Source organism: Pelatocladus sp. BLCC-F211 (assembly GCF_041928655.1).
Lineage (GTDB): Bacteria > Cyanobacteriota > Cyanobacteriia > Cyanobacteriales > Nostocaceae > Pelatocladus.
In genome coordinates, this window is the sequence record NZ_JBHFLM010000078.1 from 56781 (window position 1) to 114451 (window position 57671).

General features: G+C 40.2%; 41 protein-coding genes (2 of these 41 cut by a window edge). 29 read left to right on the forward strand and 12 right to left on the reverse strand.

Going from position 1 to position 57671, the window contains the following annotated elements; genetic code table 11:
• From ACE1AT_RS09470 to ACE1AT_RS09480, 3 genes are all read left to right on the forward strand, one after another.
• A protein-coding gene (locus tag ACE1AT_RS09470; RefSeq protein ID WP_374867594.1) for a heme-copper oxidase subunit III crosses the window boundary here: on the forward strand, nt 1-387 show its 3' portion. It extends 216 nt beyond the left edge of the window; the window shows 387 of its 603 coding nt (coding positions 217-603); the start codon falls outside the window, past its left edge; it ends in the stop codon at nt 385-387.
• A 298-nt stretch (nt 388-685) separates the two neighbouring features.
• Nucleotides 686-4225, forward strand: a complete 3540-nt coding sequence (locus ACE1AT_RS09475; protein ID WP_374867596.1) for an AAA-like domain-containing protein — start codon at nt 686-688, stop codon at nt 4223-4225.
• A gap of 414 nt (nt 4226-4639) precedes the next feature.
• Nucleotides 4640-7216, forward strand: coding sequence for a C1 family peptidase (locus tag ACE1AT_RS09480; protein WP_374867598.1), 2577 nt, complete (start codon nt 4640-4642; stop codon nt 7214-7216).
• A 96-nt stretch (nt 7217-7312) separates the two neighbouring features.
• Here the strand turns inward: ACE1AT_RS09480 and ACE1AT_RS09485 are convergent, their stop codons facing one another.
• The 3 genes from ACE1AT_RS09485 to ACE1AT_RS09495 all read right to left on the reverse strand — a co-directional run bounded on the left by ACE1AT_RS09485 (nt 7313) and on the right by ACE1AT_RS09495 (nt 10629).
• Nucleotides 7313-7552: an SDR family NAD(P)-dependent oxidoreductase gene (locus tag ACE1AT_RS09485; RefSeq protein WP_374867600.1), complete on the reverse strand. Its 240-nt coding sequence runs from the start codon at nt 7550-7552 to the stop codon at nt 7313-7315.
• 233 nt (nt 7553-7785) lie between these two features.
• Nucleotides 7786-8526, reverse strand: coding sequence for a glutathione peroxidase (locus tag ACE1AT_RS09490; RefSeq protein WP_374867602.1), 741 nt, complete (start codon nt 8524-8526; stop codon nt 7786-7788).
• Between the two features lie 156 nt (nt 8527-8682).
• A complete protein-coding gene (locus ACE1AT_RS09495; RefSeq protein ID WP_374867604.1) occupies nt 8683-10629 on the reverse strand; it encodes an alpha-amylase family glycosyl hydrolase in 1947 nt (648 codons plus the stop codon).
• Between the two features lie 599 nt (nt 10630-11228).
• Here ACE1AT_RS09495 and ACE1AT_RS09500 point away from each other — a divergent pair.
• Nucleotides 11229-13304: a cation:proton antiporter gene (locus ACE1AT_RS09500; protein WP_374867606.1), complete on the forward strand. Its 2076-nt coding sequence runs from the start codon at nt 11229-11231 to the stop codon at nt 13302-13304.
• A gap of 103 nt (nt 13305-13407) precedes the next feature.
• On the opposite strand, the gene ACE1AT_RS09505 is transcribed toward ACE1AT_RS09500, so the two are convergent.
• Genes ACE1AT_RS09505 through ACE1AT_RS09520 form a run of 4 tightly spaced genes read right to left on the reverse strand, consistent with a single transcriptional unit; the run spans nt 13408 to nt 17977 of the window.
• Complete coding sequence (locus tag ACE1AT_RS09505) at nt 13408-14013, reverse strand: FHA domain-containing protein (protein WP_374867608.1); 606 nt, start codon at nt 14011-14013, stop codon at nt 13408-13410.
• Nucleotides 13991-16123 (reverse strand): substrate-binding domain-containing protein, encoded by a 2133-nt coding sequence (locus tag ACE1AT_RS09510; protein ID WP_374867610.1) that lies wholly within the window; start codon nt 16121-16123, stop codon nt 13991-13993. Before ACE1AT_RS09510 ends, ACE1AT_RS09505 begins: the two co-directional genes overlap by 23 nt.
• Nucleotides 16124-16177: 54 nt before the next feature.
• Nucleotides 16178-16846, reverse strand: a complete 669-nt coding sequence (locus ACE1AT_RS09515) for a response regulator (RefSeq protein WP_374867612.1) — start codon at nt 16844-16846, stop codon at nt 16178-16180.
• Between the two features lie 15 nt (nt 16847-16861).
• Nucleotides 16862-17977 carry a sensor histidine kinase gene (locus ACE1AT_RS09520; protein WP_374867614.1) on the reverse strand — a complete coding sequence of 372 codons (1116 nt, stop codon included), beginning with the start codon at nt 17975-17977 and terminating at the stop codon, nt 16862-16864.
• 540 nt (nt 17978-18517) lie between these two features.
• On the opposite strand from ACE1AT_RS09520, the gene ACE1AT_RS09525 reads away from it, so the two are divergent.
• Genes ACE1AT_RS09525 through ACE1AT_RS09560 form a run of 8 tightly spaced genes read left to right on the forward strand, consistent with a single transcriptional unit; the run spans nt 18518 to nt 23969 of the window.
• Nucleotides 18518-19360 (forward strand): Pvc16 family protein, encoded by an 843-nt coding sequence (locus ACE1AT_RS09525; RefSeq protein WP_374867616.1) that lies wholly within the window; start codon nt 18518-18520, stop codon nt 19358-19360.
• Between the two features lie 29 nt (nt 19361-19389).
• Nucleotides 19390-21051, forward strand: coding sequence for a phage tail sheath family protein (locus tag ACE1AT_RS09530; RefSeq protein WP_374867618.1), 1662 nt, complete (start codon nt 19390-19392; stop codon nt 21049-21051).
• 51 nt (nt 21052-21102) lie between these two features.
• Nucleotides 21103-21558, forward strand: coding sequence for a phage tail protein (locus ACE1AT_RS09535; protein WP_374867620.1), 456 nt, complete (start codon nt 21103-21105; stop codon nt 21556-21558).
• 22 nt (nt 21559-21580) lie between these two features.
• Nucleotides 21581-22063: a phage tail protein gene (locus ACE1AT_RS09540; RefSeq protein WP_374867622.1), complete on the forward strand. Its 483-nt coding sequence runs from the start codon at nt 21581-21583 to the stop codon at nt 22061-22063.
• An 11-nt stretch (nt 22064-22074) separates the two neighbouring features.
• The gene (locus ACE1AT_RS09545) at nt 22075-22437 is read left to right on the forward strand and encodes a hypothetical protein (RefSeq protein WP_374867624.1); all 363 of its coding nucleotides are present in this window, start codon (nt 22075-22077) and stop codon (nt 22435-22437) included.
• Between the two features lie 22 nt (nt 22438-22459).
• Nucleotides 22460-22840, forward strand: a complete 381-nt coding sequence (locus ACE1AT_RS09550; RefSeq protein ID WP_374867626.1) for a phage tail assembly protein — start codon at nt 22460-22462, stop codon at nt 22838-22840.
• A gap of 17 nt (nt 22841-22857) precedes the next feature.
• Entirely contained in the window at nt 22858-22986 is a 129-nt protein-coding gene (locus ACE1AT_RS09555; RefSeq protein ID WP_374867628.1) for a DUF6760 family protein, read from the forward strand.
• Nucleotides 22983-23969, forward strand: a complete 987-nt coding sequence (locus tag ACE1AT_RS09560) for an FHA domain-containing protein (RefSeq protein WP_374867630.1) — start codon at nt 22983-22985, stop codon at nt 23967-23969. The genes ACE1AT_RS09555 and ACE1AT_RS09560 overlap by 4 nt, the downstream gene beginning before the upstream one ends.
• A 109-nt stretch (nt 23970-24078) precedes the next feature.
• Here ACE1AT_RS09560 and ACE1AT_RS09565 read toward each other — a convergent pair whose 3' ends face one another.
• The 4 genes from ACE1AT_RS09565 to ACE1AT_RS09580 all read right to left on the reverse strand — a co-directional run bounded on the left by ACE1AT_RS09565 (nt 24079) and on the right by ACE1AT_RS09580 (nt 30130).
• Nucleotides 24079-26262 carry a hypothetical protein gene (locus ACE1AT_RS09565; RefSeq protein WP_374867632.1) on the reverse strand — a complete coding sequence of 728 codons (2184 nt, stop codon included), beginning with the start codon at nt 26260-26262 and terminating at the stop codon, nt 24079-24081.
• 15 nt (nt 26263-26277) lie between these two features.
• A complete protein-coding gene (locus ACE1AT_RS09570) occupies nt 26278-28506 on the reverse strand; it encodes a hypothetical protein (protein ID WP_374867634.1) in 2229 nt (742 codons plus the stop codon).
• 96 nt (nt 28507-28602) lie between these two features.
• On the reverse strand, nt 28603-29439 hold the full coding sequence (locus ACE1AT_RS09575) for a serine protease (RefSeq protein WP_374867636.1): 837 nt from the start codon (nt 29437-29439) through the stop codon (nt 28603-28605).
• Between the two features lie 40 nt (nt 29440-29479).
• The gene (locus ACE1AT_RS09580) at nt 29480-30130 is read right to left on the reverse strand and encodes a COP23 domain-containing protein (RefSeq protein WP_374867638.1); all 651 of its coding nucleotides are present in this window, start codon (nt 30128-30130) and stop codon (nt 29480-29482) included.
• Nucleotides 30131-30812: 682 nt separating this feature from the next.
• Between ACE1AT_RS09580 and ACE1AT_RS09585 the strand changes: the two genes are divergently transcribed.
• The 17 genes from ACE1AT_RS09585 (at nt 30813) to ACE1AT_RS09665 (ending at nt 57661) form a co-directional block, all read left to right on the forward strand.
• A complete protein-coding gene (locus ACE1AT_RS09585; RefSeq protein ID WP_374867640.1) occupies nt 30813-35468 on the forward strand; it encodes a CHAT domain-containing protein in 4656 nt (1551 codons plus the stop codon).
• Nucleotides 35469-35646: 178 nt separating this feature from the next.
• A complete protein-coding gene (locus tag ACE1AT_RS09590; RefSeq protein WP_374867642.1) occupies nt 35647-35886 on the forward strand; it encodes a hypothetical protein in 240 nt (79 codons plus the stop codon).
• A complete protein-coding gene (locus tag ACE1AT_RS09595) occupies nt 35886-36395 on the forward strand; it encodes a phage tail protein (protein ID WP_374867644.1) in 510 nt (169 codons plus the stop codon). Before ACE1AT_RS09590 ends, ACE1AT_RS09595 begins: the two co-directional genes overlap by 1 nt.
• A 141-nt stretch (nt 36396-36536) precedes the next feature.
• Nucleotides 36537-39290 (forward strand): hypothetical protein, encoded by a 2754-nt coding sequence (locus ACE1AT_RS09600; protein WP_374867646.1) that lies wholly within the window; start codon nt 36537-36539, stop codon nt 39288-39290.
• Nucleotides 39291-39318: 28 nt separating this feature from the next.
• Entirely contained in the window at nt 39319-39876 is a 558-nt protein-coding gene (locus tag ACE1AT_RS09605; RefSeq protein WP_374867648.1) for a hypothetical protein, read from the forward strand.
• Nucleotides 39877-40057: 181 nt separating this feature from the next.
• The gene (locus tag ACE1AT_RS09610) at nt 40058-41812 is read left to right on the forward strand and encodes a VgrG-related protein (RefSeq protein ID WP_374867650.1); all 1755 of its coding nucleotides are present in this window, start codon (nt 40058-40060) and stop codon (nt 41810-41812) included.
• 10 nt (nt 41813-41822) lie between these two features.
• Entirely contained in the window at nt 41823-42308 is a 486-nt protein-coding gene (locus ACE1AT_RS09615; RefSeq protein ID WP_374867652.1) for a PAAR domain-containing protein, read from the forward strand.
• Nucleotides 42309-42395: 87 nt separating this feature from the next.
• The gene (locus tag ACE1AT_RS09620) at nt 42396-42812 is read left to right on the forward strand and encodes a GPW/gp25 family protein (RefSeq protein WP_374867654.1); all 417 of its coding nucleotides are present in this window, start codon (nt 42396-42398) and stop codon (nt 42810-42812) included.
• 2 nt (nt 42813-42814) lie between these two features.
• A complete protein-coding gene (locus ACE1AT_RS09625; RefSeq protein WP_374867656.1) occupies nt 42815-45016 on the forward strand; it encodes a putative baseplate assembly protein in 2202 nt (733 codons plus the stop codon).
• 11 nt (nt 45017-45027) lie between these two features.
• On the forward strand, nt 45028-46056 hold the full coding sequence (locus tag ACE1AT_RS09630) for a phage tail protein (protein WP_374867658.1): 1029 nt from the start codon (nt 45028-45030) through the stop codon (nt 46054-46056).
• A 259-nt stretch (nt 46057-46315) separates the two neighbouring features.
• Nucleotides 46316-47518, forward strand: coding sequence for a DUF4159 domain-containing protein (locus ACE1AT_RS09635; RefSeq protein WP_374867660.1), 1203 nt, complete (start codon nt 46316-46318; stop codon nt 47516-47518).
• The gene (locus tag ACE1AT_RS09640) at nt 47512-47715 is read left to right on the forward strand and encodes a hypothetical protein (RefSeq protein WP_374867662.1); all 204 of its coding nucleotides are present in this window, start codon (nt 47512-47514) and stop codon (nt 47713-47715) included. Before ACE1AT_RS09635 ends, ACE1AT_RS09640 begins: the two co-directional genes overlap by 7 nt.
• Nucleotides 47716-47974: 259 nt before the next feature.
• The gene (locus tag ACE1AT_RS09645; protein WP_374867664.1) at nt 47975-50776 is read left to right on the forward strand and encodes a DUF4157 domain-containing protein; all 2802 of its coding nucleotides are present in this window, start codon (nt 47975-47977) and stop codon (nt 50774-50776) included.
• Nucleotides 50777-50917: 141 nt separating this feature from the next.
• Nucleotides 50918-53410 carry a DUF4157 domain-containing protein gene (locus tag ACE1AT_RS09650; RefSeq protein ID WP_374867666.1) on the forward strand — a complete coding sequence of 831 codons (2493 nt, stop codon included), beginning with the start codon at nt 50918-50920 and terminating at the stop codon, nt 53408-53410.
• 184 nt (nt 53411-53594) lie between these two features.
• On the forward strand, nt 53595-56408 hold the full coding sequence (locus tag ACE1AT_RS09655) for a hypothetical protein (RefSeq protein WP_374867668.1): 2814 nt from the start codon (nt 53595-53597) through the stop codon (nt 56406-56408).
• Between the two features lie 164 nt (nt 56409-56572).
• Nucleotides 56573-56938: a hypothetical protein gene (locus tag ACE1AT_RS09660; RefSeq protein WP_374867670.1), complete on the forward strand. Its 366-nt coding sequence runs from the start codon at nt 56573-56575 to the stop codon at nt 56936-56938.
• Nucleotides 56939-57028: 90 nt separating this feature from the next.
• A complete protein-coding gene (locus ACE1AT_RS09665; protein ID WP_374867672.1) occupies nt 57029-57661 on the forward strand; it encodes a restriction endonuclease subunit R in 633 nt (210 codons plus the stop codon).
• A gap of 7 nt (nt 57662-57668) precedes the next feature.
• Here ACE1AT_RS09665 and ACE1AT_RS09670 read toward each other — a convergent pair whose 3' ends face one another.
• A protein-coding gene (locus ACE1AT_RS09670) for an ATP-binding protein (RefSeq protein WP_374867674.1) crosses the window boundary here: on the reverse strand, nt 57669-57671 show its 3' end. 1974 nt of this gene lie beyond the right edge of the window; the window shows 3 of its 1977 coding nt (coding positions 1975-1977); its start codon lies beyond the right edge, outside the window; the stop codon is at nt 57669-57671.

Sequence of the window (57671 nt, forward strand, 5' to 3'; positions counted from 1 at the left end):
AATACGGTGGTATTAGTTGCTAGTAGTTTTGTGATTTATTTGGCAGAACGTGCGCTGCAACGTCACAATTTGTGGAAATATCGCCTGTTTTTATTGGCAACTATGGCGATGGGAACTTACTTTTTGATTGGACAGGCGATTGAGTGGAGAGGTTTGGAGTTTGGTTTTACTTCTGGCGCGTTTGGTGGAATGTTTTATCTGCTAACAGGATTTCACGGTTTGCATGTTTTGACTGGAATTTTGTTACAGTTAATTATTTTGGTGCGTTCTTTTATTCCGGGTAATTTTGAATCTGGTCATTTTGGTGTGAATGCAACTTCACTTTTCTGGCATTTTGTGGATGTGATTTGGATTGTGTTGTTTGTGCTTCTCTACGTTTGGCAGTAAATGTAGATTGCCAGGTATTGTTAATATTCGCCTCAAAACTAAAAAACCAAAATCAAATATAAACCGTCTTGGGTTGCTTATACTTTCAAGCGGTTTATTTTAGTTTTGCTCTGAGTGCGATCGCTCATACACTATACACAAAAAATTTATACCTCCTTCCATGTTGCGATCGCGTTATAGCCCTGTGAAATTAGAATCGCATGATGGCCGTCAATACCAACTTGCAGTACGCAACTGAGAAATTTCACTATTATAGAGGTATAATTGGCGAACTCAATCTATTTTTGATAGGTGGCTGATGGACAAGAGCTTCCCACCTAGTTCTTATGATTATCAAGTCGGAGGCAGTCTTCCTCAAAACGCTCCTACCTACGTCAAACGTCAAGCAGACTATGACTTGTATGAGGGTTTGAAGGCTGGAGAATTCTGCTACGTCCTCAACTCTCGTCAAATGGGTAAATCCAGCTTGCGAGTGCAGGTGATGCAGCGCCTACAACAAGAAGGATTTACTTGTGCTGTTATAGATATTACTGCGATCGGAACCGCAGATATTACTCCAGAACAATGGTATGCGGGGGTAATTGATACTTTAATTAACAGTTTCAATCTTTACACTACTTTTGATTTAGAAACTTGGTGGACAGAAAATAATTTAATCTCACCAGTCCAGAAATTAGGCAAATTTATCGACACTATATTACTGAAAGTAATTACTACAAAGATAGTTATTTTTATCGATGAAATTGACAGTGTTTTGAGTCTGGCATTTAATGTGGACGATTTTTTTGCAGTCATCCGCGACTGCTATAACCATCGGGCAGACAAAGAGGTTTATAATCGTCTGACATTTGCAATTTTAGGAGTCTCTACACCTTCAAACTTGATCCAAGATCGGCGACGGACACCCTTTAATATTGGTAGAGCAATTGGTTTAACAGGTTTCCAACTTGCAGAAACTGAACCACTTGCAACGGGACTAACAGTGTTAGGTGAACCGCAAACGGTGATGTCAGCAGTGTTGTACTGGACAGGAGGACAGCCGTTTCTTACCCAGAAGGTTTGTAAGTTACTGCTAGAGGAGATCAAAAGACAGGGAGACGCAAAGACACGGGGACACACAGGAGAAGAATCCCAAATAGAAGAGTGGATTGAGCATTTGGTAAGAAAGCGCATCATTGAAAATTGGGAAGCGCAAGATGAACCTGAGCATTTGAAGACTATTAGAGACAGGATTCTGCGAAGTAGCGAAAAGCGCACTGGTAGAATGTTGGGCTTATGTCAGCAAATTTTACACCAAGGAGAGATTGTAGTTGATGACAGTCCGGAGCATACCGAACTGCGGTTAACGGGGTTGGTAGTGGAGCGCGATCGCAAACTGCAAATTTATAACTATATATATGCACAAGTTTTTAACCAACAATGGTGTGAAAAAGAGTTAGCAAAACTACGTCCTTACGCAGATTTACTCAATGGCTGGGTAGCTTCTGCACGTCAAGATGAATCATGCTTGTTGCGAGGACAAAACTTGCAAAATGCTCTGAAATGGGCAACAGGTAAAAGTTTAAGTGATTTAGATTATCAGTTTTTAGCTGCTAGTCAGGAAGTAGAAAAGCGCGAAGTTGAGAAACTTTTGGAAGCACAAGCAGCAGCCTCACGCGCAGAAGCCGCAGCCACACGCGCAGAAGCCGCAGCAGCACAGGCTAAACAACAAGCTCAATTTCAAAAGCAAATTACTTTAGTGGCGATCGCATCTTTAATTACAATTACGACTATGGCTGTCATCGCTGTGCAGAAGTGGAAAGCAGCAGACAAAGGTCAAATTCAAGCACTCTTAACATCTTCAAAAGCAAACTTTAACCTAAATCGAAGTTCATTTGATGCGTTAGTGGATGCGATGAGAGCAGGAAAACTTTTACAAGAATCTGTTTGGTTGAGAAACGACCCTAAACTTCAACCTCAAGTTATGGAAGCTTTCAGTGCAGCTTACTGGGTTCGAGAAAGCAACCGCTTAGAGAAACATAAAGGTTTCGTTCTGAAAGTCAGGTTTAGTCCTGATGGTAAAGTTATTGCTACTGCCAGCTTTGATAATACTGCTAAACTCTGGAGTTCGGATGGAAAGGAACTCGCAACCCTACAAGGGCATACTGAGCCTGTTGTGGATGTAAGTTTTAGCCCTGATGGTAAAATCATTGCCACTGCTAGTCGGGATGGAACTGTAAAACTTTGGGATCAAAAAGGCCAGCTGCTTTTAAATTTAGAAAATCAGCATAATGGTGTGGTCTGGAGCGTTAATTTTAGTCCTGATGGTCAGAAAATAGCTACAGCTGATCAAGACAACACAGCCAAGGTTTGGACTTTGGATGGTCTTCTGCTCAACATTTTCAAGGGACACACTGGAGAAGTCTACAGTGTTAGTTTTAGTCCTGATGGTCAGAAAATAGCTACGGCTAGCCATGACAAAACTGTAAAGCTCTGGGACACTAAAGGTAATTTAATTAATACGTTTAATAAACACAAAGCTCCAGCTTTTCATGTTAGTTTTAGTCGTGATGGTCAAACTCTTGCCTCTGCCAGCAGTGACAAAACAACCATACTTTGGGATGTAAATAGTAAAGCTAAACCAATCACTCTTGTTGGACATAAGGATAGAGTTAGAGATGTGGTTTTCAGTCCTGACGCTCAAATAATTGCTACTCCTAGTTGGGATGGGACTGTTAAGCTATGGCGTAGTCGAGATGGTTCACTTCTAGAAACATTGGAAGGACATCAAGGTCGAGTCAATAGTGTTAGTTTCAGTCCAGATGGAAAGCTTGTTGCATCTGCCAGCAATGATAAAACGGTTAAACTTTGGCGATTGAAAAACTGGATAACTATTTTTGCTGGACATAGTGACAAAATCTATGGTGTTGACTTCAGCCCCACAGGCAAAATAATAGCAACTGCCAGTGGCGATCAAAAGGTAAAGTTATGGAACTTGCAGGGACAAGAACTCAAAACTTTCACTGGACATACTCGGCTTCTCAGTGCCATCAGCTTTAGCCCAGATGGCAAGACAATCGCGACTGGCAGTTATGACAACACAGTAAAGCTATGGAACTTGCAAGGACAGGCATTAAAAACGCTTAAAGGGCATAATGAGGATGTTACTAACGTTAGTTTCAGTCCAGATGGCAAAATCATTGCCTCTGCAAGTTTTGATGGAATTGTGAAACTTTGGAGCCGAGAAGGAAAGCTCTTAAAAAATCTACAAAGAGATATTACATCTAATATCTACAGCGTTAGTTTTAGTCCTGATAGCAACATCATTGCCTCTACTAGCCGCGATGGCAAAGTGCAAATTTGGAAGACTAATGGAACTCCCTTGCTTAACTGGAAAGCACATGATGCATCCATATATAACATTCGTTTTAGCCCTGATAACCAAGTTATTGCCACTGCAAGTGAAGATAACACCGTGAAATTGTGGAATCGAGATTATCGTCTCTTAAATACCTTGAGAGGTCATAATGCTAGTATTTGGGGCTTAGATTTTAGTCCTAACGGTCAGATGATTGCTACTGCTAGTGATGATGAGACAATCAAGATTTGGAAGCGTGACAGTACGTTAATTACTACTCTCATCGGACATCACGATCCCGTTAACTCACTCAAGTTTAGTCCTGACAGCAAAAGCCTTGCTACTGGAAGTACAGATAAAACAGTACTGTTATGGGATGTGGAGAATTTAAGCTTGGATAAGTTTATCAAACGCGGATGCAATTGGTTGAGTGACTACCTCAAGACTAATCAGCATTCTCCAAAAGAGGTTAAAGAATTTTGTGATCAAAGTCAAAGGTAAATTATTTGTTAAATTTATTACTTATTATAAGTGCGATCGCCAAGAAACATTAACGCAAAGATACGGAGATCCACTGGATGTGGAGACAATTTAATGCTAAGTGATTAATCGTAATTGTTATGAGAAATTTGTAAGTATTTTTTCCACTTATATCCCAGAAGTGCATAAATAGATTTTGCCTGCACCCATTAAGAATATAGAAGACAAATTTGAGAAGGCAGAGAAGTATCCAATCGCTGACCCCATCACCCAATACTGCTCGAATAAGACAAATCGATTGACATTTAATCCCTGTAGAGACGCGATATATCGCGTCTCTACAACCCCAAAATTATGACGAAAAATCCTTAACCGAGCAGTATTGCCCCATCACCACTACTTTTTCAAAAATCATTATCACAACGGAAGATCATCATGGAAGATAAAGCAAAAACTGACATGAGAAAAAAAGGATTAGGTTGGGTACCAGACTATCCTGATCTACGTGATTACAATTTAGATAATGAGGATGCTATCAAGCATAAACTACGGTTCAAAATTGAAGAGAATACAGGTAATATTGAAAACATTGTCGAAGTCTTAATTAATTTAATTGATTTTCTCAAGACAAATAATCAAACTAATTTACCAGAAGGCAATATAGAGGAAATTAAAAATAAGATATTTGGCAGTGTTTTATTTGTAAAAATCAAAGTTCACAGAATTTTGAGAGATTCCTATGACGAGATAGATGAGAACGAGAATCAATATCCTCTTTATCCACTCGAATACGAGAGTATCCTCTCAAAGCAGACATTGGAGTTAAATAAATATCTTGGGGTTCTATTAATGGGAGGATATTTATTACCTCCAGAGAGTGTGAAAGATCGTCATCCAGAAGTTTTTCAAAAAGAACAATGTAAAAAGTTAGAAAGTAAAAAGTTAGAAAAAGTTAACGTTCAAGAAGCTTTAAAGTCACCAGAGGGTGTCGATTGGGTATTGAAATTGATGAGACAAAAGAATTATATTGACGACACTAAAGATTTAGTGAAGCGATTTCAGATCTGCTCTCAAATCAGAAAAGATGGCATAGTTGGTCTCGAAACTAATATTACTTTAAATGAATACTTTTCTGATTATGAAAAATTAGAAGACCTGAAAGAATGCAATATAAATATTGAAGAAAATCCGCAATATCCATCAAGAATTAAATTTTTATCTACAACTTCACTGATACCAAGCACCGCATTTTCTATCATATTGGAAGTTTTAATTTTTAAGGCTACTAAACAAATATATGAAGAATACAAAAACAATCAAGAAATCAATGATTATAAGCGAATCATTTATGAACACGATTTTTTAATAAAGATTAAATGCAAGGAAAAATCATATTTTTATCAAAAAGAGATTGAAAATATTTTGAAGAATAATAGAAAGTTTTCAGATGATATAAAAAAAATAATCAATACTCAACTGGATGAAACCTCAACAATGAATGAAATCAATACAACTTTAATCAAAAATGAAGGAATTTCATCTATACTTAATCATGCACCAGAAGTTTTACAAAATTCTTATGTAATTGAACCACTAATTTCAGTTGTGATCAAAAGTATTTATCCTTTATCTTTATCTAAGTGGAAAAAATATACATTTAAAGAACTAATTAAAAAAGGATTTGAAGAATTTGAAAAATTTTTCAAAAAAGCCAATAAAGCCAATAATTATAGTGCCAATACAGAACCGGGATATACTCAAGAACAATTAGTCAAATGTGCAATTTCTAAAGTATTAGAACTTCTTTCTCTAGAAATACATTCTCTTTTAGAAGAAAAGGAACAACTAAAAGAGCAGAATAAAGATAAATATACATGTGCTGTATTGTTATACTTTTTAATCAAAAAATATCTCAACCATTTGGAGCAATTAGTCAAGAAAGATATCAATCATGGGGAGCAAGATAATAATAGCCAATATCATGTAAACAGTGAAGAGCCAAAGCCTAATATTTTTGATAAACAGGAAGTATTTGAGTTTGAACGAGTAGTTAGTTATCATCTTACAGCTTCTACAGATAGTCAGGGGCAAAAAAAATCCAATTTATTTCCCAGTTTAGATTTATATATTCCGATAATTGGCAAAAATCTTCTGAAATCCTTACAAGAGGATGAACGTAATGATACAAATAAACAACCTAGTAAAAAACCATTTTTTCTTCTTCCTGGCGTCATAGACTTGAGCTATTGGTTTTCTCCAGTTAGAGACCAAGGTTCTCTTAATTCATGTACCGCATTTGCTGCGATCGCATTATTGGAATATTTTGAAAATAGGAATTTTGGTAAATCAGTAGATGCTTCTCCTCTGTTTCTATATAAAGCTGCACGCAACAAAATGAGTGTTCAAGGAGACGTGGGAGCATCCATACGAGAAACTATGAAAGTATTGGCACTAATTGGTGTTCCGCCGGAAGAGTCCTGGCGCTATGATGAAGATTTAGTCAATGAAGAGCCGCCTCCATACTGCTATGCTTATGCTCAAAATTACCAATCACTTAAATATTTTCTTTTAGATTATGCTGGGATTACAAAGGAAAGCCTGCTGTTTCAAATTAAGGCTGTTTTAGCTGCTGGTTTTCCTTGCATTTTTGGATTTACGATCTATTCTTCTGCCTACGAGAAGTCTAATTACAGGAAGGGTTTGATTGTATATCCCGACCCCCAGAAAGACAAAGTTATTGGTGGACACACTGTGGTTGCGGTTGGCTATGATGATTACAAGTTTATTCAGTGTAGCGATCGCCGATACTACTCCAAAGGCGCATTCTTAATTAGAAACTCCTGGGGATCTGAATGGGGAGTAGAGGGCTATGGGTGGCTTCCCTATCACTACGTATTAGCTGGACTAACAGCTGCTTGGTGGTCTCTGCTTAAAGCAGAGTGGTTTGATGAAAGTAATTTTGGATCTTCGGGAGGTGGCGGAGAAGATGGAGGTGCGGGAACAGGAGGATAATCAGGATGACAACTTATAAATGTAATGTAAAGCAAATAATAAGTTATTAAATATCTTAGGTGAGGTACTCCCGATATATCAACTTTGCCAAAGCTTTCAATGAGTTTGGTCAAAAAGTTTTTGAATCTCAGTGACTTTACTAATATCTGCTTGTACAGCGATCGCTTTGCTTCCTAATTTTTCGATTTCGGCAACAACTTCTTGCGCCTTTTCGGCATTTCCTGCATAGTTAACAGTAATCGACGCTTCTTGTTCTGCTAATTTTAATGCGATCGCACGTCCAATTCCCCGTGATGCACCTGTCACAATTGCAACTTTCCCTGCTAAAGATGGCATAATCATCTCCTGTGCAAATTGGTACTTAATTTAACTAAGTTGATCTCATTTTTAAACAAGCTGTCGTTAGGACACGAACTTCTGTCGCTAGGACACGATAGTTTGATTAGTTCATTGCAAAATACCCTTGGTGATCAGATAATTGATCCAGAATAAAAAATTGTAGAGATGTTGCAATGCTACGTCTCTACAGAGTTTAAATGTCAATCGATTTATCTTAATCTCAACAAATATTATCTTCTAGTAGCGCTCAAATAACTTGCTAAAGCTTCAGAACCACCGATGTGTTGACCATCAATGAATACTTGGGGAACAGTTGTTGCACCTGCGATCGCTTTTAAGGAATGAGTAGTTGCATCTTTACCCAAGACAATTTCTTCGTAGTCTAAACCATTTTGCTTGAGCATTTCTTTGGCACGCGCACAGTAGGGACAACCGGGTTTTGTAAACAGAGAAACCAATTTCGGTTTGACTGCGCTTGGGTTAATATATCTCAGCATCGTCTCAGCATCAGATACCTTAAAGGGATCACCTGGTTCTTCGGGTTCAATAAACATTTTTTCAACAACGCCATTTTTGACTAACATCGAATAGCGCCAAGATCGCTTGCCAAATCCCAGGTCTGATTTATCGACTAGCATACCCATGCCTTCAGTAAAATCACCATTGCCATCGGGTATAAATGTTAAATTTTCTGCTTCCTGATCCTTTGCCCATTCATTCATCACAAAGGTATCATTGACAGACACACAGACAATGTCATCTACACCACAATCTTTGAAGGTTTTCGCCAACTGATTGTAGCCCGGAACATGAGCTGATGAACAAGTGGGTGTAAAAGCCCCTGGTAGAGAAAAAACTACAACAGTCTTACCTTTAAATAATTCATCAGTTGTCACATTCACCCACTGATCATTCTGGCGCAGACGAAATGTGGTGTTGGGAACTCTTTTTCCTTCGTGATTTGGCAACATAATTAAGTTTACTCCTGGGAAACTTGCTAATTAAAGCGTACTCATTATGAGTACATATGTCAAGTTATTCCTCTATCCTTTGGTAGGGATGAATCAGTTAACAGTTAACTGTTACCAGTTTAATTTGATAACTGATAACTGATAACTGATAACTGATTAAGACTCCCGTCCCGAAGCCCAGGTGTCACGCCATTTCACAGTACCTTCACTAGCAATGACCCAGCGTCGAGAAACTAGATTTTCCCGTAGGGGAGAACCTCCTTCGCGCCACATGGCATATTTGTAGCTGATTAGCTTACCAGCACTTTCATCAAAGGGAATTTCAGCAAACCAGGTGTTGGAGTTGATGTATTCTAGGGGGTAGGCTTTACCGATGTCCCAGTTACCAAGTTCGGGACAATCTCCTGTCACCACGATGGTTTCTCCGGGTTGAGTGCATACGCCATTGAGTTGTACTCGGACAATAGTTTGGCCTTTGACACGTTCACCAACATGACTGATGGCGATCGCTTCTTTGGGTGCAAGTTCCAAATTATAAATCTTGCCGTCTTTAACCTCAAACTTGCGTCCGGTTAATAAACAAGTATGTTCCCGATCTGGTAATTCAGTGTCAACTGCCTCTACAGTAACAGCATCACCTCTATTTAATGCGACAAAACAACGAGAGTCACGATAGCGACGCACATAGCAATAAACATCCGGTGTGATATATTTTTGCCATTGACTACCCATTGATATTGCTGGGTTGAGACGGCGTAGTCCCGAAAGTTTGCGGACATCTCGATAAATGGGGGTATCAGTATCCCAAGATTCCATCATCGGACGATTGTAGGGATCGTTGTTACCGTAGATATTATCATCACCGTTAGTATCATTATGCAGGTATTGTTCTGTGCCATAAAATAGGCAAGGGATACCGCGAGTAGTCATCAACAAAATCACCGCCAATCGCAAGATTTCGGGATCAGGGTTGATAGTTTGAAAACGGTGCATATCATGGTTATCGATGAAGGTGATGAGTTCGGTTGCACCGTTATAGCGATAGTCTAGGTCTAGTACGTTCTGAACCAAGTAAAAACCTTTTTCATCAAACTTAGCTAAACTTTGGCGAATTGCCATACACAAGCCAAAATCGAGGATACTCATCCCAGAGTTGTTAACGAATTCTACAGCGCGATCGTCGTTAGGATTGCTGTAAATCCATTCGCCAAAAATAAACACATCTGGTTTGTGATTGTACATCTCACCATTAAACTCTTGCCAAAACCAAATTGGCATATGCTTAACAGTGTCTACTCGCAACGCATCCACACCCCGATCTAACCACTGTTTGATTGCAGACTTAATATAGTTGCGGTACTGAATATTGTTTTCGTTAAAAGTGGCTAGTCCTGATAATTCACAATTTTGGACTTGCCAATCGTCTTCCCAATTGGTAACTTCACCGTAATGGTGATACCAATGGTCTTTGTCATCATTAAAATCGGCAATTTTTACTCCATCATCATATAATTCGCCCTTACTACCACCAGTGTCTGGGCTACTATGATTACAAACAATATCTAACACTAGCTTCATCTTGCGTTTATGCAATTCTGCAATCAAGCGATCGAAAACAGTGTTTTTCTGATCTTGAGTTTTGTTGAGAGAAGGATCATCATCAACAGCAATGTAGCGGGGATTTATGCGTTTAAAATCTTTTGTCCAATAGCCATGAATAGCAGCACTTTCAATAAATAATTCTTCCACTTGTTCAAATAAGGGAGTTAACCAAATCGCAGTGACTCCTAAATTCTTGAGATAATCAAGTTTGTCAATCACTCCTTGCAAATCTCCACCCCAGTACTTACCCCATTCTTCACGATTGGGATCATAAAGTTCAGCATTTATCCCTTGACTATTGTCAGGATCACCATCATAAAAGCGGTCAACGACAATAAAGTAAAGTGTTTCTTGGCGAAATTCTATATCTCTGGTGTAGAGAAATTCTAAATCAATTTCTGTATCTGATGGTGGGGTTTGGACAATTGCTTCGACTTCTGCTGTTGGGTTCTCGACTTTGTATTGAGCATCTGAAGTTTGAGAAGGAAGATTTGCTACCATAGTAAGTTGATAAATTAATTAAACTGATAATTAGATTGTCAAGAAACGCGGATTGTGAGAAATTGATTATTTGATTGCACGCTTCTTTCCATCGCAAGTATCTATTTATTTATTCAAAAAATACATCTATCCCTAGTTAGGCTTTTTTAGGACTTGAGATAGATTTACGAACCAAGCTTGATTGTATATATTAACTAGTTATTAACTACTATTTAATTTCTGCATGTTTATCTAAATTAAGTGTTAGTTTATTTCGTCTAATGCTGAGACTAAAATTTGAATTTTCATGCTACCAGAGGATTTTTTTTTGTTCAGCAGATAGATATAATCCAATACGGTTCAGTTAAGGCTAAAAACTAAAACTAGCGTAGGTTGGGTTGAGGAACGTAGACGCGCCCTGCGCGGCTTCTCGCAGAGTAACCCAACATTATCAAGGCTTTGTTGGGTTTCACTTGCACTCAACCCAACCTACATTTCTTCTTAACTGAACCGTATTGAGATATAATCAAAACTCTCAAATAGATCAATAGAAAGAATAAAATATTCACATTTAGTGACATAGAAATATTAAAATATTAAAATATTCAGAGGGTAACAATTTGCTACTACAAAGTCCAATTATTGCATTCACAATCCTGCTATTAGTCATCTTTACCGTACCACCTATTTTTGAAAAGTTACGGCTACCCGGATTAGTAGGTTTGTTAATAGCAGGTGTCTTACTTGGTGAGAACGGACTCAAGTTACTAAACTCAGAATCTGAAACAATCAAGTTGCTATCGGAAATTGGTAAAGTTTACTTAATGTTCGTAGCAGGTTTAGAGATTGATCTTGAGCAGTTTCGCAAAACTAGAAATCGATCAATTGGATTTGGAACTTTAACGTTCTTAGTACCCTTAATTGCTGGAATTGTTGTTGGTAAATTATTTAATTTTAGTTGGAATACTTCTGTTTTAATAGGTTCTTTACTTGCTTCTCATACTTTGTTGGCATATCCAATTGTCAGCCGCTTGGGCGTGGTGACAAATGAAGCTGTGACAGTGACAATTGGCGCCACAATTTTTACTGATACTGGTGCTTTGTTAGTGCTAGCGATTTGTGTTGGCATTCATGGTGGAGAATTTACAGCCCTGAGTTTAATTACCCTTTTAGGGGGATTAGCTATTTACTCTGCTGTTGTTTTATTTGGTTTTGACTGGGCAGGAAAAGAATTTTTTAGACGTTCTGGTGATGAACAAGGTAATCAATTTTTATTTATCTTATTGGCATTATTTATCGCATCTGTTGGAGCGCAGGTAATTGGCGTTGAAAAAATTGTTGGTGCATTTTTAGCAGGTTTGGCTGTCAATGATGTTTTAGGACGTAGCCCAGTTAAAGAAAAAGTTGAGTTTGTGGGCAGTGTTTTGTTTATCCCTTGTTTTTTTGTAGACATGGGATTATTAATTGATATTCCTGCCTTTATCAAAACCCTAAGTTCAGTTTGGTTAGCTGCGGCAATTGTGGTGGCGTTAATTGGTAGTAAATTCACAGCTGCATTTCTAGCCAAATTATTGTATCGCTATAACACACCAGAAATGCTAACGATGTGGTCATTGTCACTACCACAAGTAGCAGCTACACTAGCAGCGGCTTTAGTTGCCTATGAAACAGTTAATCCTGCGGGTGAACGGTTAATAAATGAGGGTGTATTAAATAGCATAATTGTCTTAATGTTGGTGACTGCGATACTTGGCCCAGTAATTACAGCACGATTTGCAACTAGACTAACAGTTTCCCAAACTGACTGGGCAAAAGATAAACTATCTACGTGGTGGCAAGCAGATAGTTGTGATGTGGATCTGGATGAACAAACGCAATATCCATTCACTGTTGTTGTTCCTCTATATAATCCCCAAACTCAGCGCTATTTGATCGAAATGGCTGCACTATTAGCGCGTCACGAATCAGGGAAGATTATTCCACTAGCCATAGCCAAAGCTCATGTGCAAATGGATGATCCGTGCTTAACAACCGCACTTGATCAAAGTCAGCAACGTTTGAAGGGTGTTTTAGAAATTAGTCAAGAATTTGGCGTAGAAGTCTCACCAGCAGTCCGGATTGATGACGATGTTGCTTTGGGAATTTGTCGTACTAGTCGCGAACAAAACGCCAGTTTAGTTGTCATGGGTTGGTCGCGTAACACAGGCATTCGCGCCCGCTTATTTGGTAATGTGATCGATAGCGTGTTTTGGTCTTCTCACTGTCCGGTAGCTGTGACAAGATTGTTAAGTAGTCCGACTACTATCCAGCGCATTCTTGTACCAGTGGGAGATTTAACACGTCAAACTATAGGCGCTGTCAGGTTTGCCCAAATTTTAGCAGATGCGAATCACGCAGAAGTAGTACTCTTACATGTGGGCGATCGCAGAACACCAGAAATTCAGATTGACAAGTTTAAGTCCCAACTGTCTGTTATAGCTTCTGAAAGTAAATTACAAGTAAATACCGACATCCAAACAATAACTGGTGATGATGTGGCTAGAGTAATTATTCGTGAAGCCAAAACATTTGATTTAGTAGTTTTGCGATCGACTCGTTATCGTACCGCTGGTGGATTAGCCGTCAGCGAAGTGACAAGCCAGGTAATTAAAGAGTTGACTTGCTCAATTGTATTGCTGGGAGAGCCTCATTCTTGATTAGTTCAGTGGTTAGGCAAAATTAAAGTTATGGGTGGAGGTGACTCCAGCTATTGCTTCGGATCTAAATCAATGTTTGGATAGTTAAAGATGGGTGGTTAGTTTAACTCACCGCCACCGTAAAACACACGAGATTATTTTGCCCTAGTTGCAATGAATCACCGTTAATTAGGCGATACGGGACACCAGGATTCAAAATATTACCATTTAAATAAATACCATTGGTACTCATATCCACAATCATATAAGCATTTTGCGACCAATCCCAGTGAATTCGCCCATGATGACGAGAAATTATGCCATCATTGGGAATACCTGTGAGGTCAATTTCTGGTGGAACTGGTATACTCTGACTGCGACGACCAATATAACCGCCTTCCCCTGGTAAATGAAATTCTCGCCCGGAACTGTGAATCAGTTTTAGGAGTGGTATTTTGGGAGATGGAGGTGATACCGGAACTGGTGGTGCTGGCTGGGGGTAAGGATTTCGAGGCTGATATTGAGTTGAATCAACAGCAGGTCGATTCGTTGGTAGTTCTATGGGTTTTGGGTGAGGTTGAGGAGTCGGTGGCACTGGAGTGGGTTGAGATGGTGTATTGGGAACTACATTTCCCAAGGTCGTGCCACACATAGGACAGATGTTTGCATTACTAGGAAGAGTGCGATTAAAATATTCACAATTAGGATTAGGACACCGATTTACAGGCATTGGAATTTAGATATTTATCTGGCATTGATTGTAATGGCACAAGTCCTACCTTATACAGTAGACACTGTCCTTCACGGGTAGTTAAAATCTCAGCAAATTTAGAACCCGCAGGTGGAAGAGTGTTGTCTTTAGGGTACACGACAAACATCGGGTAGCCCAAGGGGTAGTTACCTGTTTTAAAATTGTCAACTTCCAGGTAGTTTTCTTTGTCGCACAAATTTACTAAAGGGTTGATAGGTTGGCGACTCTGTCGTCTATACAAAGCCTGAGAGGGAGGTTTTTGATCATCAACTACAGCTAAGGGATAACCAGAACACTGATTCCAAGTTTTACTGAGAATACCAAAACTGATTATACCAGTGCGACCTTCGTCAAATTCTTTGAGAATTAACTGCTGGGTTTTTTCTGTAGCCATGGTCGTCACGTTGGCTGTAAATAAAGCTATGTCGCCAGGATCATCTTTGAGTACTAATTTTTGAAATTGCTGTACTGCTTCAATTTCTTTTGGCACATAGGGTTTAATGGGAAGATTGGGACCTCCCAGTTGCTGCCAATTTGTTAGCTTCCCTGTATAAATTTGATGCAGTTGCTCAAGGGTAATTTGCCCTTTTAATGCCTTTGGTAGATTGGAATCCTTTTTACTGAAAGCAACAAACACTAGTAAACCATCATAAGCCACCTGTTTTTTTTCCATTTCATCAGTAATACCACTGAGTACACTAGTAATTGCAAAGTTTTTTGTATTTGTTTGCACCGCTTCTATGGGTTTACTGACTGTTGTGAAATCGATTGAGGAAACTGGTACGTAGTCAAAGGTTGCTTCTATATCTGGTCTTGGTTTGGTTAATAATTCTTCCAGGGTGCGATCGCTCTGTGGTCTTAAACTTAAAATTAAACTCCAAGTACCATCCCTTTCGCCAGTGTAAGTAAATTCTCCGGGAGGAATACCGTTGACATCGGTAAAACTGGGCAAAAGTTCATTCCAAGGTCTAAATTTTTCCTGCACATATTCTGAATTCCGCCAGAAAAAATACCAAATTCCTCCCCCAATTAACACTAAAGTCATCACTCCCAGAATGATCCACAACCTTTTTTGGTGCTTGGTTTGGGTTTCGGAAGCATCCAATGCTACTAAATTGTTGTCTTGCTGTGGTTTTGGTAATTTTAGCAACTCTTGACGAGCAGTTTCGGCATTCTCGAACGGTGTTCCTAAACCAATTAAGCGACGGATAAAAAGCTGGAGATGACTATCGGTTGCAAACCATGACTGCTGATCTCTGGGATTGAGTGGTTGACCTGTAGTGGGGTTGGTTTGCCTTCCGGCCCATAGATAAAAAGCTACTAATCCCAAGGATACCAGATCCTGGTTTGGTTCTGGTTTAGTTTTTTGGGCAAAAGCTGGTGGTACAAATAAGTTTTCCCACAAAAATAAATCACAAAGATATATATAAATATGCTGATGGTTTTTAATTTCAATCAACATACTATCTAAACTCAGATTGCCGTGGGCTAAACCTTGCTGTATTTGGTTAGCAGGTAGACGCAGCTTTTGAGTGTGGAGAAATACTAAGGTTTGTAAGGCTTGATTAAGTACCTCACGCACCTCAGAGGAAAACATTGCCCTATTTTCTCGCAAATATTGACCTAAAGTTTGATATGTTTCGGTATTTTGAATGATTAAATAACAGCGTTCCCCTGTTTCGTCAGCAATAGCTTCCCACGAGTTAACTAAACGAAAGTTTTGAATTCTACCATCTGCTAAACTTACCCCTGCTACCCTTTTAAAAGTCTCTTTGGTTTGCAGGGTTTCCTGTGGATTAAAACACCGACTGGGGAGCAGATATTCCTTAATTACCACTGATTGACCATCTTGGAGTTGTTTTCCGGAGTATAAACGACCCATACCCCGCACCCCTAAAAAACCTGTTACCTGATAATTACCCCGATTACCTTTAATTTCTGATGGTAGGGGTAATGTTGCTGGGAAGCCACATTCTAAGCAAAATTTCGCCCCTTTTACTTGCTGTGCTGTCTCCCAAGGGCGATCGCAATTTAAGGGTGCATTGCGTGAACAGGGATATTCTCGATATAAATGTTCCGGTGATGGCATATTAAAGTTTTTTTATATCACATTTTTGGCTTTTTATAATATTTATGATCATATTTAAGTTGCCACCAATCCTAATTTTAAAGCAGCTACAATTGCTTGGCTACGACTAGCAACCTTCAATTTATCAAAAATACTTGTGAGATGTGCTTTCACTGTAGCGACAGAAATATATAAATGCTTGGCGATTTCTTCATTAGAAGCACCCTGGGTTAACCAGTAGAGGACTTCTTTTTCTCTGTCCGTTATATGTAGCTGATGACAAGTTTTTAATGATGAATCAAAATCAGCTTGAAAACGTCGAAAAAATCTACTAGCAACTTCTGTAGGTACGTAAATTTCCGAGTTAATTACAGTATTGATAGCTTCACTTAACTGAGTAGCTAAACGACTCTTAAACACATAACCTGATGCACCTGATTGCATGGCTCGAAAAATCCAGTCATCTTCTTGATGACCTGATAATACTAACACTTTGCCAGCATAAGACATTTCTTTAAGATGTTGTAAAGCTGTAATTCCATCACTATGATCTAATTCTAAATCTAGCAAAATTAAATCTGGATGTTCCTGAAATGCTAGTTTTAAAGTCTGGTCTACATTAGCTGCTTCACCAACAATGTCTACAAGGAAGGAGCCATTAATATTATAAAAATTCAGGAGAGTACGTAATCCTTGGCGAAAACGTTCTTCATCATCCACTATTAACACTAAAAGTTTTTTCATACTAAGCACATCTCCCTACACCTTAATTTTTCGAGGTATGATTAAAGAAAATTGCGCCCCTCCAGTCCCTAAATTTTGCGCCCAAAGGCTACCTTGATGGTCAAGAATTATTTTCTTAGCAACAGTCAAACCAAGTCCTGTACCACCTTGACGTCGAGAATAAAATGGAGTAAAAATCTTTTGTAAATCTTCTTCTGATAATCCTGGCCCTTCGTCAGCTATTTTAATTAAAACCTCTCCTTGAAAAGTCTGCCAATTACAGGTAATACTTCCTGATATTGGACTAAAGTAAACTGCATTACTCAATAAATTATCAAAAACTTGCTTGATTTGTAGACTATCTAGCATGAGGATAGTCGATGTATCAGAAAGGTTAATTTTCAGCTTTTTTTGATTAATTAAAGGTTGTAACCCTTTAATACTTTCATCTACTATTTGTCTTAAGTCTTGGGGCATTAATCTTAAAGTATTACCCTGACTACAATCAATCATTTCACTAAGATTAATATCTAATTTTTGAATACTATCTCGAATTATTTCTGCTTGTTCTTGCCAAGGATTATCTTTTAATCCAAAATATAAGTTTTGTGCATAAAGAGAAATAAGGGAAAAAGAATTACGTAATTGATGACTTGCTCGTTGTAAGATTTGTTCTAGCAGTTTGACTTCTGCTTTTTGCAATTCGCACTCTATATGTACTTCTATATATTTACTTAACATTCTTGCTGCATTTTTCAGGTATTTTTGCAATTCTTCGGATAAAGGCTCAGTAGATAATACCTGAATATATTCTGGTTTTTTATTTCTATAACTGAAAGGACAAATATATGCAAAAAAATGCGGATTATCAAAATTTATTTCGGCAATATTAAAAGTAACAGGATAATCAATTAGCCATTTTTCTGAACGTAAATAATTTAAACTTTGCTGAATTAAATTTCTCTGTAAATTTGCATATTTAATTACTTCTTGATATTCTTTTTTGCAGGAATTATAAAATACTATTCTGGTAAAAAGTAAAGAGTCTCGACTAGTTATCTGTTCTGATTGTAATTCACAAAAACTTTTGATATCTAAGTTTTCTAAATTATTGATTAAGTTATTTTTATTAGTTGCATTATATGTAACCATTACTTTATTCTCTTTATTAAAAAACTAACAAAAAATATAAAAATATTGCCAATATTCAGATATTATTATCTGCATTGATGTTAGTTAAAGCTAGAATATTTTTTTATTCAATACTTATTCTGTCAAAATAATTAATTAAACCCAATTTAATAAACATCTTACTCTGAAGTTTTCAAATTTTATGAATCCATATCTAGAACGTTTAATAAGTTTAAGTTTTTTAATTATTTCAACAGCATCACTTGCATATTATTTTCAGAATGTAATGGCAATAGGCATGAAAAATTAGTGCAGGAGATCCCTGGTTTATAGAAGTTTTTTATGAAAATTTACTTTGTGTATTTGTATTATAAATAGTAGGAACAAATATATTTATTACGATTTTTGTCTTACTCGATTTTTATCTGATGAATACAGAAATAAATTTAATATAAATTCACAATAAAATTCTGCACTATAAATATTCGACAAAAGTCTAATTAACTTTTCCTAGCACATACAGATACCCTAGAAGCATCTAAACTAGCTACCGTCTGAGTGATGCTGATCTTCGTTCTTCAAACCTTAGCAGAAATTCTGGCAGGGGGGACTTCCTTGACTAGTACAGAGCAAGTTGACTTTAGTCATCCAGGAAATATCAGAGAGGAGGGTAGAGGAGCAATACTCAATTTATATGTGTATGACATTCGTGAGAGTAAGCAGTTACAGCACTCTGGTAGACAAGTAGAACGCAGACCGACACAAAGGGGTTTACAACCTGTGACGGTTAACTGGTCTCCGAGTTGGTTTGATGTCTCTCTGCTATTAACAGCTTGGGATAGAACAACTCTAGGTGAACATCTCTTACTCACAGAAGCCTTAACTGTACTTCTGAGACATCGTTCTTTGCGAGAGGAATTTTTGGTTCAGGAATTGCGGGATTATGGCAATTTGTCCATGACAGTTTCTTTAGAACCCCCTATTGAAGTTGGCTCATTATGGAGCGCTCTTAGTCTACCCTTGCGTCCAGCTTTGTATTTGACAGTACCAGTTCCCTTCGAGACAAGACCGGATTCCGTACCTTTGGTTTGGGAACGAATTATCAGTATGCAAAATCAATGGCAAGGTAATGGAGATAGTACTGTTGTTACCAAGCGGGTAGCGATCGCAGGTATTGTCAAAAATTCAGTAACAAATTTACCCATTGCAGCTACGGAAATTACTGTTATTGGGACTGAAAAATCAGCCCTGAGTAACCAAGAAGGACTATTCTTTTTTGAAGACCTGCATTTAGGTAACTATATTTTGAGACTAAATTGTCCTGACTATTTACCCCAAAATGTCAACGTATTGGTGGATAGTCCAAATTACACCTTTAAAGAAATCTTACTGACTCCTGCATAAACCACTTTTACGAACTTGGAGATATTTTCATGGCTAGACTTGATTACTTTGCACCTGGTGTATATGTCGAAGAAATTGACCGGGGTAGCCGACCAATTGAGGGTGTTAGTACAGCCATTGCTGGATTTGTAGGTTTTACAGAAGATGTGCGCGGTGGGGCTGAATTATTTAAGCCCATGCTGATCACCAATTGGACGCAATATCTCAACTATTTTAGTCGTCCTAACTCTGATGGTTTCACCGATTTTAATGCCTATTTACCCTTTGCAGTCTACGGTTATTTTATGAATGGTGGGGGTCGCTGCTGGGTGACAAGTATCGGTACTCAATTACCAGGTACACCGAAACCCCGGACTCCAGAACCAGCTTCCCTACAAATTGCTGGTCGTGGTAATCGTCCATCGCTGAATTTTACTCTCCGTCCCGAACAAGTAGCAGGGGGAGCCATTAATATCTTAATTACTGATAGCGCCCCTCGTCCTCTACCTGAAGGTGTGGAAGGAGAATCACCACCTAATACAGGGGAATACTTTACAGTCCAAATTCGTCGCGGAGAGGAAGTTCTGGAACAGTATGAAAACTTGACCATGAACCGGGAGGTTGCACCCCAGGTCGCAACTTATGCACTGGAAGCATTGAGAAATTCCATGTATGTCACTGTGGAAGATATTTCTCGCAGTGGACAGCCTTTAGCTCGTCGTCCAGGAAACGGTCAGTACGAAATTTCACCGCCCATAGTAGCTTCTTCACCCGATAGATTTGCGACAGAAGTGGAGGGCGTCAGAGATGATCGTACAGGGGTAAGGGGGATTTTTGAAATTGACGAAATCACCATGCTGGCTTGTCCTGACTTAATGCGGGCTTATCAAGCACAGGTAATGAACCTCGATCAAGTTCATGGCATCATGGAACTGATGATTAGTATGTGCGAGGGTTCAACTAGTGGCGATATTCCCAATCCACCCAACCGCATGGTAGTCATTGATCCACCCCCTGAGTACGTTAAACCCCAAGAAGTGGTGGATTGGCTGCATAGATTCAACCGTCGGTCTATGTTTGCTGCTCTTTATTACCCCTGGATTAAAGTACCTAACCCCCGCAATGGTGGTAGACCAATTCTTGTACCTCCTTGCGGTCACATCATGGGTGTATGGGGACGCACAGATGAAACTAGAGGTGTTTATAAAGCACCAGCCAACGAAGTACCGAGGGGGGTTATCGGTTTGGGTTATGATACCAATTTCCGCGAACAAGAACTATTAAACCCTTTAGGTATCAACTGCATTCGTAACTTCCCCAATCGTGGTATTCGGATCTGGGGTGCAAGAACTCTGGTAGAACCGGATAAAACCGAGTGGCGTTATATCAGTGTCCGCAGATTAATTAGTTACATTGAAAAATCGATTGAACTAGGTACTCAATGGGCAGTGTTTGAACCCAATGATGAAGACTTGTGGGCGCGGGTGAGACGGACTGTTAGTAACTTCCTAGAACGCATTTGGCGCGAAGGTGCTTTATTTGGGTCATCACCAGAACAGGCTTTTTATGTCAAATGCGATGAAGAATTGAACCCACCAGAAACCAGAATTTTAGGTCGTTTATACATTGAAGTCGGTGTTTGTCCCGTCAGACCTGCGGAGTTTGTAATTTTCCGCATTAGCCAGTGGAATGGTATTGAAGAAAGCGAGTAGTAGCGTGACTCGCCAATCTCAGCAATCAACTCACAAGGAGAAATCTAAAATATGGCAGGCGAATATTTAACCGCGTGTAAATTTTATTTTGAGGCAGACGGCATTACTGATAAATTCATCAAAGAAATTAGTGGCTTGGGTGTAGAAAATACTCCAGCGCAGGAAATTCATGGCTCCTCTAGGGCAGGTCGGATCATGCGTCAAGCCACACCGACAGTAGTCAAATTTACTAATATCACTGTCAAGGTAATTGCAACGGATGATGTAGACCTTTATAACTGGTATCAGAAGTGTAATGAAGATATGGGAGATCCACGTCAGTGGGCGCAGAATCGGAAAACAGCTTCTGTAGTAGCTTATGACCAGCAGGGTTCAGAGAAAGCTCGGTGGAACATCGTCAATTGTTATCCTTGCAAGTACACAGGGCCCACCTTAACCGCTTCTGGGGGTGATATGGCGAACGAAACTATTGAATTAGTGCATGAAGGTATCAAACGTGTTAAGTAATTAGGATTAGTAGTCAACAACAGTGGCAAAATCTACAAACCTTCCGGAAATTCTCACAGCCTGTCGTTTTTACTTGGGATTGACCCTAGACAATTCTAAAGACATTGATTGTCACTTTTTAGAATGTCGGGGATTTCAACAAACTCAAGCTCCGATTGAAATCTGTGAAGTCACAAATAAAACAGGTAGTGGTGCAGCGCAACAGGTTGTGAGAACCAAAATTCCTAGTAATGTCAAATGCGGTAACATCACATTACGTAAGGGTATGAGCAGTTCTAAAGAACTTTGGGACTGGTTTGATTCGGTGCAAAATGGTAATTGGGGAAAACAACGCAGACTTGTTGCATTATCTATTTACAATCAAGCAAGCGAAGAAGTAGCCAGATTTGAATTAAAAAATGCTTGGCCCAGCAGTTATAAACTGACCGATGTGAATGCTCGTAGTACAGAAATCGAAATCGAGGAATTAGAGGTTGCTTTTGAGCAGTTTAAACGTGAGAAGTAATCAGGAGGAATATGTTTCCTACAGAATTTGAATTTACATTGCCAAAGGGCTATTTAGACCCTGACGGTAATCTTCATCGCAAGGGTGTAATGCGTCTATCGACAGCGATAGATGAGATTGCACCTCTACGTGATCCACGAGTAAAATCTAATGCAGCCTACGCCACAATTATTATTTTGTCGCGGGTAATTACTCGCTTGGGGGCTTTAACAGAAATTTCCCCGATGATAGTAGAAAACTTTTTTACTCAAGATTTAAACTATTTGCAGGATTTTTATCGTCAAATTAATTGTTTGGAGGGAGAAACTTCATTACCAAAAGAAACAATTAATTCATCTGCGGAGACGCAAAATTTCGCGTCTCTACATTCATAATTGAAAACAGTTTTATTTAATTATGCGCCGTAAAGATCATCTTTGTACTGAATTTAGCTTTACTTTACCTAAAGGTTTAGTTGACGCTCAAAACCGCGTACATCGTCATGGGGTGATGCGTTTAGCTACAGCCAAAGACGAAATTCTAGTGCAACAAGAACGTAAATTTCAAGAAAATCCTGCTTATGGAGTTTTGATGATGCTTTCGCGGGTAATTATTCGTCTAGGTAGCTTAAATTATGTTAGCCCCGATTTACTCGAAGGTTTAGTCATCCTTGATATATCTTATCTCCGGGAATTTTACAATCGGATTAACCAACAAGGAGATGCACATATATTAACTCAGTGTCCCCATTGTAATGCTCAGTTTGCAGTACAACTAGAACTTGCGGGGGAGTTATAAGCTACCCCTCAGATAAGTTGTATGAGGAGGTAGCTTTTATTGCTTATCATTTTCATTGGTCACAAGAGGAAATATTGAATTTAGAACATACTACACGGCAACGCTGGGTAGAAGAGATTAATAAAATTAACCAAAAATTATTATGAAAATCAAAGTTTGTAATTCAGAAACATTAGCTGAATTAAAAGAATTTGACCTGATATCAGCCATGAAAATAACAGGTGAATGCATAATAGGTCGTTCGGCAGAATCTGGTTTAGTGTTAGATAGTCTTGATGTAAGTCGGCATCATGGTAAGTTATTTACTAAGGATGGAAATTATTATTTCTGTGACCTTGGTAGTAGAAATGGTTCGATGGTTAACGATGAATTGGTAGAAAAAAATCAAGAGTATCTGTTAAATAGTGGTGATAGTATCCGCATTGGGGATTTTCTTCTGAAGATAGAACAGGAAGAAGAATTACCAGAAACAGTGTTTAAGGTTATAGATCCCTGGCTGTTAAAAACTAAGCCAATAGATGTTAAAGAGATTCTCAAAGCCGAAGAAATGGTTCCACCAAGTGCAGCTATCAGTGAAGTTGTGGAGGGAATTATTCCCAAGTCGGGGGAAATGATTTTACCTCCTGAAGTTGTCAGTGAAGTTGTAGAAGAAGAAGAAGAAGAAATTCCCACACCAGAGGAAATTGTTCAATCTCCTGAAGCAATTACTGAGGATGTTAGCACAATCAAAACTCCTGAATTACTAACACAAAAACACATAGTACTTATTGCTCACGATACTAAAACATCAGAACTAGTTGAATTTGTTTCCCAGCATCAAGATTTGTTTTCTCAGTGCCGCACTATTTCATGGTCATCTATTAGTGAGAGAATACATCAACAGACTGGTATTACTATTAGTCAAGAAATTCCCTCAGAAATTTCTGGAGGATATCAAACAATAGCTTCATTAGTTAATTCAGGAGATATCTTAGCAGTTATTTTCTTGAGAGATTTTCTGCAACCCCACTCAGGACAAGCAAATGAAGAAGCTCTGTTAAGATTATGCAACATTAATCAAGTTCTACTTGCAACTAATATGGCAACAGCAGCAGCGATCGCAAATTACATTTTCTATTCTCCCAAATAAAAACTTAGAGTAAAATATATTAATAATAGAGAATAGAGAATCACATGGTTTGATTTTAGAATCTGAACTTAGTTTTAGCAACGGAAAAATTTCGAGCGATCGCCAGCAACTAAAAACCTTGATCATTAACTTCAGGAGTAGATTCTACTGTCGGCTCTACTTGAATTGAAAATACTTTGCTCTCCTTTTGACCATGCTTATCAGTTGCTGTTAGTGTAATTTGAGGTGGCAATACTTGAGTGACTTGAATTTGCTTACTACCTTCTGGAGGTACTGTGCCATAAGGAGTAAGTTCAACCTGAATATCTTCTTCCCCCTCTACCTTCCAACTAACAGTTAAATTTTCTCCTACTTGCAGAACTCTTGATGGTTCTTCAGTCCCAGTCCCATTGAGTGTAAAATAGACAATTTTTAGTGGCTTTGGTAATACTTTAATATTAATTGGAGATGAGCTAGAACTAGGTTGTTGTTTAGATTTAGATACAGTGATTAATTGAAGATTATAATTGCCTGCTGGCAGAATATCTATGGAGAAATTATTACAGGTTAATTGTTGCTTTTCTTGTGGACAAATACCAGTTTGATTAATTTCTTCATAGGTAATAATTTTCTCCTTAGAAATTGTCCCATTGTCTGCCTTGGCAATAATTCTTATTGCTGCTAGTTTTTCTAGATATTTAATTGTCCAATTCAAAAGTATAGTTTCATTGTTCTCATAAGTAGGTTGATTTGATTGAAAACTGATGATCTCTGGTTCCGGTTTAGCAACTATCTCTACTTCTGTTGTTTGAGAAGTAACTGCATTTTTACGGCGAGAAAAAGCTTTCAATTCAAAGGTATACTTACCTGGTTCTTTAGCCTCAGTTTTATAATTCGTACAAATTAGAACTTGCCTTTCTTTTTTACAAGGAGTGTCTCCACTGGTATTTTCCTTTCTTAATTCTTCGAGGGATAACTCTCTTGGGGGGGTGGGTACTGATCCTTTTGTTGTTAATACTAGTTTTTGCAATTGCTCAAAATTATTGATTCTCCAATTCAAAAGTACGCGATCGCCTTCATTGATTCTCGGTTCCCTTGAGCCAAAATCTTCCAATTTCAATGGTTCAGGGTTGAAAATTTTCCAAACAATTAACCCTATTCCGGTCATTATGCCTAAAATTACTAGTATTAAAAGTAAAAATTGCCACCAAGGTCTGGCTTTCCAAATTAAAGTTCCTTGCGGTAATTTTTCCGGTAGGGGTAATTCTTGTTGGTCTTGAATTTCAAGTTGAAAGTTGATCACAAGTCCAGCACCAAATAATGGTCGTCGCCACCAAGAGTTAGGGGTAACTGCCAAATTGACTACAGTGCTTTTGCTTGGTAGTAATCTTACCTGATTTGGGATGAATTCGTAGGTACACAATTCCTCTTCTTCCTGAGTTTTGGCACTGAGAGCAAGTTGGCGTAAAGTATTACCTGGATTAGCAAGCTTGATTGTATATTTGCCAGGGCTGTAGCTAATTTTTCCCAAGATGGTATTTAGTTCAATATCCAGATGATAAGCTGGCGGTATTTGGATATACACTAAATCCAGCAAGACTAAATCTGGAGAATTTTCTGAAAATAAACGGATAGTTGGAGAGTAAGTTCCCGCTAACGCATCTGCGGGGGGATGAAATTGTAGCCAAATTTGACGCTGTTCACTAGGGTTGAGTTCTAATGCTGTGGTTCCAGAGAATAAACCTACACCTTCCAATCCAGTTGTCGGGTAACGGATTGTAAACCATTCTGCTTCTAAATCCGGACAAGTTAAGCGGAAACGGTCTACCCGTCTGGAGCGATTGTCAACTGTCACCACTACTTGCAAAGTTTCACCAAGTTTATAAATTAGGGGATTGCTGGGATTGGTAGTTGGCTGGAGTGAAAATGTGGGGTCATGTTCTCGAATTACGGTCTGTTGTTTTAACAGCACCTTAATTTCGCCTGGGTATTGTATGGGTGTATCTTGGGGATAATGTTCGGGAGCATCTACAATCAGAGTGTAATCATAAGTACCCGGTAGTTTATCAACAGGGATTTGAAACTGAAAGCTCACCTCGGTACTTTGTTGGGAAGCAAGTGCTACACGTTCTCTTGGTGAAATATTGGAGCAAGTAAAATTTTGGAATGCTTCGTCAAAAAATAAATCAATAAGTGCGCTTTGATCCCCTTGATTCATAACCACTACATGGAGTTCCAGCATATCTCCCGGCATTCCATTTTGAATACCTGGTGGATTGATAATCACTTTCAGGGGGCTGGATTTGCTGTACATTCCATGTATACTCGCTTATCTGAGACGGTGTCGGTGTAGTTTGACCTGAAAATCCTCACCACCGCTGACAATCATAATGCTTTGATTACCTGTCTTCAGGTCAATGGTGTTAATTTTCTTGGGGCTTTTGTAAATTTGTTTACCTGTCGCTGCTTTGGTTTTGTCGAGTTTATATTCTGGTGTTAAAATCCACACCAGCACTTTACCATCATCTCCAGCACTGGCTAGCAAAGAACCATCTTCACTAAAAGCAATACTACGCACAGATCCCTGACTAGCAAGCCAGCGATCGCGCACTCCTTGCTGATCACAATTTAACTCTCTTGGCTGTTCCTGTACAGTCGTTTCTGTCACCAGTTGACATTGATTTAAATCCCAAATGGTAATATATCCATCAGAATCAGCGGTGGCTAATATTTCTGGAGAATTGGTTGCAAAGGCTAATCCCCAAAGATAATCCTCCTGTCCAGAACTGAGTTTTTTGTCTAAGTTTGCTAATTTTTGGACTGCTAAAGATTGAGGTTGATTCCAATCCCACAAGATAAAACGCTTATAATTTCCAGCGATCGCTAATTTTGTTTGATTTGAGTTGATAGCTAAAGCCCGGACTTGAAAATTGAGTTGCAGCTGCTGTTTCAGGTCAAGAATTTGCTGTGGCTCTCCTTGAAAATCACTATTGGGTGGTTGTCGCATCCACACCCTGACTTTACCACTACCATGACCGCTAAATAGGTAAAGTGAGTTTTTCGTAAATGCGAGGTCAAATACCCGATCAGCAGTTACATCTTGACTATCTCTGAGTTTAAGTATATTTTCGGCTGTCCTCACATTCCATAACTCAATTACACCATTTTCTAGCCCCGCAGCAATGCGATCGCTATATTCAGGCATAAATTCTAAAACACTCACAGCTTGATTGGGAATGCCTAACAAACCTTGGGGCTTTTGTGTGTTACCGCAGGCGATCGCATCACCAGAAAACTTACCATAAGGTTCTAAGGTATTTCCTCGCACATGCCAACGCCTAATTGTACAATCATCGGCACCACTGACAACGGTATCTGCATCACCACTAAAACGCACCGAATTAACCAAAGCAGTGTGGCTGATAGATGCTGGTTGTCTGAGTAACCATGCCAATAACGCTGCCAGCAGTGCCAAAATAGCTACCTGTAACCACAGTGGTAATACAGGCAAAACCTGCACTTCCAGTGACTGCGTTGCTGGGTCTGTGCTACCCAAACGTTGGTCAAAGAGAACTGCTTTAGCTTCCACGTATAAATTTTTACCAATTCCGATCCAAGGACGTTGGGTTTTCACCTCTAGCAGGACTTTGCTTGTCTCTCCTAAACCGAGGTTGGCATCTTCAGGAAACAGCCGAAAACTACATTTGTGATTATCTTTACCCCCAACCTCTACGTTAACTTGTTGGTAAAGATTACTATCATTTTTAAAGAATAATTCAAAGCAAGCTACCTGGGATTTCCAGTTGGGCAACCATCCTCTTTTCGCAGGTATTTTTTGCAGTTTTGGTTTAGCGGTAAACTCTACAAAGCCCACAGGTAAAACTTCTAAACTCCCTTCAGCCTTAGCTGGGGGAACATTCTGACTGATAACTTCTACATTAAAGGGATAATTTTGACTGAGTGCTTGCATCACAGAAGGGGGTTGGCATTGGAAGGTGATTTCTGTGCTACCCCCAGGATCTAAAAATAATCTGCGTTCCCCACTGTCTTTTAGCCAATATGGATCTATACCTGTAACACGCAGCACTATTTCCACCAATTGTTGACCTAAATTCCGTACCCTTACTGGTATATCTACGGTATTGCGGGGATAAACTTGAAACTGTCTTATTGGTAACTCCACACTGACAACGGATGGTCTGCGGTCTGCCTCAATGCGAAGACGCACTAAAAGTCTGCGTTCCTGTCCCAACTGCGGCGAAAAAATTCTCACCGTCAAGTTTACAGTCCCCACAAATCCCGGTAAAGGCGTATTTAAAATAATCACTTGGAATTTAGTCGTACTGCCGTGGGGTTGAGCCGCTGCAACTTCCGGTGACAATCTATACCAGCGATATCCTGAACTGCGATTTTCTCCTGGTGCGGTTACTTCTAGTTGAAAATTGGCAAATTGGTCGCTGTCATTGCTGACAGTCACCTCAAAAGAAGCTGGAGAACCACCTGGTTGAAAGGTGAGTTTTTGAGTTGAAACGCTGGCATTGATTGCAGTATTTTCCATTATTAGTTTTGATCAGCTTTGGTCAGGCGACTGGAATTATAATTTTGCGATCGGGTGATCCAAGTTTTTCTGCAATTTTTGATTTGATGATGATGATTATTCAGCTAATTGCCGATACTTAGAAATAGGGATTGCCCAACTTAAAGACTCCATCTTTTCAAACTCTTCTATAGAAGGCTTTGTACCATCAACAAATGTAAATGCATCTATGCCTTGGATTGGGTACTTTAATCGACCGTTGATCCCGACAACTTCACCCTTCTCATTGAACACCGGACCACCGCTCATTCCTAGTTCGATTTCATTGGTATAGCCTAAACTATAACCTTCTAGCAAAGAGCGCTGCAAAATCCTAGCTATTTTTCCTGTGGTAAACCGAAAAGCTTTCCTACCCCAATTCCGGGTATCTTCCATATTATCTTTATTAATCAAACGATAATTGGGAAATCCAGTAGCATAGACTTTATGACCAACAGATAAAGTATTGGAATTCCCCAGTTTGGCTTTTGGATAAGGGATTTTGCTCGCAAATTCCACTAAAGCTAAATCAATTCCCTGGAAATTAGGCTCAGATTTTAAACGTGCAGGATGAATCTGACCATCAACAGTCAGAACTTTATAGCTATTGCCTTTACTTTTAACCACTACATGACGATTAGTTAAAACTGTATAATTTTGACCACGACGATCAATTACCACCCCAGAACCAGAACCAGGTTCCGTTAAAATCCTGACTGTAACTTCCTGGGCAATGTATTCTAATGTGGAATTCTTCTCTTCTGGTACTACACCTGAAGTGACATTAGGGTTAGGGATTGACTGGTTTATTGGCATTGAGAACTGTGCTGGCATCAATTTCAGTATCAATCCCCCTCCCGCCACAGCTACTATTGCTGAAATTACTAGCAATAACAGTTTTTGTTTATACAACATTTAGTTATCGAAAATAGAATCTTCAACCGCCATGTATATTTCAAATGCTGTTATCTTCCTCAACAGGTGAATTTATGGACTGAGATGGCCCAGATGGAGTCACAGGAGTCGTAGAAGGTTGAATTTTATTACCTGGCTGATTCAGCATTTGCTCTGCTGCTAATCCCAAATTTACTATTGTTCGCCCTTCTACCGAGCGTGATAGAGGTTCACCCGTACCTTTGACACTGAAACTCATCAATTGTTGTAAAATTTCGGCTTCTCGACCTCGTTCTGATGGCTTCAATGTCAGTAACAAATTCTGATCATTACACTCTCCCTGTACGTGGGTAATATAACAAATTACCGGCTGGGAATTAACAGTTCCATGAGTCAGTCGTAATGTCCGTAATCTACCACCTTGTGATGATACAGCCTTGGTTAACTTGCCACTGACAACGCTACAACGTTTTTGAGGCGGCCAGTCTTTAATAGAGGTGTCTTTCCAAGTAATCATCGGTGAAGTAGTCCGATTACCTCTGCGGGCAACCGTAGCATAGTAGTTACCTTGGCGAATGCAATCAAAGGTTGTAATATCTTTTTGGGGCGCTGAATAACTTGGAGTTAATCCTAAGACACTGCTGAATATAAAACCACTACCAACAGTCAGAGCAAGCCAGAATAATTTAGTGGTTGATTTAAATTTGTTCATAAACTCCTTACTCCTCAATTAAGTTTTTGGCAACGCCCAGTAAATAAACTGTCGCGTCTTGACTTTTCCAAACCATTCTCGATATATCAAGGATTACGGTCTCCAAAAAGTGCAACTTGTAGACGCGACAGCTTCTATAAGATGCAAATTTAAGTTTTATGCATTCCTTCTCAGGTTTTGTAAAAAAACCAAAACATTCCGGATATAAATTTACGGGAGTTGAGATTCTGACTTCTAGCTTTTACTTTTACCTTTGAAAGTGTCATCTAATAGGAAATTACCTTGCCACTAACTATGACAATTGCTTGATGAGAAACTGCCACAAGCAGTTTTATTCAGGAGAATTGCTACTGTCTCCTTTACTTTGATTTTACCTGATAAGTATTGGAAAATCATCGGGGTTGACTTTTGACAATCATCACAATTACTCTCACCAGTAATTATTAATTTATGCAAACAATTTAATATTAATAGTATCCATAAGATGATAATTTTTTTAAATGCAATCTGTTCTGCAAGCAATAAGTTCAAAGTTTTTAATTTTTCTATCAGACTGTAAAATAATATTAATTTTGCACACAATTTTTGCCAACATCAATGTGTTTATTGGTGCTGTTTGAACTTAATTATGCTTGCTAATTGATATCTAGGTGCATAGTTAATTTTAAATAGGATTTTAATTATGAATAAACCAATAGCACCCAGGCAGAATCAAGATTATATTTTGCGGTCTGTTCCAAGGTCTAGAAAGAATCCGCAACCTTCCCAGATTCTGGTGAAAAATATTCTTTTGTGGCTATGTGTACTGCCTTTAATTAGCTTACTAGGAATAAAAACAGTACAAGCACAATCGATTGTGCCTGCGGGTGATGGGACGAATACCGTAGTTACACCTGATGGCGATCGCATAGATATTACTGGTGGACAACTGTCAGGAGATAGAGCCAATCTCTTTCACAGCTTTCAGAAATTTGGTTTAAATGCGGATCAGATTGCTAATTTTTTATCCAATCCTAGTATTCAGAATATACTTGGTCGGGTTGTTGGTGGCGACCCCTCGGTTATTAATGGCTTACTCAGGGTGAGCGGCGGTAATTCCAACCTATTCTTGATGAACCCCGCAGGCATTGTTTTTGGTTCTAGCGCTAGGTTAGATGTACCTGGTTCTTTTACAGCTACTACTGGTAACGGTATTGGTTTTGGTTCAAATTGGTTCAATGCTTCTGGTGCTAATAATTTTCAAAATTTAGTTGGGAATCCCGATGCTTTTAGCTTCTCAATGGCTGAACCAGGGGCAATTTTGAATTTTGGTGACTTGGCTGTAGGACAGGGACAAAATTTAACTTTACTAGGGGGTACAGTTGTTAATACTGGAACGGTTTCAGCACCAGAAGGACAAATAACCATCGCTGCTGTACCTGGGGAAAACTTGGTGCGGTTGAGTCAAGAAGGTAGTCCTTTAAGTTTAGAAATTCAGCCACCCTCATCAAGTGATAATCAAGCCCAACCTTGGAGTTTGCCCATATTATCTTTACCCCAATTGTTAACAGCAGGGGGTGGTGGTAATGCTAATAAACTCACAGTTAACTCTGATGGGACAGTGCAACTATCAGGTTCGGGTATCTCTGTGCAGAATGGGGATGTAGTAACGGGAAATGTGACTGCGAAAACTGCAATCTTGACAGCAAAGCGGAATTTGACATCGGTAGAAAGTCAACTCAACACCACTGGGGACTTGAATCTGCTAGCAGAAGATACGGTAAGGATACGGGATAGTGTGACTAATCCCTTTGTGGCTCAAGCTGGGGGTAACTTATACATCCAAGGAAATCAAAACATTGACATTTTGACATTAAATCACCCTGGCTCACTATTCAAGAGTAGTGGGAATCTGAGCTTAGTGAGCGATGGTATTATTTCTGGGGATGCTCACTTTACTAGCGGTGGCAATTTCTCGATTCTCAATTTGGCAGGAAAACCAGGTCAATTTGTGAGTCTTTACGATCCAATTATTATATCTAGTGGTGATGTTACTTTTGGTGATTACACGGGTGCAGCGCTGAAAGTAGAGGCGGTGGGGAATATTAATGGTGGTAACATTACAATCAACTCGCCAGAAAGTCCAGGTATAATCTCTAGTTCCGATCCAGACTTTAGCACTTTGACAACCAGTTCTGCTCTGATTTTACGGGCTGGTTTATCCTCCGTGGGTTCTCCCACAACTTCTTCTGGCTTCACTCTTTCCTCAACACCATCACCAGAGGGAAGTATTACAGTCGGCAATATTGATACATATAATTCTGGTGGTGGCGGTCCTGTAATTCTGGACGCTAGAGGTAATATTACTACAGGCTTTATCTTCGCTGGTTTCAATGACGGTACTACAAATGGTGATGTCAATATAATTTCCCGTCAAGGTTCTATCAATATCCAGGGAACTACAAGCGGTGGCTATAGTATCCTTGCAGATTCCATAAACATCAATACTCCTGGTACTCTGGATATAGTTGGTGACTTAACTACACGTAACGACAGGACAACGTCCGCAGGTAACATTACTATTGGGAATCAGTTAGTTCCAACTTCTATCACTGTTGGTCACATTAGTACTAGAAATTTGGGCGGTGGGAATGGTGGTAAGATTGACATCCGCACCAGTGGCTCATTTAATGCAAAGCGTGCTTTTTCGAGAAATAGTGGCAACCCTGTTGATCCCGTTAATTCGGATGATGTAGTCAGCATAGCTAGTGAAGCGAATGCTAATGGTGGAGAAATTAGTATTATTGCCAATGGTGGCATTAATACTGTAGCCGGAATTGCTAGTAATAGTATTTCTTCTGGTAATGGGGGTAAAATCACTCTGACTAGCAACAATGGTGGGATAAATGTTGGTGGCCCTCTAAATTCTTCTGCTAGTAGTGGTAATGGTGAAGCGATCGCTCTCAATGCTAACGGTAACATTACTACAGGTGCAATTAATTCTTCTGCATTTGGTGAATCTGGTGGCAAAGTCACCTTAGAAGCTACAAATGGTAATATCAATACAGGAAAAATTGATACCCATACTTCTGGAAGTGTAGTGGTCGGTTCCGAAGCTCAAGGTGGTGAAGTATTCTTGAGTGCTGGAGGTAGCATCATAACTGACGCTATTGATACCTTCTATCGAGGATCTAACAGAAATAGAGCCAAAGGAGGCGCAGTCACTTTAAACGTTGGTAATAACATCACAACTGGTGCAATTAATTCTTCTGCTTTTAGTGGTGAGTCCATAACCTCTACTGAAGCTGGTGGAGTTACCTTAGCATCTGGAAGGGATGTTAATTTTATCAGCATTAACACCGAAGCTTTCAGTTCCGGTGGAGAATACAGAGGTGGGGATGTGAAGATTACTGCAAATGGAGTTGTTAAAGGAACAGGAATCATTAGTGATTCTGCCATACCTCCTGTCTTTGGGCCTCCCCCTGCCAATACAACCATCTTAACTAGAGGAGGTATTTCATCAGGTTTAATCTCTATTCAACACAATGGCGGACTAGACAATGTTCCATTCACCGTGGGTGATGCCAGCGTCAACGGCACAGCAGGAGCAATTAATGCAGGTGATACCTCAATAATCTTACCCACAACGCCATTTCCCGTCCTGCCAAATGGCGGTACAGTGAATCCCCTACCAAGGATTTCAATCACTTCAATCAATAGCCCACCGACTCTGACAGCAAACACCAAATTGCCTGATACGAAACTGGCTCAACCACCGCAGCCCATTAAGTTTACTTATGCAGATTTAAAGCTAATTGTCAATGATGCTGACGGTGATCATATTTCTGTGCGTGTAGATCGTATTCTCGCTGGAAAACTCACAAGAAATGGTATTGAAGTCACACCAGGAACAATTTTGTCATCTAGTGACCAGTTGGAGTATACACCCCCAGCTAAAACCATTGGTAATATCAAAGCTTTTGTGATCAGTGCCAGTGATAATGTTTCCTCTTCCGGGCAAGAAATTACAATTAATGTTGAGGCAGCAATAGCACAAAAAGAGTCTAATGACCTACAAAAACCTAGTGAACCGATATTAAGACCTTCTTTACCAAATGGCAATGTCTTGTCTCGTATAACAATTGATCCCGCAGCGGCTGCAATTGATGACACATTTACAGGTCAGTATGAATCATATCTGAGCGTGGATAAACGCAGTCGTGTAACTCTAGATCAAGCACGCAGTATCTTACTGCCGATAGAGAAAGCAACTGGGACGAAACCTGCAATTATTTATGTCACTTTTCTTCCCTTAACCAATCAACTGGATGTAGTATTGGTGACTAGCAAAGGCGATCCGATTCGCAAACTAGTATCCACAGCCAAGCGAGATGAGGTTTTGAAGGTTGCTCAAAATTTCCAAGAAGCTGTGAGTGATCCCCTGAACGAAGATTACTTGGAACCTGCTCAACAGCTATATAAATGGATGGTAAAACCCCTGGAAGCAGATTTACAGGCTCAAGGCATTAATAACTTGCTATTCATTACTGATGAAGGATTACGCTCCATACCATTAGCAGCCCTCCACGATGGTAAAAACTATTTGGTAGAAAAGTATAGTATTGGCTTTACACCCAGCCTCAGCCTGACTGATACTCGCTATGCAGATATCAAAAACTTCCAAGCAATAGCTATGGGAGCATCGAAGTTTCAAGAGTTAAAGCCTTTACCTGCTGTTCCTGAAGAGTTGTCTTTGGTGGCACAAAATTGGCGTGGAAAGTCTTTCCTCAACCAAACGTTCACTTTGAACAATCTCAAATCTATAAATCAAAATCAGCGGTTTGGTATCATTCACTTAGCAACTCATGGAGAGTTCAACAAGGGAGAGGCTAACAACTCCTTCATCCAACTGTGGAATCAAAAGCTTCGTCTACCAGAACTACGCCAATTACAATTGTATGAAATCCCTAATAAACGTCCTCCTGTAGAATTGTTAGTACTTAGTGCTTGTGAAACAGCCTTGGGGAATAAAGACGCCGAGTTAGGTTTCGGAGGACTAGCAGTTCAAACTGGAGCCAAAACTGTGCTAGCAAGTTTGTGGAAAGTTAGCGATGCAGGTACTTTAGGATTAATGACAGAGTTTTATTACCACCTGAAAACAGCTCCTATTAGATCCGAAGCATTACGACAAGCGCAAGTTGCTATGCTCAAAGGAGAAACCCGCATCGAAAATGGGCAACTATTGACTAGGGAAAAAGTAGTTACGATACCACCTGAATCGCCAGATTCAAAATTAAAACAAGCCCTTACTCATCCCTATTATTGGGCAGCGTTTACCATGATTGGTAATCCTTGGTGAATTTAGTTTTACCAAATTTTGGCTGTGCGATCGCTTGCGGGTTGGTTTGAAGCAATAAATGATCCAAACCCAGACAATTATCATCCGGGTGACAGTGACCTCGAAGACAAGTTCGACCTTTGGCTAATTTAGATTCTCAGACAATGGCTTTAGCCTTAAAGTGAGGAGGATATTAGTCATGAATACAGAACTTAGAAAAACTTTTCTCGCACCCATCGGTGATGTAGGTGATACCGCAGGATATGCCGGTATTACAGCTACATCACAAGGTAACAAAGCCGCAACAGTAGCAGGTAAGTATCTCAACAATTCCTTATTATTGACCAACCTTACCGAGCGTGTGTATCAACTTTTGCAGGAAGACCTGCGTTTACAACGGGAGAGGGTAAATAACTACAGTCACCCAAGGTGGTTGTGATGGCTAACAACGAATCCCATGAATTAAATTTTGTTACCACCAATCGTTTTTATGTCGAAATCAAAGGGGAAATTGCTGCATCTTTCACTGAATGTACGGGATTGAGCGTGCAAATTAAAAAAAATATCCTCTATGAAGGTGGTGTTAATGACCAGCAACGTATTTATTTAGGTCAAACAGAATTTGCAGATGTCACTCTTAAACGTGGTATTACTGACCATCCAGGTTTTTGGATCTGGATGAATGAAGTCTTTGATGAAAAAAAAGCAGTATCCAGAAGAAACGTTAACATTTTAATTTTCAATCAAGCTGGTAAAACCATGATGAGTTGGACTCTAATTGGTGCTATTCCCATTGCTTGGAAAACACCAGGATTGCAAGCTGATGGTAATGCAGTTGCTATTGAAGAATTAACCCTAGCCTATGAAGGATTAAAAATAGGAAAACAAGAAGGAGGAGGAAACACTACCAACAGAATTCCGAAGACGGGTTTCTTCGAGTCTAACTAATAAAATATTGATCTAATTATGAGACTTTTTCAACCTCTATTGGGAATAAAATCACCTTTATTAGGGGCAGTTGATTCTCTAATTATGCCCTCCAGACTCTTTTTAGGTAGAGAGTCTAAATTTCCATCTTGGAAAATTAGTTTGATTAAACCTTTCGCATTACAATCTCCATTAATTCAAACATCTAAATTTTTGTCTGCTCGCAAACAGCAATCTGAAATTGCTTGGGATAACTGGAATCCTGTGGATTGGGATGCACAATCCTCAGCAATTGAGGTTGATAATTTTGATGTAATTGCTCAAAATCAAAGTGAATATAATAATGTAGATATTGAAAGTCTAGATATTTTTACCAAAATCAGAGCAACAGAACCAGAAAATAAAACTAAGATTAATGATGCTTTGATAGATAGAGAAAATATTTCCAAAATACCAATATCTAAAAAAACAGATAAATCAAAATCCAAGCTAAAATCTAATTCTCAATCAAAAAATAAAAAATCCAAAGCTGCAAGCAAGATCAAGAAATCGAAAAAAATATTACCGGAAATCACCACTCAGATTCATCCAAATGAAAGCGGATTGGTAGTAGCAGAGAAAATATTACCTACTGTACCTCAATTTACTGAAAATCTCACTTTCACAGAAGAAATTACTCCTACACAAACAGAGATTAACTTAGACAGCACCACAATTGACTCTGTAGAAAATAAAAATATTCAAAAATTACCCACTTCTCCCAGTTTTGAAGAACAACCTACATTGTTCAGAAAGATAAAAACAGATGAACAGTCATTTTCTATCCTACAAACCCCATCTTCCCTGAATTCTGATAACTTGCAGATAAATAGCTTAAACAAAGAAAAACATTCGCAAAGCGACTCATTAGAAGCATCGCCAGAGAAAGAAATCAAAAAATTTACGGAAGAATTAAATCAACAGCAACCTAAAACAACCGATATTTCTATTAATTCTACTAACTTTACTCCACCACCAGAGGATATTGATTTATCTTTATTATTTTCCATCATAAATAATCAAGATCATTCATCCTCGATACCCACGTCACATACAGTGGATAAAGAAGGGGATGAAATTACAGATTCTCAAGTAGAATTTATACCGAAGTTTCCAAAAGATAATAGACTAAGAGGGGATGCGATCGCCACTCACTCTAGAGAAAACCAGCTTTCCCAATCACCCAGCTTTAGAGACACACCTACTTTATTCCGCGAGGTCGAAAACAAAGGAGAATTGGAAGTTACCGATTTATCTTCTCCTGTAACCAACAGCACTATATCCCCAACCCCAGAAACATCTTCAGAATCTACTACACCTATTACTCCTACTTTGTCTCCCCAGTTAACGCAGGGGGAAGGGAATGAAATTACAGATTCTCAAGCAAAATTTATACCAAAACTTTTAAAGGATAATAGACTAAGAGGGGATGCGATCGCCACTCACTCTAGAGAAAATCAGCCTTCCCAATCACCCAATTTTGCAGACACACCTACTTTATTCCGTGAGGTTGTAGGGGAAAGTGAAAATCTTACCCAAAACTTAATTTCTTCCCAAAGTGAAATCAATTCAGACAGCATAACCAATGAAACTGGGGAGACTCATTTGAATCAAGAAGCATCCCCATCACCTCTAATCTCAGATTCAGCAGAAATTACACCGATTTCCCATATATTTACCTCAGATAATGAGGTCAAAACACCTAATATATTTAGTAATGTTGTTAGTGAGGAAAAACAATTAACACCAACATTTCTATCTGAAGATGCAACATTTGAGATCCCCCCATCCCCCCTTAATAAAGAACGGGGATCATCAAGTGTAACTTCATTGAACAACGGTATAATATCTGAGTTTACCTTAGCTGAAACTCATACGGAAGCTTTTACAGAAATTCAAAGTCAAGATATTGCAAACAGTTCAAATAAACAAGAACAGTTTTTACTATTTGCAATTGATGAGCAAACTGATATTGAAATTTTGCCCACAATTAAGGGTTATGCAACTGGTGGACAGGTAAAAAACTCTCAGCATGTAGATCATCAGCAAATCCCGTCATCTGATACTGTACCAGCAATGCTTACTCCTGGAGAGTTTGTCATCAATGTGAGGGACACACAGGAAAATCTCGATTTACTAGAACACATCAATAGTGGTGGTGAACCAGAAGAATTTATCTATCCTGATTCACAATTAATTCAACTCCCGGAAAAAAGACAGCAAGAATCTATCGAATCAATTGCGACGAAAGTCGAATCTTTACCAGACATTTCAGTTCAACAAAAAAGTTCTGATTCACTTATTTCTCCTTCCTGGGGACAAAAAATCGACAAGCATCAAATTTCAGTTTTGAATACTTCACCACTAAATTCTTTTGAAAATCACAGAAGTGAGGGGAGTGAAGTCATAACTAATTACTCTTCACCTCCTCTGATTTTCCGCTCCACAAAACCCCCCATTTATACACCCTCTCAAAGAGTAACTCACACACCTTATCAATGGAACAGTATTGAAGATTTACTAAATGGAGGTAGTGATGAATTGAATATATTTAACTTTGAACATATAGAATTTCACAGACCCGATTTAGATAATGATAATATTTCTAAATCATCATCCTCAATACCAAATATTTTGCCAAAACATTTACCTCGATTACAAAGTTTTGATAATGGAGGAAAAGTTACTCATTCTGAACTAGCTACAGAAGCAGAACCAATTACTGAAATTATAGAAAAACCTTCATTTGAACAAGAAGAAGATGATGATTCCGCAGAATTAGAAACATTGGCTCGTGAAATTTATAACCGACTACGACAACGTTTAGAAATTGAAAGAGAACGTCAAGGTATCTATTATGGTCGTTTACCTTGGTAATTTTCAGTAACTATTTTATGAAAAAAATATGACAACTCCAACAATTATCACCCCCCAAAAGAAAACACCACAACTGGTTAAAGCCAAACTCATAGCTTATAACAGTGAAGCAGACAACATTGAATTAATGTTTAACCCTACAGAAATTAGTTTCTCTCGAACTGTTAAATGGGAAAGCAAGCAAGGTAATAGAGGTACTACTTTATTACCCAAAATAAATTTTTCTGGTGTGGAACCTTACAAATTTACGCTGAAACAATTGTTATTTGATACTTATGAAACCAAAGAATCTGTAATGAAGTATATAAACATTATCAAACAAGGTGTAACCACTATCGAGAGAGAACATGATAAGCGTCCACCCGTTTATATATTTACATGGGGTGAAAAAGAAAAATATTTTCACTGTGTTATGAACAGTTTAACTTACACACTAACGATGTTTCTGACTGATGGTACACCTGTAAGAGCAATGGTAGAGATTTCTTTGCAAGAGGTTGATGAAAAAAACCTTCCTAAAGGTAAAGAACCTGCTCCTAAAGGTAAAAATCGCCTTAAAGATAGCAGAATTCCCTCACCAGAATGAATTTAAATAAAATCAAATAAATTTATGATCAGTAATTCGGTGAGAATCAACCAAACTATCTTAAATAACGTCAGAAGTTCGTAGTAAGGACTTTAGTCCTTTCTTGAGGACTAAAGTCCTTACTACAAACATTTGATTATTTCCGCTATCTTACTTATTTAGAATAAAGAAATTACTTTTTATGCCTAAACAAAATCTTTATTTATGCCAGCCAAAACTACAGTTTGATAACGGACAAGGCTGGAAAGATGCTCCTATTGAATTAATCAAGGATTTGTTACAAGTCACTGTGGAAGAAAGTCTACATTTACCAGCAATATTTACACTTGTTGTACACAATAGCTATATTCCTGCCACTAAAGAGCGTGATGAACATAAGCCTTGGCGTCATCAAAAGTATTTTCAAATTGGTGGAAAAATTAAATTGGGTTTTATTTCTAGTACTACCCAAGACGAACATTTTAAAAAAGAATTCGATGAGTCTCTAATTGAAGGTGAAATTACAGCCATTGAAGTTAATTTCAACGAAAAGTCTGAGGCTCCTATTGTAGTTCGTGGTTATGATATTTCCCATCGTCTTCATAGAGGTCGTTACAATCGTTCATTTTTAAATGAAACGGATAGCGATATTGTCAAAAAAATTGCTCAAGAAGTTGGAATTAAGGCGAATAAAAATGTAGAGAAAAGTGGCGAACCTCATGAATATGTATTTCAAGAAAACCAAACTAATATGGAGTTTTTGCGAGAACGAGCAGCGCGCATAGGATTTGAATTATTTATTCAGGGTCAAGAATTATATTTTCGGAAACCACAAAGTCAAAATTCTTTAAAGTTAAAATGGTTAGTTGATATCAGTAGTTTTAGTACCCGGATCACAAGTGCTGAACAGGTAAGTGCAGTCGAAGTACGTAGTTGGGATTATACTCAAAAAAGGTTAATTTCCTCTACAGCCCGCTCAGAAAATTTAGTAACTGAAACGGGTAACGAACCAGGGAGTAGCACTAGCACTGAATTTGATCTCAAGAGAAAACCACCCAAAATGACGGTTGTGGATCAACCCGTATTTACAGCCAAACAAGCCGAAAAAATGGCTCAGGCTTTGTGTGATGAGTTGGGAGGAGAGTTTATTTATGCAGACGCAAAAGCTGAAGGAAACCCGAAAATTCGACCAGGAAGGGTAGTTGAACTCAAGGGAATGGGCGATCGCTTTAGTGGTAAGTACTATATTACAGAAACACGCCACTTTTATAACCAGCGAATTTATACCACAGAATTCAGTGTGCGGGGGTTGCGTGGAGGTAACTTATTCACCACCCTATCTCCTCCTGTCAAGCTACAACCAGGACAAACTTTCTTGGTAGGAATTGTCACTGATAACAAAGACCCCAAAGGATGGGGCAGAGTCAAGGTAAAATTTCCTACACTGACCGAAGAACACGCCAGTCATTGGGCAAGGGTTGTGGCTTTAGGAGCAGCAAATATGCGAGGATTTGACTGTTTACCGGAAGTAGAAGATGAGGTATTAGTAGGGTTTGAACATGGAGATATCCACCGTCCTTATGTAATTGGTGGGGTCTGGAATGGCAAAGATGCACCCCCAGAAAAGGTAGATGATACCATCCAAGGTGGTAAAGTACGATTGCGTACCTTTAAGACTCGTACCGGACATACCTTGCAGTTTGTGGAAGAAGATAAAGGTGGTAGTAAAACTGGTGTACGTCTAGAAACCACAGGTGGACATAAAATTTACTTAAATGACAGCGATGCTTGCATTGAAATTGAAACCAAAGGTGGTCATAAAATTAAGATGGACGACAGAGGAAAGTCAATATCTGTAAATTCCACAGGTAATTTATCATTAAAAGCACAAGGAAATATTGAGATTAAAGCCAACGGTACAATTACCGTTAACGGCGCAATGATTTTCCTGAATTAAGGAGTGTTTTATGCCTGGTAGACCTGCTGCACGTGTAGGAGATATGACAGCTCATGGTAGCCCCTTATCAGTGGGACCCGGTAGCTCTAATGTTATGATCGGAAAAAAACCAGCATGGCGGGGTATTTCAGCAGCGCAAGCTGCAAAATTAGCTGAAACCTTCGCAAAAGGAGTCAAAAATATCACCAAAGCCCAAGAAGAAGCAACTGCGGTGGCTGGTACGCCTGCGGCGGCGGCGGCGGCGGCAAAAGTTGTCGATACAATCAAAGATGCAGCTGCGGATATGGCTAGCCTCATAAATAGTTTTACTGCTGATATCCATACTTGTCCTGTAGTGAAAGTTGCAGTTCCAGATGGTGCAGGTGTGGTGATTGATGGTAGTCAGACCGTTTTGATTAATGGTCTGCCAGCTTGTAGGATGGGAGACACTATTCAAGAAACCACGAGTGTCAACAAGATTGCTGCGGGTGAGTTTACAGTTGTGATTGGTGGATAACTGGTTAAAACTCGACTTTTAGCCAATATACTTATAGCGATAGTCCCGATATCTTGGATGTGTGTACTGATTGCGAGGACTGTTTCAATGCCAGAGGGAGTTGATAGTCAGCAACGGGACTACTTAGGGAAGGGTTGGGCTTTTCCCATTGGTTCGAGTTTGCAAGGGGGAATACAACTCAGTTCCCAAACACAAAAAGTTAAAGAATCTATTTGGATTATCCTGCGTACCGGAATCGGAGAACGGGTATATCGACCGAATTTTGGATCGCGTCTTTCGGAACTGACCTTTGAACCCCTCAATAGCGAAACCCTCATCCAAATCCGTCTTTATGTTTTAGAGGCTTTGGAAGTTTGGGAACCACGCATTTCTAATATTGAAGTCCAAACCGACCCCGATCCGGTGCGGGGTAAGGTGGACATTATGATCAATTATCGTCTCAAAGACCGACCCGATATTCATAGTTTTGTTTATCCTTTTTACCTACTTTCAGCAGCGGAGTAACAGTGGAATTCGATTTTTTACCAAAATTGCCATCTTCCAACTTGGACGATCGCACCTTCGATGACTTGGTGGAAGAATGTATTCTGCGTATTCCCCGCTATTGTCAGGAGTGGACAGACCATAATCTCAGCGATCCGGGAATTACGCTGATCGAATTATTTGCTTGGTTGACTGACCAAATGTTACTCAGATTTAACCAAGTACCGCGTAAAAATTATGTGGCTTTTCTGGAATTATTAGGCATTCGTTTACAACCACCAGCACCAGCAACCACAGAATTAACTTTTTATTTAAGCACGAATTTACCAGAGGTTTATACTATCCCGACGGGAGTAGAAGTTGCTACTCTCAGGACAGAGAATACCGAAGCAATTACCTTTACTACCGATGCACCTATAGTTATAGGTAAGCCTTATTTACGGCACTTCTTAAATGCCCAAACCTTAGAAGATACTCCTCAGAGTTTACGAGAAAGAGTCACCCATTTATGGAATCGTCAATCTGATGGCTTCTGGGTAGGTAGTGAACAACCAATATTTGAAGAACAACCACAGCCGGGTAATTGTTTTTACTTGGTGCTTGACTCAGAAGATTCCCTAGATAGCAATGTGTTAGCGGTGACATTCCAAGGAGGAGCAGCGACCCCCACAGGTATCAACCCCAACCAACCCCCTCGACAGTGGCAAGCTTGGGATGGACAAAGCTGGAAACCAGTCTTGTTAAAGGAAGCAGATGATACAACCAGAGGTTTTAGTTTTTATGAAATCGCCCAACAAGGTCGCAATCCCGCCCAAGGCGCAGAGGTAATTCTACATTTACCAGAGGATTTTCCTGTAACTACTTTTACTACTTATCGTGGTAGATGGTTGCGCTGTGTATTTACCAACCCAGAAAGAAATCAATCAGGTTACAACCGACCACCGCGCATTACAGGTTTAGGGGTGCGGTCAATTGGTGGTACAGTCAGAGCCAGTCACAGCACCTTGATTCGGGATGAACGCTTGGGTATCAGTAATGGTAAACCCGGTCAAACCTTTCAATTGCAAACTGCCCCGATTCTAGAACGTCGCCAGGATGAGTATATTCTGGTCACTCCCCCGGTCGGATTACCGCAGAGATGGCAAGAGGTGAGAGACTTTGCTGATTCCACTGCCAATGACAGGCACTATACCATTGATTCCCTCACAGGGACAGTACAGTTTGGGCCTCTGATTCGTGAACCTAATCAACTCAAACGGCAAACAAACGTCCGTGCCAAAATCCAGCACCCTAGTTCCGAAGATACAGTAGTGCAAATTAGTGATATTGAGGGTAAAAACCTGGAATATCAATATGGAGCAGTTCCCCCCTCCGGCTCAGAAATTCGCATGGTGGCTTATCGTACAGGCGGGGGGAGACAGGGTAATGTGCAAAGAGGGGCATTGCAATTTTTGAAGGTAGCCGTTCCCTATGTCGCCAGTGTAATTAACCACAAAGTCGCCAGTAATGGTGCGGATGCCGAATCCTTAGAGCAAGCTGTTTTAAGAGTGCCACAAATTTTCCGGACGCGCGATCGCGCAGTCACCGCAGAAGATTTTGAAGTCCTAGCACAACAAGCTGGTGCAGGCGCAGTTGCCAGGGTCAGGTGTTTACCAGCCAGTTCTGCAACTCAAGCGGGTACAGTATCTTTACTAGTGGTTCCCCAAGCCAATACCGATGCCATTACCCAAGGTATAGGTATTACACCAGAGCAACTTGTCCTGAGTTCTGGACTCCGACAACAGATTCTACACTACTTAGATGAAAGACGGTTATTGGGAGTACAAGTCCAACTGCAAGAACCAGAATATGTAGGTGTTGCCGTACAGACAGAAATAGCTCTAGAACCAGCCTATGAAAATCCCCTGGCACAACAAGAAATTTTGAGTAATTTAAAAGTTACTCTGTATAAATATTTAAACCCCCTGACCGGAGGCTTAGACGGCAGAGGTTGGGACTTTGGCAGACCAGTTTATACCTCAGATATTGTGGCATTACTGCAACAAACTCCTGGAGTACGCTATCTGGGTGCGGTTTTGTTATTCCCCATTCGCAAACAAGGAGATAATTGGATACGTCAATCATCACCAGAACCGTTAATTGATCCGGGTATCCACGGTTTGGTGTGTTCTTGGGCTGATAATCGTCTGCGCTCCAGCCATGTCATTAATATCATCAATCGCTGAGGAATCATCCTATGGTTCAAAGTCGCTCCACCCCATCCGTAAGCGTTCAATTGACCCCGATGCGTATCCCGGAGGCTGTACCAAAGGCAGGATTAGCATTTGCGACTGGTGAAACCATAGATATCACCGCTTCCGACTTACTATTGCATCCCGGCGAACCTAGCGAGATGATGGTGCAAATCCAAAACTTAGAACCACACCCCTTGCAATTAAACTTGCAAATTGAAGGGGAATTTCCAACCGAATGGTGTCAGATTGGTGGTATGGAAGGGAACGAAATTGCTCCCGGAGAAAGCATGGATGCAGTGCTTTATTTTCATGTCCCCGCGACATTTTTTGAAGACCAGCAAGCTATTATTCCTGACTCCAAAGAGCGATTAAAACTCGATTTACGTTGTTTGATTTCCATACATATTAATATCGGCAGTGAAAGACAATATATTCAACAAGAGGAGTTTAGTTTATATATCCGTCCTTACAGTAACTACATGAATTTTTTGCCAGTTTTGTATCGGGAAGTAGACTTTATTGGTCGCTTAATGAAAATATTGGAACTGGCTTATCAACCAGTGATTGATAGTTTTAATGTCATGTGGGCAAACCTCGATCCTTTAACAGCACCACGGGCATTATTACCATTTTTAGCTCATTGGGTTGCTTGGCAAAGTGACACGATTTGGGATCTCAGACAACAACGGCGTTTAATTCGTCGGGCTGTAGAACTTTATCGTTGGCGCGGTACTCGTAAGGGTTTGCGTCTCTACTTACATTTATATACAGGTTTACCTTTAGATGAGCATTTAGCAAATGAAGCTGATAAACATATCAGTATTACAGAACCCTTTGGTCAACCTTTTGTCATTGGAGAAGCAGAATTGGGAACAGCAGTTTTAGGAGGGGGACAAGCTTTTCACTTTGTAGTGCGGTTACGTTCTCCAAATTCTCATAGCATTCATGAAAGATTAATTAGACGCATTATAGAACAAGAAAAACCCGCTTTTAGCACCTACGAATTATTTATAGAAAATTTGCAGGAATAATTATTATATATTAGGACTTACGCAAAATCATGAAAAAACGAACCACAAAGGACACAAAGGACACGTAGACACGCAGTGGCTTCCTGAAAGGTAGAAATAAGAGTTTGGGAGAGTTATTGCGTAAGTCCTATATATATCACTGGCAGAATATTTTGCTCCTAGTCAACGATTTATCGCTGATTGGAGTCACTAAAGTGCCTACTACAAACTTAAATTTTCATTATTAATCCAAAATCTAAAATCTAAAATCCAAAATTTTATGTCTCATCCCTTCCCACCACCACCGATTCAACCCTTTGAACGACTACAAGCATCAGACGGTTTATTAATTAATGCTGAACGCTGGCGTAGAGCGCATGAATATCATCGTCAGCGACAAAATGCTCACTATCAATGTATTAATCAACCAGGAATAGTCTGTGGTTTAGGTGTGAGAGTTATTGCTGCACCCCGACAGATAGAAGCGAAATATCGAGATGAACGTTGGGTACAAATTCAGCCCGGAATTGCCATTAATATAGCTGGTAATTTGATTATTGTCCCCCATCCGATTGACTTTCGGATTGCCACAGAAGTAACTGGGAATGAACCAGTGATGGTATATTTAATAGCTAGTTATGTAGATCCGGATGAACTGAGACACGGTTCCCAACGGGAAGTTGTGCAAGAAACTTTCCGCATTGATGAAAAAAGTACCACACCACCCAATTCTGATGTAGAAATTTGTCGAGTACTGCTGCAACCAGGACCAGTGAAAATTTCGCCAACAGCAGATGTTTTCTTCCCTGGTTATAACAATATTGATTTGCGTTATCGGCGTCAAGCACAAGCACGTCCCCAAGCAATTGTCCGCATGGCACAGGTAAATCATAACGATCCTGAGTGCGCCCGGAATTTTTTTCAAATTTCTTACTTATTACAAGCAGTAGAACCCCTGTACCCATATTTACGAGGTGCAGATGAATTGGGTCAAGTGACTTTTAATGATCATCAGATTCAGGAGTATGACCTACTGTATTTTACGGGTAAACAAGCCTTATCTCTCAATAGTCGTGAATTGGAATTACTGAAAAGTTACTTAAATCAAGGTGGTGTATTACTGGTAGATGCACAGCCAGATGCTAACGCTCTGATTGAAAGTACTCAAGCTTTAGCACAACAGTTAGAATCACCCTTGCGACCCTTAGAAGAGTGTAGACGAGACCATCCTTTACGTACACAACCTTTTTTATTTGCGGCTTTACCCATAATTCATCAACTGCCAATTCGACTGTTAACAGGGGGAGGAATTATTTTAGTAATTGGTGATTTAGCATCCGCTTGGGGACTCGACCAAGAATTGAGTTTACCGAGAATGATTATTCGCACTGCTCAGGAATTAGGAGTTAATATTTTAAACTTTGCTTGGAAACGGCGACAGTTGATTGGTTTGCAACAGGAAGATGTTTCCGGTCAGTGGTAAATTTGCATAAATTTTTTGAGTTTGCTTTTACTAATGTCACTAAAATTAATCGCTTGATTTGTAAAGCGCGATCGCTCAGACAGGTTGCTAAAAATTGGTATGAGGTGCGATCGCTTTATTTGTGGGGATTTCCAATGGCGATCGCTCCTTGCACAATGATGAACACAAGAAAACCCAGCAAGCGATGGCTAATTTAGTATATTATCTAACCCGTAATTCTGTAATTACGAATTAGTAATTATTCAGTCAGTAGACATCTCCAGAAATTAAATATGCGTTATCCAGAAACCTTGTAGAGACGTAGCAGTGCTACGTCTCTACATTCATTTTCACGCCTATGTCTAGTGGTAAAGTAGCGTAAATTTTTCACCTTGAGTCTCATCGTTATTAATAAAATAAAAGTAAGAATTCATACCCCAAAAACTAATTAACTGCTGTTGAATTTGGAGGCTGGCTATGCGGGAAAAATTGCACATTCACTCCAAAGCTCCCCAGAAAGATACTAACTTTAACTTAGTGCCAGATACTCTCCAGCGTCGTCCCTTTGTAGTGCAGACACAACCACAACAGTCTCCCCCAGCAACCAAGTCCCAGTTGTGGGAAAATTACCAGAGAGCAAAGCAGTTGGGGCATAAAGGGGAAAATATTCCCGTCCATAATCCGGATAAAATACCAGCCATTCAAGCTAAACTGACAATTAACCAACCAGGAGATGAGTACGAGCAGGAAGCCGATCAGGTAGCCGCAGCAGTAGTAAATCGCATTAATAGCCCTGGATTGGTAAATTTGAGTCAACCCCAGTCTGTGCAGCGTCAGGATGTAGCACCCGAGGAGAAGGAAAAAATTGGCACTGAAGCGGAAGCGGGGATGGAGTTGGAGGAAACACCGCAAGCAGAGTCAGAAAAGTTACAGCCTAAGTTAGAGACAGATAACATTTGGCGGAAAATGCTACCCACTGTTTCAGAGGAGAAAAAAGCCGAGTTGTGGGCAAATTACGAAAGGGCAAAGCGGTTTGGGCATAAAGGGGAAAATATTCCTGTCCGCAATCCAGAGAAAACACCACCAATTCAACCTAAACTGACAATTAACCAACCAGGGGATAAGTACAAGCAGGAAGCAAATAAGGTAGCTGCAACAGTAGTAAATCGCATTAATGCTCCGGATGTTGAGAAGCCACCTGAAGCTAAGTCTGTGCAACGTCAAGAGTTAGCAGAAGAGAAAACGGAAGAAACTAGCACTGAATCAGAAGCTACGACTGTTCCAGAAGAAGAGGAAGAAACATTACAGACAAAATCTTTAGAAGGTGGCATTCAACGTCAGGAAACCGGGGAAGAAGAGGAAAAATTAGCAGGGGAAGCCGAAGCTGGTGTTACTCAGGAGATACCGGAAGAAAAAGAAGAAGAACTCCAGACGAAGTTAGAAACTGGTGCAACTCAATTACAAATGCAGTCTGATGGTAAAATGACTGCTACGGCAGATTTAGAAAATTCCATCCAACAGGCGCGGGGTAGTGGACAGACAATTGCCGATGAGGTGCGCCAACCGATGGAAAAGGCATTTGGGAATAATTTTAGCGGTGTCAGGGTTCACACTGATGCAACATCGCATAAGTTGAATAAATCTATACAGGCTCGTGCTTTTACTACTGGGCAGGATATCTTTTTTAAGCGGGGGGAATATAATCCAGAGAGTCAACAAGGACAGGAGTTATTGGCGCATGAATTGACTCATGTAGTGCAGCAGAATGGTAATATTCAGCGTAAAAAATTACAGAGTGAAGACAAGAACAAGAAAACCCCTTATCAACGACCAAATCCTAAACGACTTAACTTTTGCTTCATAATGGGCAGTGGTGGTTATTCCCAGATGGGCAAATGGTTTGCCGACACATACTACAAAAGTACTCATAAAATTGTCCAAGCAAGTAGCTTGGGTAATATTTTGCAAGAAATAAATAGCCAAATGTTGTCGTCCAGTAAAAAAATTGGTCAGATAGTAATCGTTTCACATGCTAATGAAAAAGGGCAACTTTTTTTTCCCATAAATGACAACGATCCTAATACATGGATTACGCCAAATAAAATAGAAGCTGTACTTTCTAAAAACTGGCTAGAAAGCACCGATATATTGACACGTATGGCATCTACAAACGTTGCTCGATCATCGGACATACAAACACAAATTATTGTTAAAGGATGTAATCTTGGACAGAATCAAAAGGCTGTGGAGGCGCTTCGTCAACTTTTTGGAGGACAAGCCACTGTAACTGCACCTAAAACAAAAATCGAATTCACAAATTTGAGCTATGGCTCAAAAATTAAGGGTCGTAGGACAAAGAGTGAGGTTGTTAGTTGGATGATAAAGAATGGTTACTTGCCTCCAGAAGCAGAAAATTGGCCAGAAGAACAAAAAAACGATTTTGTCAACCAGCTATTTAAAAAAAATGCTGGAGGAACTGGGATTGCTGGCATACCTGCCGAGTTTCTTCTTGTCCAAAAGGGTAAGAAGAGGGAAAGAATTCCCCCGTCCGATCCACGCTACAAGAAAAATATTGCGATATCGCAGCCAGTACAACCCAAACTAAACATTAGTACTCCTAGGAATAAATACGAACGGGAAGCAGATACAGTAGCAGCACAAGTAGTAAAACGGATTAATATCTCATCAGTTTCCGGTAATCAAACGGTACAGGGGGATGCTCGAGAAGTCCGCATCCGGGGGGCTAGTCGTGTGTACGATATCCCACCGGGCACGTCGGGCTGTTACCTGCACCTTCTTCTCCTCATAGATGCAGGTCGGAACGTCAAACCCTTGACCACCCTTGGCGAGGTCGAGCGGTACCGCAATCTGAAAGAAATCGCAAGGGGTGCCACTGTCTCCGACCTTGTCGCATTGCTCAAGGAGAAGGGGATAGCCAAAAGGTCACGTTGGTTCCACTACCCGAAGGTTGGTCGCAGCTACACAATGTTGGAGAAGCTGAGTCTTCAGGGGAATCCCGAGGGCTTTGTGATGAGTCTGGTGAGGATTGGTCAACCGGCGTACTTCGCGGTGGACTTCCGCAACATCCACTCTGGATTCATACTGGTGACATCGGACAGTAAAATCCTGTGGCTAGACCAGATCTATAAGGGCGGAGAAGATGTCACCGGGTCACTCAATGAATTCCTGTCCCGACACCTGGACGAATACGTGGAGAGAACGCGAAAGAAGCACGCCTGGTATGGGGCTACCAAGATCACCGAACTGCGCTTTCATTAAGATACTACTAGAGCGAATTAGTTGAAAGCAGTAGTAAAGTAGCGTATATTTTTCAACTTGCATCTCATCGCCGTTATTAGAATAAAAGTAAGAATTAATACTAAAAAAATAATTGACTGCTGTTGAAACTGGAGGCTGGTTATGCGGGAAAGATTGCACATTCACTCCAAAGATGCCCAGAAAGAAACTACCTTAGTGCCAGATACTCTCCAACGTCGTGCTTTTGTGGTGCAGGCAAAACCAGAGCAGTCTTCAGCCCAGCCACAGTCAAAGGCAGAATTATGGGAAAATTACCAAAGAGCAAAGCGCTTTGGACATAAAGGGGAAAATATTCCCGTCCACGATCCCCAAAAAACACCAGCAATTCAAGCTAAACTGACAATTAACCAACCAGGGGATGAGTATGAGCAGGAAGCGGATCGGGTAGCCGCATCTGTAGTCAGTCGCATGAATGCCCCAGAGGTTGAGCAACGGGAACCCAAGTCCGTGCAGCGTCAGGAGTTACCAGAAGAGGAACCAGAACAAATTAACCCTGAATCAGAAACTGCTACTGTTCCGGAAGAAGAGGAAGAAAGATTACAGACAAAATCCTTAGAGGGTGCTATTCTTCAACGTCAGGAAATTGGGGAAGAAGAGGAAAAATTAGAGGCTGAACCCCAAGCTGGTACTACTGAGGAGATACCGGAAGAAGAACTCCAGACGAAGTTAGAAACTGGTGCAACTCAATTACAAATGCAGTCTGTAGTACAGCGCCAGTCTCATGATAAAATGACGGCGATCGCAGATTTGGAAACTTCCATTCAACAGGCACGTGGTGGGGGACAGACAATTGCTGATCAGGTGCGCCAACCGATGGAGCAGGCGTTTGGAACTGATTTTAGCGGTGTCAGGGTTCACACGGACGGCAACTCGGATAATTTGAATCAATCTATACAGGCTCGTGCTTTTACTACCGGGCAGGATATCTTTTTTAAGCAGGGGGAATATAATCCTGGGAGTCAGCAGGGACAGGAGTTATTAGCACATGAATTAACTCATGTAGTGCAGCAGAGTCATGGACTGAAACAAGTTCAACGGCAGCCAAATGTTAGCCAACCCCTAAAAACTCAGGACATTTTGACAGTTACAGATGCTCAAGCTTTGCTGCGTACCCCTCCACCAGATTTGCAGCCAACTCAAGAAATCATTCCCCTGGGTACTCAAGTAGAGGTACTACAGACAAAACAGCAAGGCAAAACTAAATATGTGATGGTACGGGAAGTTTTACCGGAGAAAGTCTCTACGACACCCAAAGTTTTTGGTTGGACAGCAAAATCTAATTTAGACAAGTTCGACTTGACCTATGCTACCACCTTTGGTGAACAAGAAAACCAGGGAAAAGAACTGACGACCAAAAAGAGTAAAAAGCCTGGATATGAGCAAGATACTCAAGCGAAAAAAAGCTTTGTGACAGTTGCAGAAGCCAAAGCACTAGACCAAAATTTTGGGGTGGTAAAAAAAGGAAGTATCAAGCTGAAACCTGATATCTGGGAAGCGGCAGGAACAGTAAATCAGCAGATCGAAGTTGTAATTTTGGGGACGCGAATTTCTATTACAGAAACCACAATCAAAGGCAAAACGAAAAAGAAAAAACAGGCTTATGCAAGAGTCATGGACTTTGATGGTAACGAGTTCTGGATTGCTCAACCAAATCTCAAAGTTCTTGGTTCCCGGATGATTGAACAACAACTGGTAGTAGGTAGCCGATTTGATAATCTGAAGAAAAATCCCGAAAAATATGCCAAGGTTTTGACAGCCTTAGAAACAGTGTATAGCGAGAAAGTCAAGGCATTACTTAGTAGCAAAGAGTTTACACCCAATCAACAGCAATTGATTCAAAAAGCACAAGAATTTTTACACAATCCCAATAAACCCTCCAAACCAGAATTGCTAGTTGACAAACGGGCAAGGGAAGATGGAGAAATGAAGCTAAATGAGGATTTGATTAGAAGACTGGATTTGTTCTATAAATTCCTGTATCACTCCCAATTAATTTCCGGAACTCCCACAGGTGGCTATGGTGCTAGATCCTCCAAGAAAGCACACCATAATGCCATGAGATGGACATTAGCTCCCAGAAGTGGCGCACTGGAATCTACCGACAACAAATTAAAATTTGCCCGTCAATTAGTAGAAATTAATGGCAGAGATGGTGATGGTAACGAGTGGGCAACTGCTGATCAAGTAAAAAGGCTAAAAACCACTCTGGAAAATGATAGTAGCAAGAATCAACAGCAGGAAATCAATGCTGTGATTGCCGAAATTCGCAATAGTAAACAACCATTAGCTACAGCCATTTGTGCGGAAGGATACGCAACCAGTGATCCCAGAAGAAGACCGAATATTAGACCAGGTGGTATCAGCAATCACTGTGGTGGAGAAGCATACGATGTCACCTTCCCCTTTGTCTTTAACTATTACGATCCAATTATTGATGCGATCGCGCTGTTGTTTGGATTGCATCGACCAGTCAAAGATTACAGCAAAAGCCCAGAATACTGGCATTATGAGCGTGTAGGCGTGCGTCTGGGAGACAGGGGTGATGCGGAAGAAAAAATTAAAGCACCAGGTAGTCAAAAAGAAGTCCCTGATTGATGTTTGAGTCTTTGGGGGGTGGAATGTGGGTGCGATCGCTTCGCCAGTTCCAGAAAAAACAGCAATTATTAACAGCCGCTCTCCAGGGAAATATCGCCTAAAGTCTCGACTAAAGTCTAATAAATCATAGTTAACGTTGATGCCAAAATAATGAATTGATTACCCTAGAATTGCGAGGCTGGTCATGGGTGATTTCCAGCATACTCACACTAAAAAAGGTCAGCATTCCAACAGTACATTTGAAGCGAGTTCTCTCCAGCCTCGTTCTTCTTTAGTGCAGACACAATCACAACAGTCTCCCCCAGCGCCACAGGCTGAATTATGGGAAGATTACCAGCAAGCAAAGCAGTTTGGGCATAAAGGGGAAAATATTCCTGTCCGTCCAGCAGCAGAGGGGAAGGAAATAATTGGTAGTGAATCAGAAGTTGCTGTTCAGCGTTACATTACATCTGATGGCACAGTAGACCAGAAACAACTGGAATTATGGGAAAATTACCAGAGAGCAAAGCAGTTTGGGCATAAAGGGAAAAATATTCCTGTCCGTCCACCAGAAGGAACCTCACCCCTACCAATTCAAGCCAAGCTGACTATTGGCCAGCCAGGAGATAAATATGAGCAGGAAGCAGATCGAGTAGCTGCAACAGTCGTCAATCGGATTAATACCCCATCAAGTGGTAGTCAAAAGTCAAATGTCACCAGTCAAACTCAGTCTGTGCAGCGTCAAGATGTAGCGCCGGAAGAGAAGAAGGAGAAAATTGGCAGTGAATCGGAAGCAGGGATGGAGTTGGAGGAAATACCAAAAGAGAAACAATCAGAGTTAGAAAAATTACAGACTAACTTTGTGGTGGATGAAATTCAGCGTCAAATTCTACCCAATGCCAACATAGAGCATAAAAAAGCTGAGTTTGATATTCAATGTCAATCTCCAGCACCAGCAGCAGGAGTGAACAAGCCAAATCCCCCTCCACCAGGTTCAGAAACTGAAAATGGAAAGCATGAAAATCAACAGATTGGTACTTGGGGTGTTTGGTCAAAGACTCCATTAATAGCAGGTAAGCGCGAAAAGGAAGACTTTGCTACCCGTGAGGGAGCGATCGCTTACGCCAGAGGCATGGGAAAAGCAGCAGCTGTGTTTGAGGAAGATGGAAAATTTATTGTTTACCCTGTCACCTATTCATCACTGATTTATAGCTTTACCTATTCAGGCACCCGGATGTTTCATGGCAGTAACATTTCCGATGTGATGGGAGTAGCTGGCGTTTTAGCTTTAATTACAGAAGATGGTACAGCCATTTTACCCCACCAGTACGGAGGTGAGAATGACTATAAATCCTGGATGGAGCAACAAGATGCGCTCAAATCTGGAGAGAACCCATTTGATGCCCATAAGGAAGCCTTTGGGGAGGGGTTGGGCAAGATCACTGGAAAGGAAAAATTCCTGAAGCAGTTTGAGCTTGCAATGCGTGACACAGTGATCGCTATGCTTGATCGATCGCAGCAAGAAGCCAAAACGAAACAGCAGGAAATGGCAGAAGGACTGCCCACCAAGGATGCCAAGATTATTCACAAAGCTGCTAAGGAGTTAGAGGAGGTTGACAAGGAACTTACCACTTGGAAGGCAAAACAATCCAACCTCAGTGCAGCAGTTGAACATCCTGTCCCATTCAATGAAGAATTTAATGACAAAGCCAAACGAGAGCTAGAAGAAGCTAGTAAGAAAGTTTCTGAGTTAGAACTACAGCGCAAGACGATCCTGCTGGAGTACCCGCTACTCTCACAAGTTAATCCAGCCGAGTTTAATAAGCTAAACGATGCTGATCAGGCAAAGATGCTCGGTAGTGCCTCTGGGCAAGTTCTTCAGGATATTGAGGAAACTCGTAAAAATGTTACTAGTGGCGACCTCAATCTATGGGCACTTGACTCAATTGTTAAAACAACTCTGGCAGGACTTGGAATCACGGATGCTGAACGTCAGCAGTGGGCTACAGATAAAGCAAAACAGGAAAAGAAAATTGATACAGCAATCACAATTGCCCTAGCAGCCTTACAAATCGGTTTATCAATTGCAGCAACCGCAGTGGGAGGGCCTGCGGGTGTGGCATTTGCCGTAGGTGCGTTGGGTGTGGGTGTCGCTGATGCTGCCCGGATGACTGATAAGTATTTTACTGATAAGGCTGCCGCAAATACTGACATCAACAAAGACAAAGCGCTGGTGCCAGCAGACCTAGAAGGGCAATGGGCATGGCTGGTAGTTGCCTGGGTGGGAGTTGGATTAAGCTACGTTGATGTCATTAAGGCAGTTCGTGTTGTTAAGGCAGGTGCTGGGGCTGCTGAGGTAATCGCTTCTGAATCGTCTAAGCTCGCTAAAGCATCAGGTGTTGAGGAAAGTGCCATCCTCAAGGCAGCAGGGCAAGCTGGTAAGACTTCACCTGATCGAACGGCGTTGCGTAAGTTGCTTTTATCGGCATTGCCTGATGAGAAAATGGCAGAGAAATTCAAAGAGCTGTCTGTAAATGTTCTTAAGCCTGAAGAATTTATTGAAAAATTTGGCAGCAAATCTGGTGATGCCGTCACAACATTCAAGCAAGGCAAAGACGGTGAGTTAATTGCTGAAGTGTTCTTCAAGGAAACGGGTAATCCCTTAGCAATGCGGGAAGAAGCCGTTCATATTGCCCAGGCTGCGGATAAGGAAATGGGAGCAAAACTGGCAAAGCTTTCCGAATCTAACCTTAGCAATTGGGGCAAACTGGAAACCGAACAACAACTCCAACTCTACAAGACAAAAATTGAGGTAGAGATTGATGCCCAGCAACGCTTGCTCAAGCAATTTGCAGGAGGTGAGCCAGAGTATTTGGCTGAGATTCAAGGAAACTTGGAGAATTTACAGAAACGCCTTGGTGAGGTTGAGCAGGCTATTAAAGACCCGAACCTAATCAAGCAGGGTAAAATACCTTGGTGGGATACAAATCAACCACCGCGGCTACAGTTCCTTCTTTAGGTGAAGTTCAGGGTATTCAAAAGCTTGAATTTTGGATTGATGCAGCGGCTAATCCAGATTTAGAAGCCGCAGTAAATCAATCCTTAGCAAAGTTGCAGTCGAAATATCCCAACTGGTCTTTCTCTGTTAAATATGGCGTAAAACCTTGATTGGAGATTCTAGTTATGTCAGTCAGCTTGTTCATCAAATATGCAAATGCCGAGAAGTCAGAATGTCTTATTCCAGTATCAACCGAGGAAATTTTCAGAGAATACTGGCAACCCGCCAGCTCAAAGTTGAACTTACAATGGGTTCCTTTATTTCAAACAGGTATACCTTTAGAAAAAGATGATGTGCCATATGTTATTGAGGAATTAGAAAAGTTAAAGCAATTCTTTTTAGAAATGTCTCAGGCAGACACTTTGAAAGATGAGAGCGATGAGAGAGAATGGAGTGAGGTAAGGGAATATATTACACTCCGAATTCAGAATTTAATTACTGAACTATACAAACTTGAACAAGAAGCTTTCGTTGAGATGTATGTTGGATAATTGTAATACGCACAAAAACAAACAGTAATGGTGCGTTACAGATCAAAAGAGCCAAATATTCCTTATATTGACGATAGGAACTTGAAAATCATGGTTCAAATATTACCAGCTAGAGAAATAACTTTACACGAACTAACGGAAAAATTTGGTCTTGAGTTAGTTGAAGATGAACAATTTTTTCGAGAATGGCAAGATGAACTACCCGAAATTACCGAACAAGAAAAACACAGATTAGACCGAGTTAAAGCAAGTTATTCTAATTTACTGCAAGAACCACCACTGTTAGAAAATACCGTCAAAATGGTAGTCCTATCTCCCCTGTTAGATTTAGCTGGCTTCTATCTTCCTCCCTTTCGCATCAGGTCAGAAAAATCCATCGAAATTTCTCAAGAAGACGAAGGTTTCACAATCAAGGGACAGATTGATGTTTTAGCTGTGTGCCAGCAATTTTGGGTAGTAGTCATTGAGTCTAAACAAGCTGCTTTTTCTCTAGAAGTCGGTAGGTCACAATTATTGAGCTATATGTTAGCCAATCCTCATCCTCAGCGACCGACCTATGGCTTGATTCTTAATGGTAGCAATTTTCGGTTTCTCAAATTGGTGAAAGGGGAAAGATGTCAGTATGCAGTATCTAGAATCTTCGATTTATTCAATCCAGGAAATGATTTGTATCAAGTTCTGTGTGTCTTAAAGCGTTTAGCTCAATTAACAGTAAGTACCTGAATTGGAATCA

Coding starts and splice junctions, on each gene's coding strand:
- ACE1AT_RS09475 (WP_374867596.1), top strand. CDS start 686: ATGGACAAGAGCTTCCCACCTAGTTCTTATGATTATCAAGTCGGAGGC.
- ACE1AT_RS09480 (WP_374867598.1), top strand. CDS start 4,640: ATGGAAGATAAAGCAAAAACTGACATGAGAAAAAAAGGATTAGGTTGG.
- ACE1AT_RS09485 (WP_374867600.1), bottom strand. CDS start 7,552: ATGCCATCTTTAGCAGGGAAAGTTGCAATTGTGACAGGTGCATCACGG.
- ACE1AT_RS09490 (WP_374867602.1), bottom strand. CDS start 8,526: ATGTTGCCAAATCACGAAGGAAAAAGAGTTCCCAACACCACATTTCGT.
- ACE1AT_RS09495 (WP_374867604.1), bottom strand. CDS start 10,629: ATGGTAGCAAATCTTCCTTCTCAAACTTCAGATGCTCAATACAAAGTC.
- ACE1AT_RS09505 (WP_374867608.1), bottom strand. CDS start 14,013: ATGCCTGTAAATCGGTGTCCTAATCCTAATTGTGAATATTTTAATCGC.
- ACE1AT_RS09510 (WP_374867610.1), bottom strand. CDS start 16,123: ATGCCATCACCGGAACATTTATATCGAGAATATCCCTGTTCACGCAAT.
- ACE1AT_RS09515 (WP_374867612.1), bottom strand. CDS start 16,846: ATGAAAAAACTTTTAGTGTTAATAGTGGATGATGAAGAACGTTTTCGC.
- ACE1AT_RS09520 (WP_374867614.1), bottom strand. CDS start 17,977: ATGGTTACATATAATGCAACTAATAAAAATAACTTAATCAATAATTTA.
- ACE1AT_RS09525 (WP_374867616.1), top strand. CDS start 18,518: ATGCTGATCTTCGTTCTTCAAACCTTAGCAGAAATTCTGGCAGGGGGG.
- ACE1AT_RS09530 (WP_374867618.1), top strand. CDS start 19,390: ATGGCTAGACTTGATTACTTTGCACCTGGTGTATATGTCGAAGAAATT.
- ACE1AT_RS09535 (WP_374867620.1), top strand. CDS start 21,103: ATGGCAGGCGAATATTTAACCGCGTGTAAATTTTATTTTGAGGCAGAC.
- ACE1AT_RS09545 (WP_374867624.1), top strand. CDS start 22,075: ATGTTTCCTACAGAATTTGAATTTACATTGCCAAAGGGCTATTTAGAC.
- ACE1AT_RS09550 (WP_374867626.1), top strand. CDS start 22,460: ATGCGCCGTAAAGATCATCTTTGTACTGAATTTAGCTTTACTTTACCT.
- ACE1AT_RS09560 (WP_374867630.1), top strand. CDS start 22,983: ATGAAAATCAAAGTTTGTAATTCAGAAACATTAGCTGAATTAAAAGAA.
- ACE1AT_RS09565 (WP_374867632.1), bottom strand. CDS start 26,262: ATGTACAGCAAATCCAGCCCCCTGAAAGTGATTATCAATCCACCAGGT.
- ACE1AT_RS09570 (WP_374867634.1), bottom strand. CDS start 28,506: ATGGAAAATACTGCAATCAATGCCAGCGTTTCAACTCAAAAACTCACC.
- ACE1AT_RS09575 (WP_374867636.1), bottom strand. CDS start 29,439: ATGTTGTATAAACAAAAACTGTTATTGCTAGTAATTTCAGCAATAGTA.
- ACE1AT_RS09580 (WP_374867638.1), bottom strand. CDS start 30,130: ATGAACAAATTTAAATCAACCACTAAATTATTCTGGCTTGCTCTGACT.
- ACE1AT_RS09585 (WP_374867640.1), top strand. CDS start 30,813: ATGAATAAACCAATAGCACCCAGGCAGAATCAAGATTATATTTTGCGG.
- ACE1AT_RS09590 (WP_374867642.1), top strand. CDS start 35,647: ATGAATACAGAACTTAGAAAAACTTTTCTCGCACCCATCGGTGATGTA.
- ACE1AT_RS09595 (WP_374867644.1), top strand. CDS start 35,886: ATGGCTAACAACGAATCCCATGAATTAAATTTTGTTACCACCAATCGT.
- ACE1AT_RS09605 (WP_374867648.1), top strand. CDS start 39,319: ATGACAACTCCAACAATTATCACCCCCCAAAAGAAAACACCACAACTG.
- ACE1AT_RS09610 (WP_374867650.1), top strand. CDS start 40,058: ATGCCTAAACAAAATCTTTATTTATGCCAGCCAAAACTACAGTTTGAT.
- ACE1AT_RS09615 (WP_374867652.1), top strand. CDS start 41,823: ATGCCTGGTAGACCTGCTGCACGTGTAGGAGATATGACAGCTCATGGT.
- ACE1AT_RS09620 (WP_374867654.1), top strand. CDS start 42,396: ATGCCAGAGGGAGTTGATAGTCAGCAACGGGACTACTTAGGGAAGGGT.
- ACE1AT_RS09630 (WP_374867658.1), top strand. CDS start 45,028: ATGGTTCAAAGTCGCTCCACCCCATCCGTAAGCGTTCAATTGACCCCG.
- ACE1AT_RS09635 (WP_374867660.1), top strand. CDS start 46,316: ATGTCTCATCCCTTCCCACCACCACCGATTCAACCCTTTGAACGACTA.
- ACE1AT_RS09645 (WP_374867664.1), top strand. CDS start 47,975: ATGCGGGAAAAATTGCACATTCACTCCAAAGCTCCCCAGAAAGATACT.
- ACE1AT_RS09650 (WP_374867666.1), top strand. CDS start 50,918: ATGCGGGAAAGATTGCACATTCACTCCAAAGATGCCCAGAAAGAAACT.
- ACE1AT_RS09655 (WP_374867668.1), top strand. CDS start 53,595: ATGGGTGATTTCCAGCATACTCACACTAAAAAAGGTCAGCATTCCAAC.
- ACE1AT_RS09660 (WP_374867670.1), top strand. CDS start 56,573: ATGTCAGTCAGCTTGTTCATCAAATATGCAAATGCCGAGAAGTCAGAA.
- ACE1AT_RS09665 (WP_374867672.1), top strand. CDS start 57,029: ATGGTTCAAATATTACCAGCTAGAGAAATAACTTTACACGAACTAACG.